The following is a 45,818-nucleotide window of genomic DNA, read 5'->3' on the forward strand; positions in this document are numbered from 1 at the left end:
AGAGAGAATCTTATTTCGTTTTGAAAAAAAAAGTTGGGATAGAGCCTGAGAGAGAAGAAGCTTGAGCGGAAGAACTACCAGTAGGAGAATATATTCAGGAGAAATCCGGTTCGAAGAATGGACGGAGTCTATTGAATACGGCGGGTTCAGCTTTTCAGATGCGTCTTACAATGCTTTTAGTCAAATAATATGTTCCTCTAAGATAGGACACTCGCTCCCTGTCCTCCGCTAACGTATATACATCGCGGCAGCCTGCACAGCTTAATTCTATGATATGGATCGTCCTGCCCGAAGGGCATGGGTTTCGGCAATGGCGGAATCGGAAAGCTGTCCTGCATTTTGGGCACTGCAGGCTGTCAAGACAAGCCTCCCGCATAATGGCCACGCTCTCTGTGATAAGCTCGTCGGTGATGTTCTCGTCCAATCCTTCCGTCATGTCGCGAATCAAGGAAAGATGGTATTTGAAAACAAAGAATAACGGGTCTTCCTTCAGGGCCGCCCTTATCCCATCCACGAATACGGCAGCATGTATAGAGTCGGGATTGCTGAGCTTTTCTTCCAACATGTACTTCACCCCGAATCGAATAATCCGGAAGACTTGCTTCCGGCTTTATATAGTAAGAAGCTATGCCAATATTTTGACGACGGCTTCCTGAAGCCGGTCTTTTTGGACCGGCTTCACGACGAAATCTGCGGCTCCGTTGCGGATCGCTTCGAGCACCATGTCCCTTTGCCCCATGGCCGAACACATCACAATCTTCGCCTGGGGATGCCTTCCCTTGATATGCTTTAGCGCATCTATACCGTCCATCTCAGGCATCGTAATATCCATGGTCACGAGATCAGGCAGGACCTTATCGTACAGGTCCACAGCCTCCTTGCCATTGCGCGCTTCCGCCACGACATTCATCCCCATCTCCTCCAGCATGCCACGCATCACCATTCTCATAAATGCCGTATCATCTACCACCATAACTGCTGTCATGTCATTATCCTCCTTTTTGACCATTGCTTCTAATTTAACCAAACCGCTCTGAACAAAAAATGAACAGGAGGGGTCAGGACAGGGCTAAGGAGCTTGGTTTTCCGGGAAGAAAGGCCTTTTGTGGTTGCATGAGCGGAAACGTTTCCTCGGGCGTTCCCTCAACAATATGGAGTAGCTTGCCTACATATACAAAAAAAATACAGCCCCCTTCGACAGGAGCTGCTTGTAAACTTCTTTCTATGGGGCGGGCTGCGCCAAACCGGGGCCTGAGCCCTTCCACTGCTCGTACCATGTCACAATATTCTCGTTCGGAGCTACATCCAGCTCCTCCAGTACCGAGACGAGACGCTTGTACTGCTCTTCAACCGCCGTACGCTCCTTCAAGAGGCCGTACAGCTGCATCAGGGCAAAGTAGCATTCTTCGTAATACGGGTATTGCCTCTGCATCCGGTGATATACCATCATTGCATCAGTAATCTTCCCCTGGCGGGCAAAATAATCGGCCAGCAGCATCGCCTGCTGAAGCCAAAGCGTCCGCAGACGCTGCCGCTCGTTCTCGGCCCACAAATAATCGAAATCGGCCATATAGTCTCCCGTGTACATTTCGAAGAACCGCTGATGCTCCTGCCAATTTTGTTCGTTCACGGCTCCTGCCGCTCGGATGGCTTGCTCCCATTCCTCCACATCGATACGTATCCGGGAAGCATCCAGCATGTACCCTTCCTTGATGCTTAAGCTGCGGATTTCAATGTCCGCTCCCATTCGCTTCAAGTCTTGCCGTACTTGATAAATCGTCGTATACAGATGCGTCTTGGCCTTCTCCATCTCAAAGTCGGGCCAGAGCATCTCGAACAGCTCCCCCTTGCGGACCAACTGCCCTCTGTGGTGGAATAAATAGGCGAACAATTCTTGCGCCTTGGCGGTACGCCATTTCAAGGCAATCGGCTCCTTGCCGGGGAATTCGATTTGCATCGTCTGCAGACAACGGATAAGTACGGAGCTGTTCTGGAGCGGCTCTTCCTCCAGCTTACGGACGGCCTCTACGGATTGCTGAAGCCGTTGAACCGTACGGGCCAATCGATCCCTCTGTATAGGCTTCATGACGTAATCCAGCGCATTCAGCTCGAAGGCCTGAACCGCATATTCGTCATACGCGGTTACGAATACAATTTCGACCGCAGGACAGACCTCCTGCATCAGTTCAGCGGCCCGCAGGCCGTAGATCTCCGGCATATTAATGTCCAGGAACACCACATCAGGCCGCAATGCTCCAACCGCCTCTATAGCTTGATTCGGCTCCATATAACTGCCGATCACTTCGATTCCCGACATATCCCCCAGCAGCTTGTTCAGCTGCATCAAAGCAAGACGTTCATCATCCACCAGAATAGCCTTCATCGTTATCCCCTTACCCTTCTGCGGAGCCCATTCCATTTACTTATCCGTGATGTCGTATATATCATCTGCTTCAACGAAATGCCCTTGTGTCCGGAAATTGTTCAGAAATTGTTTAGTGTACTGCGATACAATACCATTTTAATAGTAAATAGGCTTCAGGATGTTTGGATACATTCGCTCATCCATTATCTCCCTCTCCATGTCATCTAAGGCCTCTATCGCACATAAGGAGTGGTTCATCTATGCCCATCGAAGGATCCTATAATTATTATATCGCATCGCTTTCCGTTGTCATTGCGATACTGACCTCGTATGCGGCTTTAAATATTGCATCCAAAATCTCGCTGTCCAAAGGAACTATCCATCATTTCTGGTTATTTGCAGGCTCCTTTGTGATGGGCAGCGGTATTTGGTCCATGCATTTTGTCGGAATGCTGTCGTTTCACCTTCACGTTCCGGTCCATTACGATGCCCTGTGGACTCTTGTATCCATGGCGTCCAGCATCGCGGCCTCATTAATTGCCTTCTATACTACCATACCTAAAAATAGGAGCAGGAACAAGATCGCCGTAGGCGGTTTTTTTATGGGAAGCGGTATCATTTGTATGCATTATACCGGAATGGCGGCCATGCAAATGCCGCTTCAGCTGGAATACGACCAATTCTATTGGATCTTGTCCGCTTTGGTCGCTTTGGCGGGATCTTATATCGCCTTGGTACTGCTGCTTCGTTCCCGAAATCTGCCGGCTTCCCGATCGATTAAGTGGCTGTCTGCCCTGATCATGGGATTCGCTGTTTGCGGCATGCATTATACAGGGATGAAGGCGGCCGTATTCCGGGATGTTTCCCATCCGGCATTCGTCAATGAAGATCTGAATATGATGGACCCTCTGCTGCTTGCAGGAGTCACTTTTACCGTCCTTATCATTTTAACGATCTCCTGGGGGGCCGTGCTTTTTGACCGCCATGTGCTGGAGAAGCTGGCTTACACCGATGCGATTACCGGATTGCCCAACCGTAATGAAATGAACCGTTTCTTCGATACGTACCGGGATGAGGATTCCCTGGGGGTCTTGTTTCTCGATCTGGATCAGTTCAAGGTCATCAACGATACGCTAGGACATCACATTGGAGATATGCTTATTAAGGAAATGGGAAACCGGCTGCGGCCTTTCATTACGAGCACACAACAGGTGTTCCGAATGGGCGGAGACGAATTTCTCATTATTATCCGCGACTGTCAGCAAGAGCTGTGCGAGCGGCTCGCCGATCAGATTTTGCACAAGATCAAGCAGCCCTACTATCTCGATAACAACGAGCTGTACATTACGGCAAGCGTAGGGATCAGCATCGGTTGTATCGAACCAACGGACCGCTCGGTTTTATTGAAAAAAGCCGATACGGCCATGTACAAGGCCAAGGGCCTCGGCAAAAATCAATATTTTGTCTACAGCGAGGAAGCTGGAACGGCTGCCCTGCGCCGAATGGAGCTGGAGAAGGATCTGCGCAGAGCTTTGGATCATCAGCAATTTTTCGTTGAATATCAGCCCAAATGGAATGTGATGACGAATCGGCCCTATGGCTTTGAAGCGCTGCTTCGTTGGAACCACCCGCGGCTCGGTGTCATTGCTCCGACAGAGTTCATCCCTATCGCCGAGGAGACCGGGTTGATCATCCCGTTGACGCGATGGGTACTGGAGGAGGCCTGCGAGCAATGCATGAGACTTCAGCAAAAAGGGCTGCGCCAGCCGCTCTCCGTCAATCTCTCCATACGATTGTTTAAAAGCGACAGCTTGCTGGACATCGTACAATCCGTATTATCCAAAACCGGCATCGCCCCCACCTTGCTCGAGCTGGAGATTACAGAGTCCATGGTTCTCTACGATGTCAAGGACATTGTACGGCAGCTTAGCTCGATCCGCGCACTCGGCGTCAAAGTATCCATGGATGACTTCGGAACGGGTTACTCGTCTATCGGGCTGCTGGATCAAATCCCTATCGATGCCCTGAAGCTGGACCGGCTGTTCACCATGGATCTGCATAATCCAAGCAAGCGGGCTATTATTCATGCCATCGTATTGATGGCCGAGAGCCTGCAATTGGACGTCATCGCCGAAGGTGTCGAGAACAAGGAGCATCTGGAGCTGCTTCAGCAATTAGGCTGCAAAGTGATGCAGGGCTATTATTACAGCAAGCCGATGGCACGTGATGAGATGGAAGCATGGCTGAAATCGAAGGAATCCCCCGACTATTAGCAGACCATTCCTCCTATATAGTTAACGTCATAAAATGAATAAAAGCCCAAAAACCGGCCATGCAGCGCATGACCGGTTTCTTGTTGTTTCTTTATTGCACATCATCTGCAAGCTTGCTCTTCCAAGCTTCGCTTCCGTTCTGATTGCGGGTGGATTCGTGGGAAATCGTTGCTTCCTGCACGTCACCAAAGCCCCAATGGCTTTCCGGAACATCCGGGAATACGACCTCGGTACCTTGGAGAGGACCGCGGTACAGCATACGGTTAATCATCGTTACCGCTTCAACCCTGCGGATGCTGTCGTTCGGTTTGAACGAACCGTCTTGATAGCCTGCAAGGAACTTACCACGGTACAATTGCTCAATAGCATTAGCAGCCCAGTGGCCTTCCGTATCCTGGAAGTGATACTCCGTCGGCGACGCAGCACTTAATTTCAGGAAGCGAGCCATAACGGACGCCAGCTCTCCGCGGGACACCTGAGCTTCCGGACGGAAGCTTCCGTCTTCGAAGCCGCTGAAGTAACCATGCTTCGTAGCAATCTTGATGTAGTTAGCCGCCCAGTGGCTCTCTTGAACATCGTTATAAGCCAAAGCGTCATTCACGTTCACATTTTCCGTTAATCTCGCAACGATAGCTGCCAGCTCAGCGCGTGTCAGCGTGTTGTCCGGATGGAATTTGCCATCTGGGTAACCGAGAATATAACGTTGGTGCTTAAGATCACCGAAGCGGTCGGAGAATACTTTCACCTTCACTGCGGAATCTGCTTTTACATCCGTTGTTCCGTTCACTGCAAATTGACCGGAAAGGTCGAACTCTGCGTCAGCCGCTGTCAGAAGACCCCATTTCAATACTACCTTGAAGCTTCCGTCTTGTCCGGCAGGCAAATCGGAGATGTTCCATGTGATCTTGTCGCCGTTAACCGTACCACCGCCAGCGCTCACCACTTCCGCCCCTTTAGGGATGTTAAAGGTGATTACGCCGTTCATCGAAGAAGTAGTAGGGTTTTTATAGTCGATCGTAACCGTAGATTGTTCGCCTTCCTTGACCATGTTTTTGTCAACCGTCAGGTTTAAGGATGGTTGTGTAACCGGTGGCACGTAGCTGGAGCCGCCGCCTCCGGAGCTACGGCGATCCGAAGAAGGAATTCTGCGCATAGCGAAATCCAAGCCAATGACATCTTGTCCTACATGGATGATGCCGTCTTTGATATAGCTGGTTGAGCCATTAGCTGCCTCTACGTTCGGTTTGGCATCCAAAGTGTTGTAATTGATATAACCCGGTTTGGAAGCAACAATGTAGTAATCTCCATCCGGATAAACCATCCAGGCATACTGTCCGAATGCATCCGTTATTTGCGGGTTATGGTTTTTATTCGGTGCAAAATCTGGCAGCTCTGGCAAGCTTACTTCGGTATGAGCTGTACGGCCTTTTTGTTTGTTCAGCTCTGTATCCGCCCAGTACAGCTTCGTAGTAACCCCTTCAAGAACTTGTCCGGTGTACGCATCGGTAACCACACCGAATGGGTCGATCAAGGAATAGACAACGCCCAATTCCCCGTTCTTGTTTACTTTCACTGTTGTCGATGGTCCGGCTAATAATGTTCCGTTCGGTGCTTTAATTTGGTACGTAATTTTATATTCGCCTTGTGGTATGTCGGCCAATTCGAAATTACCTTCTGCATTTAGCGGAAGTGTAGTCTTAAAGGAATTGCCGTTCAAGCCTTCTACCAGCACGCTTACATTTCCGTTTCCGAACAGGCTGCCTACGTTTGGCTGCGAGTTCGATCCGGAAGAAGCAACGAACAATACACCACTGATTTTGTTGGCAGAGTCAACCTTTTGGCCAACGCCGCTTAATGGACCTACAACTGCTGTTTGTGTTTGCTTCAGAGTGACGGTTCGGTTGCCGATTTGCACCGGTGTCTCGATATTCATCGTGTACGTGAAGTCACCACGAGGAACAGGGATGACATAAGAACCGTCCGGTCCTGTCGTTACTGTCGAGTTAAAATCGATTACGCCGTCGCCGTCAAAATCAGCTGTTACTGCAACGGTTGCTCCGGCAGCAGGCTTGCCTGTCACTTGGTCCATAACGAACCCGGTTACGGCAGCAGGCATATACGTCATATTAACGCTTTGCTGTTGAGACAATCCGGACTTCGCGTCGGTTGCCGTTGCGGTAATAACTTCGCTAACAGGGATAATGCCTTGCAGAGCCGGCACTGTATATTCCGCAGAAGCTATACCTTGATCATTCGTCATTACTGTAATATCGCCAGTAGAGCCATTGCCAAAATGGAATGTAACCGGTACTCCGGCAACAGGCTCGCCGTTTGGAGAAGTTGCTTTGGCGTTCAATGTCACCTTGGTGTTGCCGTCGGCTACAACAGTCTCAGGCGAAGTGCTGAAGGTCAGGTTGAATGCAGGAGCCTGATCTTGTACCACAATCGTTTGAGTTGTCGTCTTGCCGTCAAAGGTAACCGTAATAGTCGTTGTTCCCGGAGCTTTGGCTGTAATCAAGCCATTAGCATCCACTGTAGCAACAGCCGGATTCGAGGAGCTGTACGTTGCTTGCTTCGTTACATCCTTAACGCTCTCATCCAGATACACTGCGCTTGCTTTGGTTTGTTTAGTTGTTCCTGTTACGAGAATAGCATTTGCCGGATCCACGAGCAGATCACGCAAGGTTGTTGTCGTTGCGCCCGATTCGCCGGATGGCTTGGATTCGATGCCATTGCTAACCGCACTCACGGTAAATTTGTGCTCTGATCCAGGCGTCAATCCGATTGCTTTATACTGAGTATCCGTGATGCCGGATGCAATTAATTTGCCGTTATCGTAGATGTTGTAGGCTTGCGCTCCCGGGACCGCATTCCATACAATCGTCGCTTCGGTGGAAGTTACGTCCTTGGTAGCAACTCCAGTCGGTGCAGCAATAGGTACCGTAACGGTTGCTTGAACCTTCTTACCGTTATATACGGCTTCGATAACTGTAGTTCCTGCTCCGATCGCTGTAACCAGCCCGTCCGGTCCTACCGTTGCGACAGTTTTGTTTGTCGAAGTAAAGGTGGATTGATTCGTTACATCTGTCTTGCTTCCGTCAGAATAGACGGTGGAAACTACCGTTTGATGTGTAGAGCCTACCGGCAGTGTATATTGAGGGGTATCGATAGCAACCCCCACTGGAATAGGCAGCGTTACGCTGTTGGAAGGAAGAGATTCAGCAATGCCTTCCGCGTTATTCGTTACAGCAGTAACGGTAAATGTTGCGAATTCTCCTGGTGTAAGCCCTGTTACATTATAAGTAGCTCCTGTAACATTCGTCGCAAGCAAAACACCGTCTTTATATACGTTGTAGTAAGTTGCGCCGGTTACCGTGCTCCACTTCAGCGTGTTCGCCGTTTGAGCCGTCGTTCCCGTAGCAAGGTTCGTCGGTGCAGGAGGAATTTTCACGGTTGCGTAAGCACCGCCGACAGCAATCGCCGTAATGTCGCTAGGTGGATTGCTTCCGAAGTCTACTACAATACTTGCTTGACCGTTGTTGTCCGCTTGCGCAGGCACGTCTCCTTGGGGAGTTTTGAAGGTAAGCGGAGCATCAGGTACAGGCTTACCATCTACGTCATACATGGTTGCGATTACGTTATATTTTCCAGGCTCACCTGTAGGTACTGCATTCACTTTGACTGTCGTTGGAGCTTGTTTGTACTGATATGTGGTTGTATCAATAGGATCCAACTCGTTTACAAAATACCAGGACAGAATATCATGCGTTTCTGTAGACCCGCCTGTTGAAGCTGTAAAGCCTGCATAAACGCCTGGTTTGCCTGTGAAGATGGTTTCCAGATCGACTCCGCTGGCATTTATCGCTGGCACTTGCGGCCGTGTTTCAGTTTTGCCGATGTAGACCTTCACATTTTGAGAATCTCCATCGTAATCAATCCAAGTATAATAATCATTTCCGTCTGAAAGATTCACACCGAATTTCGTGTTTAAGTCTGCTGCATTTGTATACCAGCCAGCCTTGGTATTACTAACGACGCCATTAACAGCTAAGCCGATATAGTTGTTGGAAGGGTCCCCCAAATTGCCATTTTGATAAGTATCATATTTGACTGCAAAGCTTGGTTTAATTCCGCCGTAGCCAATGCCTTCACCCGTAGCTCCTGCATCGTTAGCCTGAGCCTGAAGAGCGAAAGTAATCCCGTCAGCGGGACTGTCACTCGCGCCGTTGGCATTCAACCGGAATTTAAAGAACGTGCTGAAGGAGTACTTGTTTGTAGATGTGATCATCTTTTTGTTGAACATACTGCCAAACACAGGGCCTACATTCTCTGTTAAACGTATTACCTTCCTGCCCTTGTCGTCTGTAATGTTCTTTGCATTACCATTTAGCTTAAAGAGATTCAACTGTTTCGCATCTGCAAAATCATCATTCTTAAACGTTACCCACTTCGTATCACTCGTGGCCGCATTGGCCTTCAAAGTGAGCGGCTGCATCATGGTGACCATCATGCATAGCATGAGGACCCATGACATCCATTTGGCTTTCTGTCGCTTCATTTTTTTACTCCTTTTTCATATTTCCTCGTTTCTTGAACCCTACCCTCTGTAAACCATGTCCCGATCGCGCTATTACTTCCCTCCCTTCAAAAACCAATATGAAAAGTGCATGTTCATCGTTCCAAATTATACAAGCAAGAACTAAACAAAATCTGAACAAGAATCGCCATGATTCGACTTTTCCTATCGATTTATGGTCCATTTATCCTTAATTTTCAAAAAAAGCGACAAAATAATCCCATAACGTGGGGCCTTGGATCCAATGCCGATTCAGGTACTATGTGGGGAATCCCGGAATTCTTACATTTTTTATAATGCAAAAAACCCGATCAGCATCAAGCCGGGTATCGGGTTTTTGAGCTAGATTATTTAGGACGGCGAAGCAGACGAATAAACAAAATAAGACCCACGATGAACACTACGCCGACCGCAGCAGCCATCCATAACAAGGTACGGTTAGAACCGGGAGAGCTTGCAGGGTTCGATGCAGGCTTGGCTTCCTGCAGCCCCTTGAGGTCGAGTGATAATACCTCATTGGACTTGCTCATGACAACGACCTGACTGGACTTCTGCTCGTTATTTAAAAACTTCAGCATATTGGCATGGATAAACGTATCCTTCGCCTGCTTATTGCTTGCCCCGGCCTGGAATACCGCCAAGACGCGGTCTTTATCCCAAGGGGAAGCTTGAATCCAGGCTGCATACTCCGTCGTTTCATTAATAATATTGGAGGTGACTGCAGCGAACTGGCTGTTGCCCGGGCTCATCAAGAGCTGGTCCTTATAGCTTTGAAGAGCTTGGAAGGAATCCGGATTGCCAACGAGAATGACGTTGTTTCCTTTGAGCTTTTGCTCCAGATCAGGCTGCTGGTCCTGCGCGATTTCAACGGCAGACGACACGGACGAGCCGCTCGTCATATCCCGAATCATGGCCGCCAGTTGGCTTAGCAGAACCCCGTCCGGATCCTTAGGCAGCAAAAATACGGTATGATCCAGACCTTGATCTCCAACAAACGGGGACGGCCAATGCTTGAAGGTCGTTTCCTTCTGAACTTCGTGAGGCAGCTGAAGCGAGCTGCTCTTATCTATAAAGATCCATTTGCCGTTATCGGTCTTGGGTCCGCACACGTTATGCGCCTCATTCAAGTGGGCCGTGAACGACATATTCAAGGCATTGCTGTTATTCCCCTTCAAATACGGCGCGAGCGGTATGGGAAGTAGATAGCTGTCGTCCTCTTTCTTGGCTTTGACGATTTCCGAGAAGGAGAACGTTTTGGGGATGTCGTTAATCACTACTGTCAATCCTGCGCTATCCGCTGGTACCGATGCATTTTTGTTTTTGTCGGAGGTATCAACAGCTTCGTTCTGAAGCAGCGGAGACACTCTGACCTTCAGCAGCAGCTGGCTCTCCCCTGTCAGGCTCCAGAAGGGTGGGATGGAATAAGTCAGCCGATCGGAATTAGCACTTGTCTTATCCAGCTTGATATTGGCAAAGCCTAAAGATTCAAAGGTGATAGGCTTCGCTGCATTCGATACATCGGATGCTTTGGGCTGTTCGTTAATCAACAAGTGATTGCCTGCCAGCTGATCGACGTAGTTCTTCTCCGTCAACACGTGAATCTGATCATGAATGACCTTATCGGCAGCTGCGGAGACAAGAAGAACCTGCCGGCTTTCATTATTCGCCTGGTTGGTAACGACGAACGTATCCAGGCTCATCTGCTGATTGCTCACCTGAACGGGACTTTCGGACAGCATTTGCTTGACTGGTCCGTTCCACGAATCGATGCCTCCCATGGCCACCGCCGGAAGCAAACGGTTCTGATTGAGCCATTCGGACTCCGTCAGGACAGGCGCTGCCCGCTTCGTCGACGTCCGGGACGTCAAGTAGGTCGCCAGTTTCATCGCTGCAGAGATGATATCGGCGGAAGGATGGTCCGGAACCAGAACGGCTCCGTACATTTCATCCTGAATCCCCGGCTCTACAAACGGATACGGGTAACTGCTTAATGAATCCGTTGTCCTGTAAGAAGTCGTCGTGTTCAGGAAAATAACCGAGGACCGGTTGATTTTCAACCAATTCGCGGGGTTCTCCTCATCATTGCACAGATCGTTGGAAATGGTGCTGTGCTTTTCAATTGTAATCGTATGAAAGCCGGGGGTAACGTCTTCGCTGCCCAACGGAATTCTGCTGGTCAGACGCGAGCTGGTCTCCTTCGTTAACGGAATGCTTTTGAGCGGCCTTCCATCGATAGAGACCGTTATGGTCGAAGTCGCAGGAAGCAGCAGCTCGGAGTAGCTGATATCCAGATCGATATAGCTGCCGTCGCTTACATCCGCTCTCGGAACGGTATAATACAGCTGCTGGACGCTGTCTACCCGCGTCATGGCAATATTATCGTTCGACAGATGCGTCAAATAGCCGGAGTTGGTGGAAGAAATATTGGAGCTGAACGCAGCCGCTGCTCCGTCGTTCACGTAGGACGACGATATAGTGATTCTGGGGGCTCCCGCCGGATCGGCCGCTTCCGCATAAGGCGCCAAAGGCGGCAGAGCGAGCTGAAGAGCCAGAAGACTGATGCTGCCGTACAACACGGTCTTGCGATAAGCATTCATTCGTATATAAACACCTTTCAATTCTAGAGTGATATCAGGATGTCGCGCCTTCTTGCTTCTTCTTTTGCTGGAAACGCTCGGTTTTGTACCACTTGGTTTCCTGCTTGAAAATGACCCGCTTCATTTCGAGGTAAAGCGCGTAAAGCACGAGAAGGATCCAAAATTGCGAATACGTAAAATACATAAGAGATACGATAAAAAAGTTCCTTGTATTCAGCTCGGTTTTCTCAATGCCCAGAGCTATCATCACTTCTGTGATGTACAGGAAGTAGGCCAGTATCCATAGAATGATCGAGACCATGCCTACCTTCAAATGAAGGTCCGTGAACAGATTGACCACGAATAAGCCGTCCGATACGATAACGCCGAAGAAGAACAGAAAGTACGTAAAGAAAAAGTAAATCAGGTCGAACACGATGCTTTTCCGTTTCAGCGTAAACAGCCTGGACATAAATTTAAGGACAACATACTGGTTGCCCCTGGCCCATCTCGTTCGCTGCTTCCACCATACCTTCCACGTCTCCGGCTCCTGCTCCCAAGTGATCGCCGCAGGGAAGAACCGGATATGGTAGCCCATATTATAGACCCGGATCGTAAGCTCGGTATCCTCCGCCAGGGCCTTCTCGTCCCAGCCGCCCAGCTCCTCGATGATGCTGCGCCTTATGGCGAAATTCGTGCCCGGAATCGTAGCGACCCCGAACCAGAAAAACCGCCCGGCCTGCGCCATCCATTGGAAGCAGATCGTTTCGATATTGATAAAGCGTGTCAGCAGCGTCTGGGCCGCATTAATGACACGGAACTTGCCGACGACGGCACCGGCCTTCGGATCGTTAAGCATCGCGAGCACCAGGTAATACACGGCTTTACGCTCCGGCGTATTATCCGCGTCATACACGACAATAATGTCACCCGTCGCATGCCTGAAGCCATGGTTCAAAGCTCCCGATTTGCCGCCCCCGATATTGGGAGGTCTCAGATGGACGACCTTCAACCGATCATAACGGCTTGCGTAGCTGTCGGCAATCTCGCCGGTTCGATCCTTCGAATTGTCGTCAATAACGATAATTTCAAGCAAATCCTTCGGATATTCGAGCTTCAGCATCGCTTTAATCGTCCGTTCGATCACGACCTCTTCGTTATGCGCCGGAATCAAGACGCTCACCTTGGGCCATTCATACTGCTTCTTCTCCCACTCCGCAATCGGCTTGCGGAAGCGAAGGTAATGCAAATAGCCTCCCTGCATGAGAAACATGTGGTAGAGCAGCATAAGCCAAATAACGGTCAATGAGATGTAGAACAGTAGATTAGCCACTGATGTTTCGCTCCTCGAATAGTTGTTTGCGCAAATTCATTCTCATGCTGATGGTGTAAAGGAAGAACATCAGAACCATGACCGCTACCAGGATCGCAACTCCCCACATAATCAGCTGGACGCCGCCAAGCTTCTTCAGCGTCTTGACCACCTGCTTCGCTTCCGAGCGAGGCGCTGTATTGACATAATGAATTTGTCCTTCCGCATCCGTTGTAATAGTAATGTTCGGCGCTTGGACGGAAGCGTTCATTTTTTTCAAATCCAGCCACTTCAGATTCGGTACCCGCTCCATATGGGAGATGAACGCCTGCAGCTTTCCAAGACCCAGATAAGGGTGATAGAACATGCCCATCATACTGCCTTCAATGAACTGCATCCCTTCTATTTTCCGGTCAAAGTCGGTCTCCGGCGTAAAGGAAGTGTCGTCGTAATATCCGACGGTTTCAGGGAGCAGCGTCATTCCATGCAGAAAGGACGGAGTCGACATGTAGGGGGACTCCCCCATGTTCTCCCAGCTGCTGTTGCTGATCTGTACTTGCCCGAGCAAATAGTTGAAATAGTGGGAAACGATCTCGTAGCCGGTTTGGCTCATCACATAGTGGGGCGCTTCGAATCCTAGCGGATATAAGCCCAGATCCGTCAGCTCCTGAATGCCGCTCACGATTCGGTTATCGATATACTGCTTTTCAAAAGCTTGAAGCTGCTGCATATAGCGGTCGTATTCTTCTTTGGAGGAAAATTCGTGCCTTTTTTTCACCTTCGTGTCCTGGTCCGAAGGACCCCAGATGGGCGTATTGTTAATGACATCCCAGAACTCAAAGCCTTCCCCCGTCTCGGATGCCCTGTATTGGTGCGTATATCCGTGAAGCAGAATGCTTGCTCCCCGTGCTTGAAGGTGACGGAGCACCTCCACAATGGCCGGGGAATCGGATAGATGCACCTGCTGCATCGTTTCCGAATTGGTATAGATCGGGATGAGAGCTATCATGAACGGAATCCCTTTATCCGCCAGGTAGTCCCCGGTCTGCTGCAGCAGCTTGGGATCGGACATGGGGTGAACATCCTCAAGCCGGATGTAGGCCGTGTGCCCGTCCTCCGTCAGCTGCTTGCCGAATAAATCAGCCAGCCCCCGGCTCAAGAACCGGTCAAAGGGGACATAGAAGTTATCCGCAGCATAATAGGCGCTATTTTCATACTGAACGAATAGAGGGAACGCGTCATCGCCTCTCAAGCCGTTGAAAAGCGCCTTCCCGCGGCTTAACGTTACTTGGGTAATAGGATAGTTGGTCTCCAGAAGCTGATACACCGGCTCTTCGGTGGAAGCATCTATCTTGGATATCCGGTTAATATACACATCAGATCCTACCGTCATAAACGAAAACCGGCTGTGAAGCTGCTCCGCATTAGCCCCGACGGCCAAGACCGGGCCTTGAAATTCGGTAATCCATCGCACAACTTCGGGCGATAGGGTTTTCGGGGTGCCTCCGTAATAAGCCAGATGCGTTATGCCCTGCAAATCGCTGCTTGTTACCTCATCGTCCTCTTTTATGACAATGCTTCGGGAGAACTGCCCCAGCAGCAGGTCCAGCAATCGGACCGAGTCATTAACCATGCCGGATTCTGTCGAATAAATAAGCAGCACCTTGGAATCCTGCTGTACTCCGGCGTCCGCAAAGGCTTTGGCAGCGGGGATCATCTGGCATAGCATCGCGGCTAACAGCAAAATGGGAATCAATTTGCGTATGAGATTATTGCGTGTAAGCTTCAAGCTCTTCGTATGCAAGCTGAATCAACTCCGAGTAATCATTGAATTCCTTATCAAAGCTCGACGTTCCGAAGGAGATGGTAATGGTTACTTCTTTCTTCCCGTTCGACAGCTTATGGGATTTCATCTGCTCCTCCATCTTGTCCAGAACGAAATGGACGTTCTCCGATCCGGTATTAAATAAAATGACGGCGAACGTATCGTCCTCCAGCCTGAACTTGCGGTCGCTGATTCGCGTCTGCGTCCACAGCACGTCGGATAACGATTTGATCAAATATTTCTTCTCTTCCTGTCCGTAGAGCCGTTCGTACTCCGCCAAATATTTGAAGCGGATCAGCAAGAGCGTGAACGGCGTCCCCGTTCGGATGGATCGTCTGAATTCTTCCTCAAGCTCGAAGTAGAACCGTTTCTTGTTGTCGAACCCTGTCGCTTCGTCAATCGTGACAAGCTCATCGAATTTACGGTTCATTTCCTTATTCTCGTTCGTTACCGTAGTGGCCCATCTGTGGAGAACGCCTCCTATGATAGAAGCCGCCCCGATAGCGATCATCCAAATAACAATTTCCTGAATCGAGAAGGTTAGGGCTGAAGAGAAGAACGCGTCCCAGAGCAGTACGCTTCCTAGCACGAACATCGCCGCCAGACTAAGACCGAGCCCGAATAACAGGCCGCCCAGCAGACTTGTCATCAGAATGATAAGGGCACTGGCGAACAGCGTCATTATCGTCCACGGGATTTGCTTGAACCCTGTTACATACAGGCACAGCGCAATAATGAACAGAAAGAAGCAGGCCTGCATGAGAAAAAAGGTTTTGGGCTTATTGTAAAATCCTCGCATTATAAAGCTTCCTTTCTGCTAACAAGGGAACAAGGTTATCAAAAATATGGGTGTCCGTTTTCTGGTAATCTATGTAGCCTCCATAGTATTCGCTCTCCGGATTTAACGTCTGGAAACGAATCATACGGTAATACAGATCCTTCGCAAGCACACTGTCGTTATGCTCCATAGCGCACAAGATAGCTAACCCGTACACCGAAGGTGACTCGTACTCCACCGACCGCTGCTTCGTCTCTATATCATATTTTCCGTACAGCACATGATCGTTCTCAAAGGCCTCCTTAAGGAACGCCCAGAATTCCGAATCCTTCTGTCCAAACTTGGCACGAGAATATTCGACAAAGAGCTGATCCAGCAGGTTCACCTGATCGTGGAATTCAAACCGCTCCTCATCAATATGGTAATTGAACGGATAAAAACCGTTTTGCACAGGCAAATCGACCATGAAGGACTTCGTCTTCTGGAACAGGTCTTCGCTGATCTTGCTGTGCTCGTAAAGGCTGGTGATAGCCGTCGCATCCAGGTAAGGCAGCGTAATGACATTGCTTGGCCATTTCTTCTCATAATCATAGAAATCCCGGAAGGTGCCGTTAACCACCTGCTTGCTTGTCACGCTTTTCGTAATCGTATCGGCCATCGTCTTGAAATCCGCATCCTGCCATTTGGCGGCTGCACTGTACAGCGAGTAGGCGATCCGCAAATCATCGACAAGCGCATTCGTTGTCGCCGGCGTATTCGAAGGTCCGACCTTCCAGGCGATCCAGCCGTCCGGCTTCATAAACGTGGTCTTAACAAGCTCTGCGTTTTGACGGAACAGCTTCAGATCCCCCTTCTCCAATGCATATTGAAGCCAGAACCCCATGGACTCGGATAAAGCATCGTGCCCAGCGGCCGTATGTGCATTTGTGGATTCATTGGCCTTCATATAAGTCCGCAGCGTCCCGTTTTCATTCAACATATGAGATTGAATGAACTGCTCTCCGGGAAGCAGCCGTACCCGTTCCACAGCTTCATTGCTTTGAGAGTTCACATCCGGAACCGCCTTATATTTATTATCGATAGGTAAAAGCATGTAGACCGCCATTGCAGCCAGAACAACACTAGTACTCCATAGGCTCTTTTTCAAAAACGACACAGCCTGCCTCCTGAATGAAAATATTGTCGAATCATAGGATATTTCAATGGATAATATCATTTAATTAGGCTTTAAGACCTAATTCTACCATATCCAACCTCTCGGAACAAACTAATATCCTGTGACGACATCATGTAAAATAAGGAATACAATCCTTATATATCCTTTTCCGTTACCAAGCTAAAATCTCCCGGATTTGCAAGCTGCTCTCCCTGCTCAAATCGATGAATTCCTCTTCTATCTTTACGAGGGGGGCCTCCATATGATGCGGATTCAAGTAGACTACCTCGGCTACTCTTCCATCCGTGAGCACAACCTGCTTCCCCACCAATCGTCGGATCATATTATCGACAAAAAGCGATATGATCTTAGGATCGAGCTCTCCGAACTTACCCCGCTGCATTTGACTGACGATTTCATAGAAAGGGAGCGGTTCATGATAGGGACGTTTTGAGGACATCGCATGAAAAATGTCGGCAACGGCCACAATCGAACTTAGCAGATCGATCTTGGGCTTTTGGAGTCCGAACGGATAGCCTCTTCCGTCTTCTCGTTCATGATGCTGCAGGGCGACAAGGGCGATTCGGTGGCTTATTCCTCTCGTATCCCTAAGCATTTCGTAGCCGAAAATCGTATGCTTCTTCACCAGCTCATATTCATCATCCGTTAATTTGTCGGGCTTGTTCAAAATTTCATCAGGGATTTTCACCTTCCCTATATCATGCAGCGTAGCTGCAAGCGACAGGTTCGCAAGCTCCGGCTCGCTTAAATTCATCCAGCGGCCAATCAAGGTCGAAAGCACGCCCACTCCGATATTATGCTGGTAGGTATAATCATCCTTGGCCTTGACCAGCTCAAATAATTGAAAGAGATTATCTCGCTCCGCTATCTGCCGGATCGCCGGCAAGATTTCCTTTCTAATTTCGATCACGGGAATTTTGCGCGAGCGCTTGATCGATACTATCAATTCCTTGGATACGGCTACCGTTTGTTCCAACAGCGCGGCGGCTTCTCCGTCCTCTTCGGGCAAGGTCAGGTCCACAACGGCAATATGCTCCAGCGGGATTCTGTGATTCGACAGCACGGTCAAAGCTTCGTGATCAATGATAGTCCGGGCAGGCAGAACCGTAGCACCGTAGGCGTTTATAATATCGTGCTTTACTTGTTTCCCTATCAGATGTTCCATACATGACCTCCACGAAGCTTCCTCATCCCCTTACGATCCTTTAGGCATTATCATAGAATGCCGCAGATCTTCACTATAGCATCGGACACTAAACAAATTCTGAACAAAAATGACAATATCAGATAAAATTCGACTTCCGCAAGATCGGATTGTCTCAGTATTGAAAGGACTATAGACCTAAAACTTGGGTAACCGCACAAAATATTCCACCCCTTATATCATTCGACATGCATGTTTATTTTTAGACTTCGTTTGTACAGTTTTTGTACAGTTCCATGAGATAGAATATAGGGCAGCTGCTCAAGATGTATTTGCAAACATGAGGAAGGGGTTTTTCAGACATGCGAGCCATACTGGTTGACGATGAACGGCTGTCGCTCCAATACTTAAAGAAAATGCTGGAGTGTGATGTAGGTACCGTTGAAGTCGTGGGGGCCTATTCCGATCCGTATCAAGTATTGGAAAACGCACGAATGCTGCAGCCCGACGCTGCTTTTTTAGATATCCATATGCCCGAAATCGACGGCCTTCGACTGGGTGCACAATTGCAAAAGTCGGTTCCCGGCATCCAGCTCGTATTTGTAACGGGATACGAACACTGCGCGCTTGAGGCTTTTGAGCTTCATGCATTGGATTATATTATGAAGCCGGTCCGGCTGGAGCGGTTGAAGCAAACCGTGAGTCGCTTGAAGGAGAGAGAGGCTGGGGACCAAGAGCGCTTCAGTGAACCGGAGCCGCCGGTCCTTTGCTGCTTTAACAAGCTCCGCTATCAATGGCCCGGACAAGCCCCCAAGACCATCGAGTGGCGCAACGATAAAGCGGAGGAGCTGTTCGCCTATCTGCTGCATCATCGGAACCGGGTGGCCGGTACAAGCGAGCTGATTCAGCTGCTGTGGCCAGAGCTTGAGCCATCCAGAGCGGCTCAACAGCTGTACATCATGCTGGATCACGTTCGAGAGGCTTTGAGAAGCAGTCCATTGGATGGGGTCACCCTAACATGCGGGGATTCGGAAGGCGGCTGTATGCTGTCGATTGGGAACGTGCGACTGGAGACAGAGGAGTGGGAGCGAAAGCTGAAGCAGCTTGGAGACCTTACCGTTCAGTCTTTAGCGGATTACGAGGATGTGCTGAAGCGATACGCAGGCCATTACCATGCAAATCCAGACTACGTATGGGCCCGGCAAGAACGGGAGCGGCTTAAGCGGCTTTGGCTGGAGCATGCCGGAAGATTAAGCCGCTATTATGTGGAGCAGGGGGATATAAGGAAGGCCGTTCGGGTTCAACAGCGCATCCAGCAGCTTCTGCCTGACGACGCTGCAAGCTATTTCAGCTTGATGAAGCTGTATGATACACTAGGCTTTGCCGGAAGTGTGGAGGTGCAGTATTGGATGCTGACCTCCAAAAAGATGGTGATGGATGCAGCCTTACAGCGGAGCGTCACCGAATGGTATAACCGGTGGAGACTCCGGTCGTTACTCCAATGAGCTGCGAAGGATAAGAGGTCGCGGTTGCGGCACGTGACTGCGGATTACTTCGATTACGGCTGAGAGGGTTGAGCGCTATTCGACGCCGGCCGCCGAATAGCGCTCAACCCTCTCCTTCAAATCCTCCAAGTCGAAAGGCTTCTCTAAGTAATCGACGGCACCCAGGGCCATGCATTCTTCATAATGATCCTCGTAAGAAGTCATCATAATGACCTTGGCACGTGGGTTAAGGGTCATCAACTCCTGTAAAGTCTCGATGCCGTCCAAGCCGCCGGGAAATTTGATGTCCAGCAGAACGATATCCGGGGATGCCTCGGTGAACAGGGTTATCCCCTTCCTCCCGTTCTCGGCGAGGAGCACGTTGAAGCCCATTTCGGTAAAGGTCTTCTGCATAAATACTCTAATTCCATTTTGATCGTCAATGACAAGCATGGTTCTATTTCCATTCATTTCCATTGAATTCCTTTCGTCTTCTGATAGCTTCATCGTATCATTGCCGAAGTCGAAAAGGAATCCCGCCCGTTAGTCTTAATTAATCGCAGGCTGAGGCCTCCGTGAATCCTTATTCCAGACTGTGCTTGGAATTTCTCTTCGCAGCACAGGCATAATGTCCTCCGCAAACCGCTCCAGCTGCTCCTTCTGTTCAGCTTCGGTCAAGCCGTCTACACTGATGCTCAGCACCTGATTCCCATAGGCGGCGTGATAGTTCAGGATCTTCTCGATGACGAAATCCTTGCTGCCGACAAGGGCGGGACCGTTCTTGATATTATCCTCCAGATCCTTGAAGGGGGATTGGTTATGCTGAGCGGAGGCTGTAGAAGTAAAAGCATCATAGTAGGGGCGGTACCGCCGGACCGCTTCCTCCGAGGTATCGGCCAAATAAAGTCTTCCGGCTCCCGCGCCGACTACCGCTTTCTGCGGGTCATGACCGTAATAGGCGAGCCGCTCGCGATAATGATCGATCAATGCCTTATATTTGGCTTTCGGATGGAACGTATTCGACGAGAAAATCGGCTCGCCGTACTGTGCAGCCAGCTCCGTGGACCGCGTGCTTGATGCACTGCCGTGCCAGACGGGGATGGACGACTGGTAGGGTCGTGGCTCGGTCGTTACATGGTGAAGCGGCGCACGGTAGCGCCCTTCCCAGGTTACGTTCTCCTCGTTCCATAACCGCTTGAGAAGCGCGTACCGTTCGGCAAGCGAATCCCACTGCTCCTCCTCCTTTACTCCAAAAAGCGGGTAATGACGCGGATCGTTCCCTTTACCGATAATCAGCTCCAGCCTTCCCACGGATAAATGGTCGAGCGTCGCATAATCCTCGGCGACTCGCACCGGATCCAGTACACTGAGCACCGTGACGGTAGTCAGAAGCCTTATGCTGGACGTCCGTGCCGCGATTGCGGTCAGCACAACCGGAGGCGAGGAGGAGAGAAAAGGCCGCCCGTGCCGTTCGCCAACACCATAAGCTTCAAAGCCAAGCTTCTCGGCAAAAACCGCTTGCTGAAGAACATTGTGAAATTTCTGCTGTGCCGTCCATGTCTCCCCCGTCACTGCATTCGGAATATTCATCATCAGGGTAAAAAGCGCAAATTTCATGGCATCCATCCTCCTACATAAGGCATAATGCAGTTATGCTAAGACCACGAAGCAACACCCTAATTCATATATAACCGACTTGTTTAGTATGGATTATTCATTTCAATGTTAGCACCGTATAGCCCTTGGAGTCTAATAGATCCTTTCTATTCATGAATTGAAAATATCAATGATAAATATCATACCGGTTCTTCCCTTTCTCCTTGGAACGGTACAGCGCAATGTCAGCGCATTTGCACAAGGTATCCTGATCCATTCCATGGTCCGGAGCCAGCGCGATTCCGATGCTGACCGTTACCCGCTCCCCATCCAGTTTGATTTCCCCTGCTGCGGAAGCCTCTATCCCGGCTATAATCCTTGCGGCTATAGCTTCAGTCTGAGCCCTGGTAACGGAAGACAGGATGACGACGAATTCATCCCCTCCCAATCGGATGGCTATATCCTCCTTTCGTATCGTGGTTCGAAGGCATTGGGCTACGCATTTCAATAAATGATCTCCCTTGTCATGCCCCAAGCGATCGTTAACCAGCTTAAAATTATCCAGATCAATCATCAGCAGAGCCGTTATCCCCTTATTTCGGGATAAGGTCGTCGTCAGAAGCTCATCGAAGGCCGCACGATTGCTGAGTCCGGTCAGGCTGTCGTGAAAAGCGAGGTACATCGGCCGGGCCACCCACCTGGAGATGATAAACGAGAGCACAATGGAAATAACCAGCACGCTGATTAATTGAAGGAAAAAGGTAGCCCTGTTTTGAGCGAGGATTGCCTGCAAATCCTTATCGTTGTAGATGATCTCCAGAACCTTGTTCTTTGTCGTGCCTTGATCATACTGGGAGGTATAAAGAACATACCGGTAAATGGCCGTCTGGCCCCTCCATTCCCCTCTCCATTCTGTCGTCTCTCCGGTTTGAAGCGTACGGTCGAACGCCTCCCTCCTCGGTCCTGTAAGCCTGCCGCCGTCGGCAGGCTCTCCCAACGAATAGGCGCCTGTATTCAGAAAATTGATCTTATTCATGGAAGGATATTTTTCAAGCAGTGCCTCGATCGTCCTGAAGAAGCTGAATTGGTCAAATATATTTTCATTTTGCAGCGCATAGCCAAGCTGAATGATATACTTCTTGTCCCGTGTGGCCATGTAGCTGTATTTCTTGATGGCTCCCGTTTTCTGTTCGATATCGATGCCGTCATGGAAAAACTCGCCCGATATCCTCCTTTCCTGCAAGACTTGCGACAGCTTCCTGCAGCAGGCTCCAAAGTCGAGCCCGACATCTTCCTCGAAGCTGCTGTAAATAATCCGGTTCTCGTCATTAATAATATAAATATCGGAGGAGAGCTGCCTCTTAAGAGCGTCGAAATCCCATTGGTCAAAGGAAGGATTCTCATCATATTTATCGAGCAGGTAGATCGTGTTCTCTTTCAGCTGCTCGGCTATATGATCTCCGAATACGAAGTAAGCCTTTTCAACCGTCTCAAGTGCATGGTGAGCCAGCTTCTCATTTTGTTCTACCTGATCCATCTTATTATGAATCGCCTGATCCCTAAGCCGAATATGGTCCGTTATTGCAATCGTACATGAAATCAACACGGCAAACACGATCATGGTGACCGTTAATTTGAATCTGAACCGAGATTTCAACGCTGCCCCTCGCTCTCGCTATCCTCATGAATATGGACATAGTTAAATAAACCCATACCGCATCTGCATGGCTTAAGAATGGACCTTGCACAATGGCAGCTTACGACCGTTCGACAAAAACTGCCATCTTGCGCCATAATTTAGGAGTATGGACCTATACATCTGTTTATTCTATCATATGGAAATGATTTGTAAACTTCATCATGAAAGTTCATGTCGAATGAGGTATTTCCCCGGAAATATGGAAACAACCCGCTCTGGACTGTACCAGTAACGGGTTGTTAGTGACTTTTTTTATTGAAATCTGTCAAAATTCCGGAGCCGCGAGCTTCAGCTTGACATAAAAATGCAGCTGACCGCTGTCCTGCTCGGCCCAGATCGTGCCGTCATGCGATTCCACAATACTCTTGGCAATAGCCAATCCCAGTCCTGAACCTCCTGTGCTTGAAGAGCGAGACGCATCGATTCTGTAGAAACGATCGAACAGCTGCTGCAGCTCCTCATCCGTCAGCATGTCCGACCGATTGCTGAAACGGATGGTCACATAGCGGTGATCCCTGGAGACTTGGACGGTGACGGCGCCCGGCTTCAGGCTGTATTTTACCGCATTCGTAAGCAGGTTCTCAAACACGCGGATCATCTTGTCGACATCGATTCGGACAAACAGCTTTTCCTTCGGAATATTGCGGATGATCGTCAGCTGCTGCTCTTCCGCCATCGTAACGAATTCCTCAAGGAGCTGATCCAATACGTCGTTGATCGGGACGCCTTCTTTAAACAGCGGCACATCGCGGTTGGACAGCTTCGTATATTCGAACAGATCATCAATGAGAGCCTTCAGCTTCTCGGATTTGCTATAGGCGATGCTGACATACCCGGCCGCCTGCTCCGGCGTCTCGTAGCCTTTGTCGTGCAGAAGTCGGAGATACCCCATAATCAGCGTAAGCGGGGTGCGCAAGTCGTGGGAGACATTCGTAATAAGCTCATTCTTCAGCCGCTCATTACGCCGCTCCTCCTCGATCCTGCGCTGCAAATCCTCCACCATGAGATTCATATCCCGGGCCAGGGAGCCGAGCTCATCCTCGCTTCGCTCAATAACACGGTAATCGAGATTGCCAGTAGCGATGATCCGCAATCCCCCCGCCAGCTCTTCTACGTAACGCATTTTTCGCTGTGTCAGGAAGTAGAACAGGAAGATGAACATGGCTATCGCACTTAAGATCGACATGGGGCTTTCCCCTTTCCGATAAGTGATATGCGGCTCGGGGATGGCAGAAACAATCAGATACGATTTTTGGCCTTTATAATTGACAGGATAAAAGCTGGAAAACTCTTTTCGGTTGTAATCATTGTCCGTTCTGGCATTCATCGCATTGCTGATGACATTGTGGATGTCGACATTTGTCTCCGCCACATTGCTGCTGCGGAAGATGACTTTTCCTTCCAGATCGGTGATGAGAATCTTGAATTTCCAACCTTGCGACATCGTTTTTACACACTCTTCAAATTCGGCTTGTCTTGAGGCAGCAGTAGGAACGTCCACCTCAGGTATTTCTTCCAAATGGGGGTCCGGCGAATTTAATTCCCTGGCGAGACTGCGGGCTTCGTTGTCAATATGTTCAATACCGGATTGATAGTCAATGACAGCCTCGCTGCGCATTTCTCCGAACGCCTGGTAGCTAAGTGCATAGGTCAGCGAGGAAGCCAGCAGACAAATACAGAAGGTTAATATCAGCTGCAGACGTATGCTGCGGGTTACATGCCCCATCAGAGTCAGATACAATCTACGGGCAAATACGATAAGCTTGCGGAAAAGGTTAAAGGGAAACCAGGTAAACGGAAACCGGTTTAGCCTGGAGGACGGGTCCAATTCATATCTTCTAATCAACTTTATAGCCAACCCCCCATACGGTTTTTATAAATTTCGGCTTACGCGGATTTTGCTCGATTTTCTCGCGAATTTTGCGGATATGTACCATGACGGTATTGTCCGAGTCAAAATACGCCTCCTTCCAAACCGCCTCGTAGATCTTCTCGATGCTCCACACCATTCCCCGATTGCGGGCCAACAGCTCAAGTATGGCGAATTCCCGCGGGGTAAGCTTCACTTCCTGTCCCTGCACCTTCACTTCATACGTCAGGGTGTTGATCGTCAGCTCATCGACTTCAATCTCATGCTCCTTCTTTGCATGGGGCACGTTCAGCCGGGTGTACCGGCGCAGCTGGGATTTAATCCGGGCAATCAGCTCCAGCGGGTTAAAAGGCTTGCTCAAATAATCGTCCGCTCCTGAAGATAGCCCCCAAATTTTGTCCATGTCCTGGCTCTTGGCGGAGAGCATGATGATCGGCATGTTTTTTTGCTCCCGGATTTTGAGACATGCTTCAATGCCATCCATCCTCGGCATCATGATGTCGAGAACAATCAGATCGACATCCTCCTTCTGCAGCACCTGAAGCGCCTGCTCTCCATCAGAAGCGCGAAGCAGCCTGTATCCTTCGTTTTTCAAATAAATTTCCAGCATGTCAATGATTTCCTTCTCGTCATCGACAAGAAGTATCGTAGATGGGGCCATGGTCCCTTCTCCCTCCGTTTCATTTGTTATCGGTCTATGTCAGCTCATGTAGACGTTTCATCCTGTTAACAACATATCCATAAACGTAACAAGCCGGATGAAGAAATTCAATCCCTGCGGATTGCTAATGTCTGTCACTGCCTCGTTATGGGTCTTAGTATAGACCCCGAATCTTAATAGATTGTGGAAGCAATTCTTAAGACTTTCTTAACGGATATGAATTATAAAGGCCGTACTAAAAACAACACAAAGAAACCCGATACAACCGGCGCACCAGTATATATCGGGTTTCCTTATTAAGTATGGCTAATTACACCATGATTTTGCAAATATCGTTCGTGAATTCTACCGGATCCTGAATCGGCAAGCCTTCGATAAGAAGAGCTTGGTTGTACAGCAGCTGAGTATACAGATTAAACTTCTCTTTATCTTTGCTGTATGCATCCTTCAACGATTGGAACACCTCATGGTTCACGTTGATTTCAAGAACCTTGTCTGCTTTGACGTCCTGGCTGTTCGGCATCGCTTTTAGGATTTTTTCCATCTCAATGGTCAATTCGCCCTCTGTAGACAAGCAGACCGGATGGGTTTTCAGACGTTTGGACGCTTTAACCTTCTTCACTTTATCCGTCAGCAGCCCTTGCATCGCTTCGAAGAGCTCCTTCGTGCCGCTCTCCTCCGTCTCCGCCGCCTTATCGTTCGCATCCTCGGATTCGATGCCTAGGTCGCCGCTCGATACGGATTTGAATTCCTTCTCCTTGTAGCTCATGATCATTTTGATCGCGAACTCGTCGATATCGTCGGTGAAGTAGAGGATTTCATAGCCTTTGTCCGCCACCAGCTCGGTCTGAGGCAGCTTCTCGATTCTTTCGATCGATTCTCCGGCTGCATAGTAGATGTACTTCTGATCTTCCGGCATTCTCGATACGTATTCCTCCAGCGTAACGAGCTTCTTCTCCTTGGAGGAGTAGAATAACAGCAGATCCTGCAGCACGTCTTTGTTGGCGCCATAATCGTTGTACACGCCGAACTTCAGCTGTCTGCCGAACGATTTGTAGAACTTCTCGTAGTTGTCTCTTTCGTCCTTCAGCATGCTTTGCAGCTGGCTTTTGATTTTGTTCTTGATGTTTTTGGCGATCAAGGTCAGCTGACGGTCATGCTGCAGCATTTCTCGGGAAATGTTCAGCGACAAGTCCTCGGAATCGACCATCCCTTTCACGAAGCTGAAATAGTCCGGGAGCAGCTCGGAGCACTTGTTCATGATCAGCACGCCGTTGGAGTACAGCTCAAGCCCCTTCTCGTATTCCTTCGTGTAGTAGTCGAACGGAGTGTTCTCCGGAATAAAGAGAATCGCATTGTATACCACGGCGCCGTCGGCGCTGATATGAATATGCTTGAGCGGCTTGTCGAAGCCGTAGCGCTTTTCAAAATAAAACTGATCGTAATCCTCCTGCTTCAGCTCGCTTTTGTTTTTGCGCCAGATCGGTACCATGCTGTTGATCGTTTGTTCCTCGGTGTATTCCTCAAGCTCCTCCGAGTTGTCGGCCTTAGGACGCTGCCCCTTGACATCCATCTTGATCGGGTAACGGATGAAGTCAGAGTACTTTTTGATAATCGCCTTGAGACGATATTCCTCCAAATACTCGTCATACTGATCCTCTTCGGTATTTTGCTTGATTTTCAAAATAATTTCCGTACCTACGGAATCCTTCTCGCAAGGAACGATCGTGAAGCCGTCGGCTCCCTCGGATTCCCATTTGTAAGCTTCATTGCTGCCCAAAGGCTTGCTGATAACCGTCACAACATCTGCTACCATGAAAGCGGCATAGAAGCCGACACCGAACTGGCCGATAATGTTGTGGCCGTCCTTCGCTTCGTTCTCTTTTTTGAAAGCGAGCGAGCCGCTCTTGGCAATAACGCCCAGGTTATTTTCAAGCTCGTCTCTCGTCATCCCGATCCCAGTATCGGAAATCGTCAGGGTACGGTTCGCCTTGTCGGCCGTCACTTTAATGAAGTAGTCGGACTGGTTGAATACCAAAGTATCGTCGGTTAACGCTTTATAGTAAATTTTGTCGATCGCATCGCTGGCATTGGAAATAAGCTCTCTTAGAAAAATCTCACGCTGCGTATAGATGGAGTTAATCATCATTTCCAGCAATCTTTTGGATTCTGCTTTAAACTGTTGTTTGACCACGAAAAGTTCTCCTTTCAAAATAAACATCGTCAAAGTAGGATAAGTTGCTGCACAGATGATAGGCCGGATAACTGCCCTTCCATTTTAGCACTCGTTTGTTGTGAGTGCTAACTCTTCCTTTTATATACCATATTCGAATTTTTCATGTCAACCTCTTCTTCGGTTTACCTGGCAATTTAATGAGGTCGCGGCCTGGCGGCGTACCCCCGGTTTCGAAGACAAATGGAACTCCCTTCGAGGTACTTCCCGCCATTAAATTTGTCCTCTCTCCTGTAAAACCGGATTCTCCTGCTAATAAATAGATGAACCTCTGACGATATATCCAGTTAGTTAAGAATTCAACTGGATGAAGGATGTGTAGTTTGTTGGCAAAATCGTTATGCACTACCTTAGGAGCGCTGTTCATCTGTCTGATCTTCATAGCCCCCGGAAGCTTGAAGGCGGAGGAAGCGCTCATTCCGGATGCTAATCTGGAAGCAGCGGTTCGCATGCAGCTATCCCGGATGCAGGAGCCTCTGGACAAAGCAGATCTGGAACAGCTGATTTCGTTGTCTCCTCAAGATCCATCCCAAAAAATCAAAAGCCTGGAAGGTCTGCAGTATGCACCGAACCTTCGAACCCTAATAATCCCTGGGCACGAGATTCAACAGCTGGAGCCACTGCAAAACTTGAAACAGCTGGAATTCCTCGTTATTGCGGGAAATAAAGTGGAAAGCCTGGAAGCCCTTCGTAATGATACCGGGTTGAAACGGCTGCTAATCGATAATTCGGATATTGAGAACATCGAGCCGCTATCCGGCCTGAACCAGCTGACGGATTTGCTTATGAGCAATAACCGTGTCCAGGATCTGTCCGCCTTGAGGGGCCATCCGCTTCGCTGGATCAGCATGTCGAACAATCAGGTCGAGGATTTGTCTGCGCTGCGCGATATCCCGACTCTCCAGACGTTATATGCTGACCAGAACCGGATCAGCCATATCGAGGTGCTGCTGGAGCTTCCGAAGTTAAAAGAGGTTCATCTAGCAAGCAATCCGTTAGACGAGCAGGCTGATGCGGTTATTTCAAAGCTTCGGGAGCGCGGTGTTAAAGTCGTTACCGTAGCAGAGGAAGCAGGCAAGCCCGCAAGCCGTGCCATTCGGGTCATTTTGGATGCGAATTCCGTCCCGTTCAGCTCTCCACCCTTTATTACCGATTCAACGGCCATGGTTCCATTTCGGCCTATATTTGACCGTTTAGGGATTAAGATCGCATGGGACGAAAAGACACGAACGATCAACGGGACTAAAGATGGAATTCAACTTCAGCTGCAGATCGATAATCCTGTCGCTGTGGTCAATGGGAAGGCGGTTACGCTCCCCGCAGCCCCCGCTCTTATTGACGGCAGCACCTTCGTTCCTGTCCGGTTTATTTCCGAGGCCGCCAGCGCCAAAGTAGACTGGAATGAACAAACAAACGACATTATCATCCAAAGCAAGAAGCAATACCAAAGCAAGGACGGCAAATTTCAGTTTACTGCGTACGGGCTGTGGAGAGATTTGAACGACGAAATGGATACCGGCGAGGCTGAGCTGGCGATCCGCTACTTCAACTACACGATGCTGCTGATATATTCTGATCCCAAGTTGGCCGAGGATTCAAAAAGCAATAAGCTGGATTCCTATTTGGAATGGATTAAAGGCGTACACAGCATTACTAAGGATACCTTACTAGAGGAGAAAAAGATCAAGGTGCTCGGCTTCGACGCAGTTCAACTCACTTATGTGAACAATGACGACTATGACAAGCGGATCGATACCATGATCGTGTTTGAAACGGATTCTTATTTCTATAATATCCTCCATTCCTCTTACGAGAGTGAATACAAAAGCTCTATGAAGCAATTCCAAGAAATTCTGGATACCATGACGTTTCATGAAAAATAGATGTGAATTTGATCGCCAGATCGTATCAATTATCACATCCATTAATAAAAGCAGCAACAGCGCGGTCAGGGCCTGAAGCCCTTTCCGCGCTGATCTGCATTGCAGCTAAAGCTGAAACAAAGTATTACTATTGCTATTTCTGCATACGCAGCAGCAAGGTGACGGCTTCCGCCCGCGTCGTGCGGTCGTTCGGAGCAAAATTCCCCCGCTCCCGTCCCTGGACGAGTCCCTTCTGCTGTGCCGCGGCAGCGTAGCCCCTGGCCCAGGCCGGTATGCTCTCCGCATCGGAGAACATTCCGTTCACTGATTCAGGCGAAGCCGGAGCAAGCCGGAAGGCTTTGGCCGCCATCGTCATCATTTCGGCGCGGGTCACTTGCGCGTCGGGCCGGAATGTGCCGTCTTCGTAGCCGTTCACGATGCCGCCCTGTACGGCTGCCCCTACTGCCGGGGCAGCCCACGCAGGAATGGCATTCCTGTCGGTAAACGGAATGGCTTCCGCGCCAAGTCGTCCTTGTGCTGAATCTATCGTCTGCATAAGCATGACGACGAATTGCGCGCGGGTTACCGCTTCATCCGGGCGGAACGTGCCGTCTTCGAACCCGCTCACTATACCGCAGCCCGCGGCCTCCGTCACGTTTTGCTCTGCCCAATGCCCCGGCATATCCGTAAAATGAACAGCTGGAGCCGGTGCGTAGCATCGTTGGGCCTTGCCGTCAGCAGGCTTCTCGGGCTGCTTTGGCTCTTCTGCCGGTTTGGCTCCTTCTTCCGGAGGCAGAATCACTGCCGGCGAAGAACCGGAGGATCCTCCCCTGGAACCCGAAGGCGGTGCCCGATGAACGATAACCGTGTAAGAAAGCTTCGTCTTCCTATCCTGCGCCGTTACCTGAATGTCCATGACATTATTTCCTATTTGCAGAGGAATCGCTTCCGATGCCTGCCCGTTAGGAATTGCCTTGCCATTCAGCGTGATTTGCGAATCCGGCTCATAGACCGAAGCAGTCACCGTCGTTTGGACTGCCCCGTAGCCTGCATATACGTCATAGGCTGTTATTCCGCTGTCAAAAGAAGGGGTTAACACACCCGCGGAGAACGTTAGCCCCGTCAGACTGACCTTAGAACTTGGTTGGCGATGGACATCCACGGTATAGGACTGCGTACTAACTCCATCCTGAGCCGTAACCAATACGGTAATCGGATTGGATCCTACCTTCAACCCTATCGGCTGCGACGGTTTGCCGCTTGCCGCAGGCTGGCCGTTGATGGTCAACGTCGCATTGCGGTCATATACGGAAGCTGTTACCGTTGTGCTGGCCGTTTCATTCCCTGCTGTCGTCTCGTAATGGAAGACGCCGCTGTTGAACGAAGGGCTTAAGTCTCCCGTGGAGAGCTGAAGGCCGTTCAATAACCCATTCGAGCTCGGTATCCGTATCACATCCACCTCATAGGATTGTGTCGTAACACCGTCCTGAGCCGTCACAGTAACCTTGACCGGATTGCTTCCTACCTTCAATTCAAGCGGCACGCTGCCGCTGCCGTTCGTAACGGAAACGCCGTTGATTTGAAGCGCTGCAGCCGGACTGGAAGCCCTGGCTTGAACCGTTATAGAGTATACATTATTCGTAACGGTCGAGGTATATCGGGTAACCCCCTTGTCAAACTGCGGGCTGAGGATTGCAGGACTCACGCTTAATTCCGCCAAGCCCGTATCATTCGAAGGTTCTCTAGTTATGGTCACCGTATACGGCTGAACGGTAATTCCATCCTGAGCCGTAACCTGTACCGTGAAGGTTTGCGATCCTACTTGAAGGCTGACCGGGTTCGATACGGACTGGCCGTTTTGCAGGATTTGCACGGTCGCATTAGCATCCGCAGGAGCCGCAATGATTGACGTGCTCTTGGTTTCATACGGTGCCTTGGCCGTGTAGCTGTAAGTCGTACTTGTGACCGTTTCATTCAAGGCCACGCCGCTCAGCTCCAGCGTCCCGAGCCCTGCATTATCCGAAACTACGGTGAATCGGTTTTCCGCAGACACCGTACTTACATTCCCTGCCGCGTCAGCAGCTTGAGCCTGAACCGAATGCAGGCCTAAAGCAAGTCCGGCTGCAGGAGCATAGCTCCATTTCCCTTCGGTATCCGCCTTCACATCCGCCGTTCGAGTCCCATCCACATACACGCTAATAGTGACGCTGGATTCTGAGGTTCCCGAAATTTCAGGCTTACTCCGGTTCGTCACGCTGCCGTCGACCGGATGAAGAACTACAGGAGCCGCTGGCGCTATCGTATCAACGATAAAGGCATGTTCAATCGATACCGGGCTCATATTGCCAGCCGCATCTATCGCTTGAGCCTTCACGAAGTGCTGTCCTTCGCTTAGCGGAGAGGCAGGAGTAAATTCCCAGCTTCCGCTGCTATCGGCGGCAATTGAAGCATTCGCTCCACCATCCAGTGTAATCCGGATGGATGCGGAAGCCTCAGCGCTTCCTCGAAGGACAGGCTGTGCCGTACTCAGAACCGCTCCCTCTGCCGGCGCCTCTATAACAGGGGCCTGAGGGGACTCTGTATCAATGGTCCACGAAACGGCGGCAGATGCAGGACTCGTATTCCCTGCGGCATCCTTCGCGGTTGCTTGCACGCTGTGCGTTCCGTCAACGATAGCCGCTGTTGGCGTATAGGCCCATTGACCGCTGCCGTCTGCCTTCACGACCGCAGCTTCGCTGCCGTCCAAGCGGATCTGAATCTCGGCACCCGCTTCAGCGGTTCCCGAGATGACAGGCCTGTTGACCGCGGATAGGGTACCATCCACGGGCGATAGTACGATCGGCGCCAAAGGCGCTGCGGTGTCTACCGTCCAAGTCAATGCCGCCGAAGCCGGGCTGGTATTCCCTGCGGCATCCGCTGCCTTGGCGCTCAGCGTATGCAGCCCATCCGATAAAGCGGCGGCCGGGACGAATGTCCATTTCCCTTCGGTATTCGCCTCGGTCGTACCAGCAGGAACCGCATCAACATCAATCGTTACGGTAGAAAGGGCTTCCGCCGTTCCCGTTATGTTAGGCTTGGCGTCGGCCATTACGGCGTCCTGTACAGGGTACAGGATATCCGGCGCATCCGGGGCCACAGTGTCTACAGTGAAGAGGAGCTCTTCACTCGTTTCGCTTGAATTTCCGGCTGCATCTATGGCGACGGCAGATATCGTATGCACCGAGTCCGTTAATGGCACGGAGATCGAATAGGACCAATGTCCGCTGGAATCTGCAGCGGCCAAAGGCATGTCATTGCCGTCGATAGAGACCTTGACCGCCGCCCCTGCTTCTGCCGTACCCCGAATGACGGGCTTATTATTGCTCGTCACAGCCCCGGACGCCGGTGAGGTAAGGATAGGAGCTGCCGGTGCCGTACGGTCAATCTGTACCTGGGCAGTTGAAGCAGGCCCAACATTACCCGCTTGATCGACCGATCTGGCGCTGATGATGGTTTGACCTTCCGCCATAATGGACAGCTCGCTGCTGTAGATCGTCCAATCCAAAGCAGCTGCGCCGGACAAGCTGTATTCGGTCCGGACCACGCCGGAACCGCCGGCGTCCGTTCCGGCTGTTATGGCTACGGGCACCGCCTCGGCCGACGTCCAGCCGCTCACTCCGGGCGTCACGACAGGTGCCGCCGGCGGCGTCCGGTCTATTGATACGCTGTGGGTCTGAACCTCGCTTTGATTACCGGCCTTATCTACTGTTCTTGCACTGACCGTAGTCTGACCCTCTGCGGTTATGTTTAGCTCGGCTGTATAAGGCGACCAGCCTAAGGTTACCGCTCCGCTCAGGCTGTACTCCACCTTTTGTACTCCTGAGCCGCCGTCATCCGTTCCGGCCGTTATCGTAACCGGCACGCTATCTGCTGCTGTCCAGTCGGTCGTTCCGGCAATGACCGGAGCCGTCGGAGCTGTCTTATCTATCGAGACGGTTCGTGCTGCAGCTACGCTTCTATTCCCGGCGTTGTCTACAGTTCTTGCCGTAATCGTGGTCTGGCCCTCAGCCGACAGGACGATGGCTCCTGTGTAGGGAGTCCAGTCCAAAGCTGTTGCTCCCGTTAAGCTGTACTCTGTACGCTGTACCCCGGAGCCACCGTTATCCGTCCCGGCTGTAACCGTAACGTTAACATTCTCCGGCGTCCAGGTCGAAGCGCTTGCGCTTAGGGTCGGAGACGTCGGCACCGTTCGATCGATTTGGACCACCGTCGACGTAGGGCTGCTAACGTTGCCCGCATGATCTACGGTTCGGGACGTTACCGTCGTCTGACCTTCTTTATCGATCACGATGGGTGCCGTGTACGCTGTCCAGGCAAGTGTCGTCGCACCGGTTAAGCTATACTCCGTCCGCTTCACCCCCGAACCTCCGCTATCCGCCCCATCTGCTGCCGATACAGTAACTGCAGCAGCGGACGTCCAGCCCGTCACACTAGGAGTAAGCGTCGGCGATTGCGGCGCGATTTTGTCAATGAGCTGGGCAGCCGTGCTAGTCGTACTCACATTGCCGGCATTATCCACCGTTCTTGCCGACACGGTCGTCGTGCCCCCCGAAGTGATAGCAATAGGGGCTGTATAGGGAGTCCAGTCCAACATAGTCGCACCGGACAAGCTGTACTCCACCCGGTTGACACCCGAATGGCTGTCTGTTCCCGGTGTTATCGTTACATTCACATTCGATGAAGTCCACGAGCCGCCTGGCGGGGATATCGTAGGAACGGCAGGCGGTGTCCGATCGATCTTTACCGTCTTGCTGCTCACCGCACTGATATTGCCTGCCTTGTCTATAGTTCTTGCAGCTATATCCGTTTGGCCTTCGGCAGTGACAGTTATGGTTCCTGCATAGGTTGTCCAGCCCGCAACGGTCGCTCCGCTCAAGCTGTATTCCGTACGATTCACTCCCGAGCCGCTATCCGTTCCGCCTGTAATCGTTACATCGACACTCGCGCCGTTCGACCATGCTATCGATGCCGGATTCACGGCTGGAGCGGTGGGGAGCGTCTTATCTACTTGAACCGTAGCTGTCCCCATCGCACTGATATTGCCCGCATTATCCATACTTCTTGCTTCAATAACCGTTTGCCCTTCAGCGCTGATCGTGAACGGACCTCCATAAGCAGTCCAGCTCCCCCCTGAGAGCCTGTACTCCGTTTTGCCGACCCCTGAGCCGCCGTCCGTTCCGGGAGTTATCGTGACGGAAACGTCGTTCTTGCTCCAGGCTGTCGTCGCCGGGGTAACGATCGGCTTTGTCGGTGCGGTTTTATCTATATTGATGTCCGCCGTGCTTTCCGTACTGATGTTGCCTGCATTGTCAATGGCCCTGGCCTTGATCGTGGTTTGCCCCTCCGCCGTAACCGTAACCGTTCCTGTGTAGGTTATCCAGTCGAGTGTCGTGGCTCCCGTCATGCTGAACTCCAGCCTGTTCACTCCCGAGCCTGCCGTATCCGCTGCTCCCGTTAGCGTAAATGTCACATCCGTACTCGACCACGAAGATGAGGAACGATTGATGGCAGGAGCCGTCGGCGAGACCCGGTCTATTTTGACGGCAGCTGTTGTGGTAGAGCTCAGATTTCCGGCATTGTCCACCGTTCTTGTGCTGATTTGGGTCTGCCCGGAATTGGTGATCGTTATTGGCGTCCCCTCCGTATAAGGTGTCCAGTCCTGCGCGGTCGCACCGGACAAGCTGTATTCGGTTCGATTGACGCCGGATTCCGCATCCGTACCGGGAGCTATCGTCAAATGGACATCTGCAGCCGTCCAATCACTTGGAGCTCCTGAAATAACCGGTGCCGTCGGAGGGGTAAAATCAAACGTCAGCTTATAAACCGACCGATTATCCACGTAATCCTTATTGTATCCGCCCATAAGATACACGTCATTTCCTATTGGTATCATACTGGCATTGACCAAGCTATCCAGATTCGGATTGTCTTTTACCCATGTATCGGTATCCGGATCATATAGATAAAAATAATTATTGCCCATCACTAACACCTTACCATTAGTAAGCGTCACCTGGGCATGTCTAAAAAAAGTATTTCCCCCATCATAAGGCAAGCTTGCTTTTTTAGTCCAAGTATCGTGGGAAGGATCATAGATATAAGTATTATAGGAATAGATGTAACCGCTCTGTCCTCCTGTGACCATGACCCGGCCGTCCTTGAGCGTACTTTGTGCGGCACCGTACAATCCTATCGGAAGTGGAGCCACCTCATCCCAACGGTTAGCGGAAGGATCGTATAGGTAGGCATTATTATATAACGTGCTGCTATAAACCGAATAAATCTCATTGGCTCCCCCGGCAACGAGCACTCTCCCGTCAGGCAGCGTACTTTGCGAATGACCAAAAGAGACCTGCGGCAAATTCACTGCATTAGTCCAAGTGTTTGAGCTGGCATTATAGATCCTTGCAAGGTTGTTGTACGTATAACCTACACCACTTGTAAAAGCAGCACCGCCCGTTACAAGCACTTTGCCATCCTGAAGCTTGGATAGTTTATGATAGGCTATATTCAACGGCGGCGCATTGGAGGACCAAGTCTGGCTGGCTGTATTGAATATGTAGGAATGCTGAGGATACTTGAATTTACTTGTGTCCTCTCCCCCGGTTAACAGAATGTCTCGGCCCGAGAGCGCGCTTGCCGAAGCCCCCGGCAGTATTTCAGGCGGATTAGCCGCAGCCGGAAGCTGCTCCACCATCACCGCCGCATGAACGGTCCGTTCCAAGCCTGCAAGCATACAAACGACAAAAACCGCGAGCCCCAACAGTCCACGCAGCATTTTGGGTATCAAATGGGTATTCCTCCTTACCTTTGGACGGACAAGCCGCCATATTGACATGCGAATGGTCCCATAGTACCAATTCTTTTTTATTTTGAATATTAACTTAAGTTAACTATTGCCCAAAATAGAGTCTAACGACGGAGAGCACGTTCACTGCCTTCCCTCCGATAAGCCTCTAGCCAACCTAAGCTTCCAAATGCAAAAAAAATACCTCCATGCCGAGAGCATGAAGGCTTATCCGTAAACGTTTATTAAGTTAGGTAACCGGTAAAATCGAATGGGTGGAGGGTAAAGGTTTTTTTCCTTTGTTCGGACTTGAAGTACCTCCTGAGCAAAGTACCTCCAGCTCCTTTTATACGTTAACCTGCTGAATTCGAATATCATACCGTTTGCTTAAATCCACGAATTCGTCATTGACTTTGACTAAAGGGGTCTCCCTGCTGTGGGGATTCAGGTACACCACCTCTCCTTCACGGCCGTCCGATAGCGAGACCGTTTCACCGATCAACCGGTTGATCATATTATCCAGAAATACGGAGACGATGTTCGGATCCAGCTCACCGAAGAGCCCCTTTCTCATACGGCTGACAATTTCATGGAATGGGATAGGGTCGTGGTACGGCCGCTTGGACGACATCGCGTGAAAAATATCCGCCACCGCAACGATTTTACTGAAGTAATCGACCTGGTCATGCTTAAGGCCTAACGGATAGCCCTTGCCGTCGTTACGTTCATGATGCTGCAGCGCGATAAGCGGAATACGCGGATCCAAGCCTTCGGTATTTTTGAGAAGGTGGTAGCCGTAAATCGTATGTTTTTTTATAAGCTCATATTCTTCCCCGGTTAATTTGCCCGGCTTATTCAATATTTCGATCGGTACGTTCACCTTACCAACATCATGGAGGGTAGCCGCCAGCGATAGCATGGACAGCTCCGGTTCCGGAAGCTTCAGCCATTTGCCGATTAGCGTGGATAAGATGCCTACACCAATATTGTGCTGGTACGTATATTCGTCCGTCGCTCGAACCACCTGAAACAAACGAAAAATATTGGAGTGCCCCGACACCTGCTGGATCACTGGGAGGAGCTCTTCTTGAATTTCCGCCAAGGGGATTTTTTGAGATTTGCCGATCGTTTGGAACAGCTCTTCGGAGGTTTGAACCGCTTGATCAACCGAATGCTTGTATACATCCTCCACTTCGGATACGAGGATTATGGATAAGGGGTCTACGTTATGCTTAGTTAGCAATTCCATATGAAGATCCGTCATTGTGGTTCCCGCAGGTATGAGAGTCATCCCATACGAGTTCGTAATATCATTCTTCACTTTTTTCCCGACGCAGCTATCCATGTCCTCTCCCCTATTCCCAGTGCAGATTAGTTCATCAATACCTTACTGATGGCCTCCAGCACCCGCTCCTTCTGGAACGGCTTCACAATGAAGTCTTTGGCGCCAGCCCTAATCGCATTCACTACCATGCCCTGCTGCCCCATCGCGGAGCACATAATGACTTTGGCCAGAGGATCGTGCTTTCTAATTTCCGTCAGCGCCTCAATCCCATCCATCTCAGGCATCGTAATATCCATCGTCACGAGATCTGGCTTTACCTTTTTGTACAGCTGCACCGCTTCTTCACCGTTAGCCGCTTCCGCCGCAATCTCGAACCCACTGGCGCTCAGCATATCCTTTAACATCTGCCTCATAAAGGCCGCATCGTCGACAACCATAATTTTCGTCATAATCCATCTGCGCTCCCACATAGTTGAACTAACCCAACGAACCGGTCACGGGGATGAGGAGCGATACGATACGTCACGTAGATTTCCTGATGTGCCCCTTGTTCATGTCAGCTCGTTAGTTTTACCTATTGTACAACATTTCCAATTGGCGTTTGATTAAGAATTGTTAATCTTTTGTAAGTGGACTCTGTATGAAAAACAGCGTTCAAACCTCATTCCCTGTAAACGAGATTGTATTTTTGGATCAGGATGAGCGTCGTTACAACCGATATGAGCACCTTCATACTGTCGATAGAGAAAATCCCTTGCTGTATAAAGATGCTGGCGCATAATCCGAATCCAACGACCGCTATGTAAGTCGCCGCCATGTAAGCCCTGTGAAACCAACGGCTTTCCGAATAGCTCCATTCCAATACCGTTACGGTGAACACCGTTAAGCTTTGCAGCAGCAGTCCGATGCCGGAAATGACCTGGATAGCAGACCCTCTATCAAAAAGCAGTGTATAAGCGGACCAGTAGATTTGAAATAAGGACAGCAGCATCAGCATGATCATGGTTTGGCGGTAACGTTTGTGCATAAGAGGCCTCCTAGAGCTCTTTGGGGTATGGGGAAATCGTTGCTTGATCCCTCGCTTTCTTATTAAGCTTATTCTTAAATCTATCGTACCATATTGGTAAATAGGGGAGGCCCATCCGGCCTAAAAAAAGGTCATCCTTCAACAGCCTAAATCGCTCTTGAAAGATAACCTTGTTGAATCCCGATAAGGGTCCGCTCTGTTTCCTTTATCAGGTGAAGATTAGATGCTATCTCGTGGTTTATGGCGCGATTCCTTCGCTTTCTTTAATATCCGCGATTCTCTTCTTGCCCCATTCATACATCAATTCAATGATCGGTAGCAGCGTCTTTCCAAGCTCCGTTATGGAATATTCGACCTTCGGGGGCACCTCGGGAATAACCTCCCTATGCACAATCCCGTCGTCTATCAATTCCTTCAGCTGACTCGTAAGCATTTTGTGCGTGATTTTGGGAAACAGCCGCTGAAGCTCACTGAACCGGCGGGTCCCCTCCGTACCCAAATGCCACAGAATGACAATCTTCCATTTTCCGCTGATCATAGCTAAGGTCAATTCTTTCTCGCAGTTAAAATCTCCGTTCTTGATCTTATCCAGTATTTCCTGCCTGAGGTCCGACATGATTCCCTCCCACGCTTAGTTACTTTTTGGGTACCACCGCACAAATAAGTGCATTCTTCTTTATTCTCTCCACAGGGGTTAAGATGTATTTTGTATTAACCAACCCGATTCATAGAGAGGGGTGCTTGCCATATTGCTGTCCAAAACCAAGCTTCACAAATATGATAAACACCTCACTCAAACTATAAGGTGAGTTCTTTAAAGGAATTCAAATTATAACAGAAAAGCTATTAATAAAAAACATATTAGGAGGATACTATGATGGAACTGCAATTAGCGTTAGACTTGGTTGACATCCCGCAAGCAATTGAACTGGTGAAGGAAGTGGAGCCGTACATCGATATCGTAGAAATCGGCACGCCGGTTGTTATTAACGAAGGACTTCGAGCGGTAAAAGAAGTCAAAGCCGCTTTTCCTCATCTTAAAGTATTAGCGGATTTGAAAGTCATGGACGCTGCCGGATATGAGGTCATGAAAGCTTCCGAAGCAGGCGCGGATATTGTTACCATCCTTGGAGCTGCTGAAGATATGACGATTAAAGGCGCCGTAGAAGAAGCCAAAAAACAAGGCAAAAAAATTCTGATCGATATGATCAGCGTGAAGGATTTGGCACAGCGTGCCCAAGAGGTCGACGCATTCGGCGTAGACTACATCTGCGTTCATACAGGCTATGATCTGCAAGCCGTAGGCAAAAACTCCTTCGAGGACTTGCGTACCATTAAAGCTGTAGTTAAAAATGCCAAAACAGCTGTCGCCGGCGGCATTAAATTAAGCACATTGCCAGAGGTTATTCAAGCTCAGCCGGATCTAATCATCGTAGGCGGCGGAATTACCGGGGAAGACAATAAACAGGCCGTTGCAGCTGAAATGCAAAAGCTGATCAAGCAAGGGTAATGTCTATGATACAGACGGCACCTTTAAATACGATAAGCAAAGAATTGAGCCGTTCGGTGGACTTAATCTCCGAAGAGCAAGTCGAGCAACTGGCCGATCGTATTCTTCGATCGAAGAAAGTATTCGTCGCGGGCGCGGGCCGGTCCGGACTCATGATGCGAGCCTTCGCTATGCGGTTGATGCAAATGGGGACCGAAGCGTATGTCGTAGGAGAGACGGTCACTCCCAACATGGAGGCGTCAGATACGCTAATCATAGGATCTGGCTCCGGGGAAACTCGAAGCTTAGTGCCTGTGGCCGAGAAAGCGAAAAGCTTGGGCGGGTCCGTCGCTGTTGTCACCATTTTTCCTGAGTCTACTATGGGAAAACTGGCTGAGCTGACTGTGAAGCTGCCCGGAGCACCGAAGGATCAATCCAGCTATACTGCTCAAACCATTCAACCGATGGGGGCCTTGTTCGAACAAACGCTGTTAGTTTTTTGCGACGCCGTTATCCTTAAAATCATGGAAAAGCAAGGCTTAAGCTCCGGTACGATGTTTGGCCGTCATGCTAATCTGGAGTAGATGTGATGCCCTCACGAGTTTTCGTGGGGGCTTGTTTGTTGCGATACCTAAAACGTGTTCAATATGCAACTATGCCGATGGGGTATTCCCCTCCAGCCACTGTTGAAATCCGTGAATTTTGATTAGACTTAGTGGTATTTTCACGGTTTTCAAAGGTGGACGTAAACTCCTCCGAGGAATACCCCACCTCCTTCATAGCATATCTCACTTTAAACATAGTTATCTTAACAACCCGCGCCCGCACGAATATCGTGAGGGCTATTTTTTTGGGTAAGGAAGTGGATCTTTTGGCGGCAGGAGCATGAACATATCGTATTTGTTCCTCCGTCGTTTTATAATAGGTAGATACTATTCTTTTATGAGAAGCAAGGAGCTTTGCTATGAGCTTGTTTACTGCATTAAACGATGAGCAGTGGCTGCTGCTGCTGGAACAAGTAGCCAAGAGCTTCAACGAAGTCACGCTTAGTCGAGGATTTACCTATTTTAAACAACAGCGCATCGTCAGGATGATCGCTTCCGAGGATCGGGTGATTCAAGCTTGGGTATCCGGCTCGGGCTCGGAGGAGTACAAGGTGACTTTGCATTTAAATCATTTTTCGTCCAACTCCTGTACATGTCCGGTTCAAGATACGTGCAAGCACCAGGCGGCCGTCATGATGGAGCTCGCGGATCGGCTAGGTTACCCTGCCTCGCAAATTGTGAATGCCAAGCACCACATCAAACGAATCAAAGCCACTCCTACTCCCGAGACGCTGCTTGCCAATTTGCCGGGTATGAAGATTAGTGGCTGGCATGAAATGATGAATCAGCTGACGTCCCATGTGACGCCGTCTTATGATTTGGGGATGTATTCGGACATGCTGAGTAACCAGCTGCAAACGATTCGTTTGGACACTGTCCCCTTTTCGGATACGGATCGAATGTATTTTGAACTGCACCGAGAGCTGTTTATTTTGCGAAAAATGAAAGAACAAACCATCAAAAATAATGTAAATTATTATACTTCTTTTGCGTTATACCGCCATTCCGATAAAATACTGGCCTGGCTGCAGGAGCAGTCCGCTTTGGTCGACTTCACCCTCAATCGGGAGCGGCTTAAAGAAACGCTGGCTTACTTAAGACAGCAGATGCTTGAGGATAATCATCAACATGAGCCGGAATTCAGAATCTATACGAGATTATGGGAATGCGCGGCCGGTCGTTCGCCTGAAGCTGAAGTATGGGCATCTGAAGAATTAAACAGCCTGGAGGAGCAGCCTGCTCATTCCAGTGCATTGTATTTGCTAGCGGTCAAAGCCTACCTGCTGCTTCAGCAATCTCAAACGAAAGAAGCATGGAAGACTATCGAAGAAATCCAAACCATAAAAAAGGCGCCGTCGAGTCTGTTTTTCCCCTTCCTCTACCATCTTTTGAAAGTCCGTGAACTGGACGCCCTGGTAGAGTGGCTAATCCGAACTGCTCCGTACTTTTACGGCCTGCAAAGCAAGGAACAAGATCTCTATATCTCCATCTGGAAGACAGCCATCTCCCATGTTCCGGAAGCCGAAAAGCACCTGTGGCCTGTACTGGAAGAAATGCTGCCTCACTCGATATCCATTATGGAGGATTTGTTATACGAACAGCGGAAATGGAAGCCTTGGCTGGAGCTTCAGCTGGTTCAAGGACATGACCCTCATTATCATCGAGTCAGCGTATTGCAGCCTATCGAGAAAGAAGAGCCGGAGCTCCTTCTGCCTTATTACCATCAAGCGATCGAGCAGTATGTTGCCCAAAAAAATCGCCACGATTACAAATTAGCGGTCAAATTGCTGAAACGGCTGGAGAAGGTGTACAAAAAAATGAAGCAGGTCGATCGCTGGGACCGTTTTTTTGGCGGTTTTCTTGAACGGCATAGCCGGCTGCGGGCGCTGCAGGAGGAAATGAAGAAAGGAAAGCTGCTGGAATGATCACACAACTGTATGACATGACGTTGCATGTACTATTAACGGATAGCGGAGATGCGCTGCTATGGGGTCAGCAAAATGGCCATGACGTTCCCGGCAATCGATTCCGCAAGCTGTTGTTTGCTTGGCACGAACCGTCCTATTACGGAACGACTCTGGAGCTGCAGCAAGCTGGTGAGCTTACAGTGACGGTCCTTCCTGCGGAAATGGTGCTGGAGTTTTTCACCGAGCCGAAATTTATCGGCATCCTTAGGTGGGAGGGTGGCAATGATGCCGTCAATAGCTTGCTACAGGCAGCCCCCATTCTATTAAGAGAAGCGATAGAAGGACGATTTGTGCCTAGCTACAGCTCGTTCCGCAGCGGAAAGCTGCAGTGGACATGGGATTTTGGATCGGAGGAGCTGAAGGAGCTCGATTGGGATTCGTTAAAAAGCCTTGATACCTCGGGAGAGGAGCTATCGGGTCTTCGTTCTGCTTTTTCTGCAGCCGTCTCTGCGCAGCATTATGTCAGCGAAGCCGCCATGGCCGACTTGCGCCGGGATTATCCCGCCTTGTTCAAGGGGCGTGATTCGGCAGCGGCAGTTTCGGCTGCCGCATTTACAGAGGAGGAGTGGCTTGCCTCCTTGGGCTGGAAGCCGGATATGGCCCCCTTTCGTCCTGCGCTTCAACTGCTGGAGCCGGACGAAGAGCAGTACGATTGGCAGCTCAGGCTCGTGCTGCAGGACAAAAGCGACAACACCGTGCTTGTCCCTATCCGCTTGACCTTGGACGGACAAGCCTTCGGGACCTGGGCCAGTGAATGGAGCCCCTATATCCGGGAGCGCTCTCCCGGGTGGGCGGCCAGACTGGCCGCGGCGCTTCCAAGCGCAACTACCGGCAGCGAGCTCTTCGCAGAGCCGCTGAGTGACGAAGCCGCTTGGCGGTTTCTAACCACGGACAGCCGCGAGCTGCTGAGCGACGGCTGGAATGTCATGCTTCCCGGATGGTGGGAAGCAGCCTCCAAGCGCAAGCCCCGGCTGCGTGCGCAGGTCTCCGCCGAGGCGGGCGGCAGAGGCCAGTCGCTGTTCGGGCTGAACGCCCTCGTCGACTTCGATTGGCGCATAGCTATCGGCAACGCTGACCTCAACGAAGCGGAGTTCGCCGAGCTGTTAAGCCGCAAGGAACGGCTGATCCGCTTCCGCGGCGAATGGGTCTACCTGGATCCTGCGCTTCTAGAGCAGATCCGAAGAATTATGGAAAGCATGGATCCGGAAGAAGGCTTGTCCCTGCAGGATGTCCTTCAGCTTCACCTCTTAAGCGAGGTGGGACAAGGGGAGCGTTCTTCTGAAGGGCGGCGGAATGTCGAAGCAGATGAGGAGAACGAAGAAGAGCGAATCCAGATGGAGATTGAGCTGAACTCCCATCTATTAGCGCTGGTTCGACAGCTTGGGCAGCCTTCGGAGCTGACAGAGCTTCCGGTGCCAGAGGGACTGCGGGCTGAGCTCCGGAGCTATCAGCGTGAAGGCTTCACCTGGCTGAGCTTTCTTCGAAAGCTTGGGTTAGGCGCCTGCCTGGCCGATGATATGGGCCTCGGCAAAACGATACAGTTCATTACCTACTTGCTGCACCATAAAGAAGAGTCGGAAGCTCCTGCGCTGCTTATCTGCCCCATCTCCGTGCTTGGCAACTGGCAGAAGGAAATAGCCCGCTTTGCACCCGAATTAAACGTGCAGGTCCACTACGGCAAAGGCCGCTTAAGCGGTGAGGCGTTCCATGCCGCATTGCAGGATGCAGACGTTGTGCTTACTTCTTATACAACGGCACTTCTGGACCAGGAGGTGCTTCAAGAAGTGCAATGGAGCTCTCTGTGTCTGGATGAGGCGCAAAATATTAAAAATGCGCAAAACAAACAATCCGCCGCTGTTCGCTCCCTGAAAGCGCAGCATCGTATTGCACTAACAGGTACACCGATTGAAAATCGCTTATCCGAGCTGTGGTCGATCTACGACTTCCTTAACCCAGGCTATCTGGGGAATTCACGCGGGTTCCAGCATCGCTTCGCCAATCCGATCGAGAAGCATCATGACGAAGTACGAACCCAGCAGCTTCAAAAGCTGGTGAAGCCGTTCATGCTCCGCCGCAAAAAGAACGATCCCGCCATCCAGCTGGATCTGCCGGAGAAACTCGAGATGAAGGTGTATATTAACCTCACCCCCGAGCAAGGCGCGCTTTATGAGCAGGCCGTGAAGGATCTTATGGAACGTATGAAGAACCTGGAAGGAATCGAACGAAAAGGAGCCATCCTAGGAGCCTTAACTCAGCTTAAGCAGCTATGCGACCATCCTGTTCTGTTAACCAAGGAAACTGGATTATCTGAAGAGGTGCTGCTATCCGAGGAGCATCGCGAAGCGTTCATTACGCGTTCCGCGAAGCTGGAACGGCTTGTTGCCATGGTCGACGAGCTTCGGGACGAAGGCGACTCCTGCCTGATCTTCACCCAGTACGTAGGCATGGGCCGCATGCTGGCCGACGTGCTGCGGACGCATCGGGGCGAACCTGTTCTGTACCTGAACGGCAGCACCTCCAAGGCGGATCGGGATAAAATGATCGATCAATTCCAAGCTGCAGACGGGTCGGGACCCGGCATCTTTATTTTGTCTTTAAAAGCCGGCGGCGTCGGCCTCAACCTGACGGCGGCCAATCACGTATTCCATTTCGACCGTTGGTGGAACCCGGCCGTGGAGAATCAGGCAACCGACCGTGCATACCGGATGGGACAAAAGCGCAATGTCCAAGTGCATAAATTCATTTCCCTCGGCACTCTGGAGGAAAAGATCGATGAGATGCTCGAGAGCAAGATGAGCTTGAGCGAGAACGTTATTTCTACTTCAGAAAATTGGATTACCGAGCTGTCGAATGATGAGCTGCGTGATTTGTTCATGCTTCGTCAATCATGGTGATGCTCAGGGATATCCCTGGCAAAAAACTAAGCATCCATCTCCGTCATTTTGACCAAGATGGATGCTTTGTATTCTTATGTACGGAAAATGGTTAAGAGGCTTGCTCTTGAACTTATCGAAATGAGCGGCAGATCAATGACGATATAATGCTTTGCCGTAAAATATGCCTTTGACTGGGTGCAAATAAAACAAAAAAGCACCCACTAAGTGAGTGCTTTGATTCGCTTGGCGACGTTCTACTCTCCCAGGACCCTTCGGTCCAAGTACCATCGACGCTGGAAGGCTTAACGTTCG

General features: G+C 50.2%; 28 protein-coding genes. 7 read left to right on the forward strand and 21 right to left on the reverse strand.

What is annotated here, in order from left to right:
• Nucleotides 1-154: 154 nt before the first annotated feature.
• The 3 genes from ABEA66_RS09400 to ABEA66_RS09410 form a co-directional block, all read right to left on the reverse strand.
• Nucleotides 155-565, reverse strand: a complete 411-nt coding sequence (locus ABEA66_RS09400; RefSeq protein WP_345587350.1) for a hypothetical protein — start codon at nucleotides 563-565, stop codon at nucleotides 155-157.
• Between the two features lie 60 nt (nucleotides 566-625).
• A complete protein-coding gene (locus ABEA66_RS09405) occupies nucleotides 626-985 on the reverse strand; it encodes a response regulator (RefSeq protein ID WP_345587351.1) in 360 nt (119 codons plus the stop codon).
• A 237-nt stretch (nucleotides 986-1,222) separates the two neighbouring features.
• Nucleotides 1,223-2,383, reverse strand: a complete 1,161-nt coding sequence (locus tag ABEA66_RS09410) for a response regulator (protein WP_345587352.1) — start codon at nucleotides 2,381-2,383, stop codon at nucleotides 1,223-1,225.
• 242 nt (nucleotides 2,384-2,625) lie between these two features.
• Here ABEA66_RS09410 and ABEA66_RS09415 point away from each other — a divergent pair, with 242 nt between their 5' ends.
• The gene (locus ABEA66_RS09415) at nucleotides 2,626-4,638 is read left to right on the forward strand and encodes a bifunctional diguanylate cyclase/phosphodiesterase (RefSeq protein WP_345587353.1); all 2,013 of its coding nucleotides are present in this window, start codon (nucleotides 2,626-2,628) and stop codon (nucleotides 4,636-4,638) included.
• Between the two features lie 91 nt (nucleotides 4,639-4,729).
• On the opposite strand, the gene ABEA66_RS09420 is transcribed toward ABEA66_RS09415, so the two are convergent.
• From ABEA66_RS09420 to ABEA66_RS09450, 7 genes are all read right to left on the reverse strand, one after another.
• Entirely contained in the window at nucleotides 4,730-9,196 is a 4,467-nt protein-coding gene (locus ABEA66_RS09420) for an S-layer homology domain-containing protein (RefSeq protein WP_345587354.1), read from the reverse strand.
• 365 nt (nucleotides 9,197-9,561) lie between these two features.
• Nucleotides 9,562-11,811: a cellulose biosynthesis cyclic di-GMP-binding regulatory protein BcsB gene (locus tag ABEA66_RS09425; RefSeq protein ID WP_345587355.1), complete on the reverse strand. Its 2,250-nt coding sequence runs from the start codon at nucleotides 11,809-11,811 to the stop codon at nucleotides 9,562-9,564.
• Between the two features lie 34 nt (nucleotides 11,812-11,845).
• Complete coding sequence (locus ABEA66_RS09430; RefSeq protein ID WP_345587356.1) at nucleotides 11,846-13,123, reverse strand: glycosyltransferase family 2 protein; 1,278 nt, start codon at nucleotides 13,121-13,123, stop codon at nucleotides 11,846-11,848.
• Nucleotides 13,116-14,906 (reverse strand): DUF2334 domain-containing protein, encoded by a 1,791-nt coding sequence (locus ABEA66_RS09435; RefSeq protein ID WP_345587357.1) that lies wholly within the window; start codon nucleotides 14,904-14,906, stop codon nucleotides 13,116-13,118. The genes ABEA66_RS09430 and ABEA66_RS09435 overlap by 8 nt, the downstream gene beginning before the upstream one ends.
• Complete coding sequence (locus ABEA66_RS09440) at nucleotides 14,872-15,726, reverse strand: GGDEF domain-containing protein (RefSeq protein WP_345587358.1); 855 nt, start codon at nucleotides 15,724-15,726, stop codon at nucleotides 14,872-14,874. The genes ABEA66_RS09435 and ABEA66_RS09440 overlap by 35 nt, the downstream gene beginning before the upstream one ends.
• On the reverse strand, nucleotides 15,707-16,861 hold the full coding sequence (locus ABEA66_RS09445; RefSeq protein ID WP_345587359.1) for a glycosyl hydrolase family 8: 1,155 nt from the start codon (nucleotides 16,859-16,861) through the stop codon (nucleotides 15,707-15,709). Before ABEA66_RS09445 ends, ABEA66_RS09440 begins: the two co-directional genes overlap by 20 nt.
• A 172-nt stretch (nucleotides 16,862-17,033) precedes the next feature.
• Nucleotides 17,034-18,047 carry an HD-GYP domain-containing protein gene (locus tag ABEA66_RS09450; RefSeq protein WP_345587360.1) on the reverse strand — a complete coding sequence of 338 codons (1,014 nt, stop codon included), beginning with the start codon at nucleotides 18,045-18,047 and terminating at the stop codon, nucleotides 17,034-17,036.
• 341 nt (nucleotides 18,048-18,388) lie between these two features.
• Between ABEA66_RS09450 and ABEA66_RS09455 the strand changes: the two genes are divergently transcribed.
• Nucleotides 18,389-19,531 carry a response regulator gene (locus tag ABEA66_RS09455; protein ID WP_345587361.1) on the forward strand — a complete coding sequence of 381 codons (1,143 nt, stop codon included), beginning with the start codon at nucleotides 18,389-18,391 and terminating at the stop codon, nucleotides 19,529-19,531.
• A 75-nt stretch (nucleotides 19,532-19,606) separates the two neighbouring features.
• Here ABEA66_RS09455 and ABEA66_RS09460 read toward each other — a convergent pair whose 3' ends face one another.
• From ABEA66_RS09460 to htpG, 6 genes are all read right to left on the reverse strand, one after another.
• On the reverse strand, nucleotides 19,607-19,981 hold the full coding sequence (locus tag ABEA66_RS09460; RefSeq protein WP_345587362.1) for a response regulator: 375 nt from the start codon (nucleotides 19,979-19,981) through the stop codon (nucleotides 19,607-19,609).
• 78 nt (nucleotides 19,982-20,059) lie between these two features.
• The gene (locus ABEA66_RS09465) at nucleotides 20,060-21,127 is read right to left on the reverse strand and encodes an LLM class flavin-dependent oxidoreductase (protein WP_345587363.1); all 1,068 of its coding nucleotides are present in this window, start codon (nucleotides 21,125-21,127) and stop codon (nucleotides 20,060-20,062) included.
• Between the two features lie 166 nt (nucleotides 21,128-21,293).
• Nucleotides 21,294-22,763: a diguanylate cyclase domain-containing protein gene (locus ABEA66_RS09470; RefSeq protein WP_345587364.1), complete on the reverse strand. Its 1,470-nt coding sequence runs from the start codon at nucleotides 22,761-22,763 to the stop codon at nucleotides 21,294-21,296.
• Between the two features lie 307 nt (nucleotides 22,764-23,070).
• A complete protein-coding gene (locus ABEA66_RS09475; RefSeq protein ID WP_345587365.1) occupies nucleotides 23,071-24,651 on the reverse strand; it encodes a sensor histidine kinase in 1,581 nt (526 codons plus the stop codon).
• Entirely contained in the window at nucleotides 24,644-25,336 is a 693-nt protein-coding gene (locus ABEA66_RS09480) for a response regulator transcription factor (protein ID WP_079911962.1), read from the reverse strand. The genes ABEA66_RS09475 and ABEA66_RS09480 overlap by 8 nt, the downstream gene beginning before the upstream one ends.
• A gap of 310 nt (nucleotides 25,337-25,646) precedes the next feature.
• Nucleotides 25,647-27,530 (reverse strand): molecular chaperone HtpG, encoded by a 1,884-nt coding sequence (gene htpG / locus ABEA66_RS09485; RefSeq protein ID WP_345587366.1) that lies wholly within the window; start codon nucleotides 27,528-27,530, stop codon nucleotides 25,647-25,649.
• Nucleotides 27,531-27,895: 365 nt separating this feature from the next.
• Here htpG and ABEA66_RS09490 point away from each other — a divergent pair, with 365 nt between their 5' ends.
• A complete protein-coding gene (locus ABEA66_RS09490; protein WP_345587367.1) occupies nucleotides 27,896-29,452 on the forward strand; it encodes a stalk domain-containing protein in 1,557 nt (518 codons plus the stop codon).
• A gap of 133 nt (nucleotides 29,453-29,585) precedes the next feature.
• Here ABEA66_RS09490 and ABEA66_RS09495 read toward each other — a convergent pair whose 3' ends face one another.
• The 5 genes from ABEA66_RS09495 to ABEA66_RS09515 form a co-directional block, all read right to left on the reverse strand.
• Complete coding sequence (locus ABEA66_RS09495) at nucleotides 29,586-36,260, reverse strand: OmpL47-type beta-barrel domain-containing protein (protein WP_345587368.1); 6,675 nt, start codon at nucleotides 36,258-36,260, stop codon at nucleotides 29,586-29,588.
• 343 nt (nucleotides 36,261-36,603) lie between these two features.
• A complete protein-coding gene (locus ABEA66_RS09500) occupies nucleotides 36,604-37,602 on the reverse strand; it encodes an HD-GYP domain-containing protein (RefSeq protein ID WP_345587369.1) in 999 nt (332 codons plus the stop codon).
• A 26-nt stretch (nucleotides 37,603-37,628) separates the two neighbouring features.
• The gene (locus ABEA66_RS09505; protein WP_225948369.1) at nucleotides 37,629-37,991 is read right to left on the reverse strand and encodes a response regulator; all 363 of its coding nucleotides are present in this window, start codon (nucleotides 37,989-37,991) and stop codon (nucleotides 37,629-37,631) included.
• A gap of 212 nt (nucleotides 37,992-38,203) precedes the next feature.
• Nucleotides 38,204-38,569 (reverse strand): hypothetical protein, encoded by a 366-nt coding sequence (locus ABEA66_RS09510; RefSeq protein WP_345587370.1) that lies wholly within the window; start codon nucleotides 38,567-38,569, stop codon nucleotides 38,204-38,206.
• Between the two features lie 238 nt (nucleotides 38,570-38,807).
• Complete coding sequence (locus ABEA66_RS09515) at nucleotides 38,808-39,185, reverse strand: winged helix-turn-helix transcriptional regulator (protein ID WP_079911951.1); 378 nt, start codon at nucleotides 39,183-39,185, stop codon at nucleotides 38,808-38,810.
• A 261-nt stretch (nucleotides 39,186-39,446) separates the two neighbouring features.
• On the opposite strand from ABEA66_RS09515, the gene hxlA reads away from it, so the two are divergent.
• The 4 genes from hxlA (at nucleotide 39,447) to ABEA66_RS09535 (ending at nucleotide 45,524) form a co-directional block, all read left to right on the forward strand.
• Complete coding sequence (gene hxlA, locus ABEA66_RS09520; RefSeq protein ID WP_079911949.1) at nucleotides 39,447-40,079, forward strand: 3-hexulose-6-phosphate synthase; 633 nt, start codon at nucleotides 39,447-39,449, stop codon at nucleotides 40,077-40,079.
• 5 nt (nucleotides 40,080-40,084) lie between these two features.
• On the forward strand, nucleotides 40,085-40,642 hold the full coding sequence (gene hxlB, locus ABEA66_RS09525; protein ID WP_345587371.1) for a 6-phospho-3-hexuloisomerase: 558 nt from the start codon (nucleotides 40,085-40,087) through the stop codon (nucleotides 40,640-40,642).
• A gap of 380 nt (nucleotides 40,643-41,022) precedes the next feature.
• Nucleotides 41,023-42,588, forward strand: coding sequence for an SWIM zinc finger family protein (locus ABEA66_RS09530; RefSeq protein ID WP_345587372.1), 1,566 nt, complete (start codon nucleotides 41,023-41,025; stop codon nucleotides 42,586-42,588).
• Nucleotides 42,585-45,524: a DEAD/DEAH box helicase gene (locus ABEA66_RS09535; RefSeq protein WP_345587373.1), complete on the forward strand. Its 2,940-nt coding sequence runs from the start codon at nucleotides 42,585-42,587 to the stop codon at nucleotides 45,522-45,524. Before ABEA66_RS09530 ends, ABEA66_RS09535 begins: the two co-directional genes overlap by 4 nt.
• The last annotated feature ends 294 nt before the right edge of the window (nucleotides 45,525-45,818 follow it).

The sequence above is a fragment of the Paenibacillus vulneris genome, assembly GCF_039543185.1.
In the GTDB taxonomy this organism is placed as follows: Bacteria; Bacillota; Bacilli; order Paenibacillales; family NBRC-103111; genus Paenibacillus_S; species Paenibacillus_S vulneris.

Coding starts and splice junctions, on each gene's coding strand:
- ABEA66_RS09400 (WP_345587350.1), bottom strand. CDS start 565: ATGTTGGAAGAAAAGCTCAGCAATCCCGACTCTATACATGCTGCCGTA.
- ABEA66_RS09405 (WP_345587351.1), bottom strand. CDS start 985: ATGACAGCAGTTATGGTGGTAGATGATACGGCATTTATGAGAATGGTG.
- ABEA66_RS09410 (WP_345587352.1), bottom strand. CDS start 2,383: ATGAAGGCTATTCTGGTGGATGATGAACGTCTTGCTTTGATGCAGCTG.
- ABEA66_RS09415 (WP_345587353.1), top strand. CDS start 2,626: ATGCCCATCGAAGGATCCTATAATTATTATATCGCATCGCTTTCCGTT.
- ABEA66_RS09420 (WP_345587354.1), bottom strand. CDS start 9,196: ATGAAGCGACAGAAAGCCAAATGGATGTCATGGGTCCTCATGCTATGC.
- ABEA66_RS09425 (WP_345587355.1), bottom strand. CDS start 11,811: ATGAATGCTTATCGCAAGACCGTGTTGTACGGCAGCATCAGTCTTCTG.
- ABEA66_RS09440 (WP_345587358.1), bottom strand. CDS start 15,726: ATGCGAGGATTTTACAATAAGCCCAAAACCTTTTTTCTCATGCAGGCC.
- ABEA66_RS09450 (WP_345587360.1), bottom strand. CDS start 18,047: ATGGAACATCTGATAGGGAAACAAGTAAAGCACGATATTATAAACGCC.
- ABEA66_RS09455 (WP_345587361.1), top strand. CDS start 18,389: ATGCGAGCCATACTGGTTGACGATGAACGGCTGTCGCTCCAATACTTA.
- ABEA66_RS09460 (WP_345587362.1), bottom strand. CDS start 19,981: ATGAATGGAAATAGAACCATGCTTGTCATTGACGATCAAAATGGAATT.
- ABEA66_RS09465 (WP_345587363.1), bottom strand. CDS start 21,127: ATGAAATTTGCGCTTTTTACCCTGATGATGAATATTCCGAATGCAGTG.
- ABEA66_RS09480 (WP_079911962.1), bottom strand. CDS start 25,336: ATGGCCCCATCTACGATACTTCTTGTCGATGACGAGAAGGAAATCATT.
- ABEA66_RS09500 (WP_345587369.1), bottom strand. CDS start 37,602: ATGGATAGCTGCGTCGGGAAAAAAGTGAAGAATGATATTACGAACTCG.
- ABEA66_RS09505 (WP_225948369.1), bottom strand. CDS start 37,991: ATGACGAAAATTATGGTTGTCGACGATGCGGCCTTTATGAGGCAGATG.
- ABEA66_RS09510 (WP_345587370.1), bottom strand. CDS start 38,569: ATGCACAAACGTTACCGCCAAACCATGATCATGCTGATGCTGCTGTCC.
- ABEA66_RS09515 (WP_079911951.1), bottom strand. CDS start 39,185: ATGTCGGACCTCAGGCAGGAAATACTGGATAAGATCAAGAACGGAGAT.
- hxlA (WP_079911949.1), top strand. CDS start 39,447: ATGGAACTGCAATTAGCGTTAGACTTGGTTGACATCCCGCAAGCAATT.
- hxlB (WP_345587371.1), top strand. CDS start 40,085: ATGATACAGACGGCACCTTTAAATACGATAAGCAAAGAATTGAGCCGT.
- ABEA66_RS09530 (WP_345587372.1), top strand. CDS start 41,023: ATGAGCTTGTTTACTGCATTAAACGATGAGCAGTGGCTGCTGCTGCTG.
- ABEA66_RS09535 (WP_345587373.1), top strand. CDS start 42,585: ATGATCACACAACTGTATGACATGACGTTGCATGTACTATTAACGGAT.